We start from the raw sequence: 51,100 nt of genomic DNA on the forward strand, positions 1-51,100 counted from the left end.
GGTCGTGACGGACGCCTGCACCGGGAGACCCCGGAGTGGCTCGGCGATTCGGCTGCTTATGCCGAGCTGGCCGGCAAGACCACCTTCTCCGCCCGCGAGGCGATGGTGCAGTTGCTGCGCGACTCCGGTGACCTGGATGGTGAGCCGAAGGCGACCCAGCGCAAGGCGAACTTCTTCGAAAAGGGCGACAAGCCGCTGGAGATCGTGTCGACCAGGCAGTGGTATATCCGGAACGGTGGCCGCGACGACGCGCTCAAGCAGGATCTGCTCAAGCGCGGCGGGGAGATCGAGTGGGTGCCGGAGCACATGCGGCACCGCTATGACAACTGGGTCGGCGGCCTCAACGGCGACTGGCTGATTTCCCGGCAGCGGTTCTTCGGGGTGCCGTTCCCGGTGTGGTACGCAGTGTCCGCGGACGGCGAGCCCGACTATGACGCCCCGATCGTGCCCGGCGAGGACGCGCTGCCGGTGGATCCGTCCTCGGACGTGCCGGAGGGGTACGCGGAGTCCCAGCGCGATCAGCCCGGTGGCTTCACCGGCGATCCCGATGTCATGGACACGTGGGCCACGTCGTCGCTGACGCCGCAGATCGCGTGCGGCTGGGAGCGGGATCCGGAGCTGTTCGCGGCGACGTTTCCGATGGACATGGCCCCGCAGGCCCACGACATCATCCGGACCTGGCTGTTCTCGCGGGTCGTGCGGTCGCACTTCGAGTTCGACACCGTCCCGTGGCGGCGGGCGACGATCTCCGGCTTCGTGGTCGACCCGGACCGCAAGAAGATGTCGAAGTCCAAGGGCAACGTCGTCGTGCCGACCGACATCCTTGACCGCTTTGGGGCCGATGCGGTGCGCTGGCGCGCGGCGATGGCGCGGCCGGGCACCGACTCACCGTTCGACGAGACCCAGATGAAGGTCGGACGTCGGCTCGCGACCAAGGTGCTCAACGCCTCCAAGTTCGTGCTCGGCATGTCCGGAGACTCGCTCGGCGGCGCGGTGACCAATCCGGCGGACCGGGCGATGCTCGCCGGGCTCCGGGAGGTCGTCGTCGCCGCGACGCGGGCGTTCGAGTCATTCGACTATTCGGCGGCACTGGAGGCGACCGAGACGTTCTTCTGGTCGTTCTGCGACGACTATCTGGAGCTCGTCAAGGAGCGCGCCTATGGGGCGGGCGGCGACGAGGCGGCTGCCTCCGCGCGGGCGGCGCTCGCGCGAGCGCTGGAGATCCAGTTGCGGCTGTTCGCGCCGTTCCTGCCATTCGTCACCGAGGAAGTCTGGTCGTGGTGGCGGGAGGGCTCGGTGCACCACCAAGCCTGGCCGGCCGCGGCCGAGATCACCGATGTCGGTGAGGCCGCGCTGCTGAGCGACCTCGCGGACGCGTTGATCGCGATCCGGGGCGCCAAGTCCAACGCCAAGGTCTCGATGAAGACCGAGGCGAGCCGCGCCGTGTTCCGCGGTGACGGGATCTCGTTGCAACGCCTGCAAGCCATCGAGTCCGACCTGCGCGCCGTTGGCCGGCTTGTCGGCGATGTCGAGTGGTCCGAAGGTGACGGACCGCTGTCCGTCGAGGTGGAGCTCGTCGCGCCGAGCGTGTGAAAGGCCCGATGGGCCCGGCCGGATAACACGTCAAGCCAGGCTGGGCCCAACCGCTCCCTCGGCGGACGGGGACGGCGGCGTACCCCCACCGTCGCCTGCATCTTCACAGCCGGTTTCGGATAGTCCGTGTTCAGGAGGACACGGCGAATACACCTCGTGAAAGCGGGTGTCGGGGACGACCCATTGCCAATCCGCGCCGCGCCGCCGAATGACCCACTCGTTTGCGGAGATCGCCGTGATCCCTGACACCGTGCGAATCACCTCACCGGGGAGGCCGCGGCGGGCTTCGACGACCTCCTGGATCTCATAGCGCGCGGGCTCGTGTTCTGATCCCTTGGTCGGGACGCCGATCGGCTTGTATGCGTTGCGGAACGTCACGTCGGTGACCGCCCAATGAGTCTGTTCGGCATTGGTGACCCACCAGTCGCCTGGCTTGGCGCGCTTGGGTTCGCGCTTGGCGTTCCGCCACGACCTGGCGCGACGCAATCGGTGTGCGGTGACCCGCTCCGAGCGATGCCATTTCTCCCACGTCAGCCGGAACGGCTGATAGCCGAGCGCCGCGAGCACCCTCTGCACCACCTCGAGACCGGCCACCGTCCGAGCGCGTAGCTCCGGGAACATCTCGTGCTTCGGATCCCAGTTGAGCAACAGATCGTTGGTGCGGCACATGCGGCATTTTTTCGGTGAGTACGCAGTGTGCTGCCCCTCCGTGAACCGTTTCCAGGATTCGTGTTCGCGTTGGGCGATGGCCTCCAAGTCGCTGGCTGCCAGGGGGTGGGACTCTTCGGAACGCGGGATCCACGTGCGGTCCAGGCTGCGGGCGTGTTCGAAGAACACCGAGACGGCGCGATAGTTGCTCAGCCGCAGGCTCTCTCGCAGATGCTCCCACTGCACATCCCGATGGGCGACCCGATAGAACTCGTGCACCAAGCGGGCCGCCCGGGTCCAGGAGTCCTCCGGCACCCGCAGGCCCGCCTGCAGGGTGGTCACCGCCTTGTTCTCGACGGCCAGGCGACGCGCCACCGGTCGCATCAGCCTCGCGGCAACGCGGACAATGACGGCTTCAGCATGCTTGTGTAATTCGACCGGCCGCACGTCCGACACACCGACTGAGGGCACGGTGAGCGTCGGTCCATAGGGCCGCAGATTCCCCATGAGCGTGTCGCGCTCCACACCGATGACATCGGCGCTCTGCACGAAAACCAGCACGTTGTCGTCGGAAAAGCGATCGGCCATCTCCAGCGCCTCATGCCACACCCGATCCCCCGACTCGGTGAGCACGACCCGTGAGCCGGGGCGGTCCGTGCTGTCGACCACTGCCTCGAGTTCCAGTGGCGTGACCCCATAGCGCGCACAGAGCCTCTGATGCCGTTCAATCACCAAGTCGGTGTCAGCACCCACCACGAAAATTTGCGGCCACTCCGTCGGCGACAGCGCCGGCTTGCCGGCAGCCGCGCGGAGCAGATCTTCCGTGCGCCGGTGGACACCGAGTTCCCACAGGAATGCCTGCGCCAGATCCGTGTCGCCGCGGACATGGATCGTCGTTGCTCCCGGCAGCGCGGTCGCAACCAGATCGGTGGCCATGACCTGCGGGAGGCCAGTCGTGTCGATCAGGACGTTCGGCTCATCGGCAATCGACCGCCGGAGGTGGTCCATGGCCAGGCGCACGTGATCGATGCGGACGATCAGCCGCGGCGGCACAGCGGCAAGGTCCGGTGGGATCTCCTCCGCGATGAGGCGGGCGAGACTGTTTGCGTGGTCGATGTTGGCGATGTCGTCGGGGGCGAGGAGGTACGCCGCCTGCAAGGCCAACGGGCGGCCCGGTCCAGGACGCAGAACGATCCGCCGCAGCAATCGCCAATCCGGCCCTCTGTCGTCGTCGGTGATCGTCCCCCGGAGCACTCTCGCACCGGCTGCCTCGATCCGATGCTTCAACGCGTGATCGGGGTCCCTGTCCAGGACGACCACCCGCACCCCCGGTCGGCTCGTTGCCACCAGTGCTTCGATCACCGGCACCGTCACCGGACTGACTCCGGTCACGAGGATGACCTTGCGCAGCCATCGCACCGTCAGGCGGTCGAGATAATCGCGGCCGAGCGCGAACAACACAGCGAGCACCGCGCTGAAGGTGACCACCAGGGCAGCCAGACGCGCCAACTGCAATGCCAGCGGGGCGGGGCCGCTTCCCCACCGGTTCTCGACATTGCCGGCAAAGAGGTTGATCGCCCAGAACAGCGGCGCCCAGAACCAGACTTCCTGGCCTCTTGCCGGCCAATAGCTGATCGTCGCGAGAACGATCACCCAGAGAGCCCAGCCGATGATGATGCCGATGCTGGTCCGTCGATGACGATCTGGCCGGGACCAACGCCACGCCTGGTGTGTCGCGCACATGCCCAGGACAGCAACCGCGAGGAAGGCCCAGAACGGGTGGTCGTGCGGCCACCCCCAGCCCCCGGGTGCCCGCCAGGCGATCAGCCCGGACAAGGCGATGAGCAGACCGAAAAACACCCAGAACCGGACCCTGATAGGCCACCGAGCACGCGGAGTCGGCAGACGGCGATCCCGCCGGTCATACCACCGGCGATAAACCTTCCGATCAGTCCTGAATGCAGTCCACCAACCGGCCACCGTTGCCACTTCCGTCCACGCCCCGTCGCGGTCATGGCGAGCGTATCGAAGGACCTCCCGCCACACGCGGTGTACCACCCTGTTATTTTCAACGGAACATAGTGAATTAATCCCTCGGGTCCTAGGAGCTCCCATGATGTCCGCCGGCAAAGCCCTTGAGGCCGACCACCACGAGATCGACCGACTGTTCGCGACTTTCATCACCAGCACCGCCGGCGCGGGCAGCGTCGACCAAGAATCATTGACGGAGGCGATCCGCAAGCTGCGCCTGCACATCTGGATCGAAGAGGAGATCTTCTTCCCTCCGCTTAAGGCGGCCGGAGCGGTCGGCCCGGTCATGGTCATGCACCGTGAGCACGGGGAGATCTGGCGCGGGCTGGACAACCTCGAACGCATCGTCGCCGGCGAGGAGCCCGATCTTGAGGCTGTGCTCTTCGCTTGGGGACCGCTCAACCAGACCCTGACCGAGCACAATTACAAGGAGCAGAAGATCCTCTATGCCTCGGCGGACCGAATCCTGGAGCCGAGTGTGTCCCGCAAGGTCAACAACGCACTCATCGCCAGCCTGCCCGAAGGCTGGGTCTGCGAGATGGCAGATCGCTGAGACCAGCGGCCCTCCGCGCGGGTGCACCTAGCCTGGATGCATGCCCATCTCCCCGCGCCCGATCGTCGCCCATCTGGCAGGCGGGCTCACCGTGGCGATCTTTCTGAGTTCGTGTGCGTCGACGCCGGAGCCTCCGCCGGCCGCGGACCCTTCGGCGGCTTCTCAGTCCTCAACGGCGACAGCACAGCCGACGCCGGTGCCCTCAAGCCCGGGCACACCTGCCCAGCCGTCCCCATCGGAGTCCGCCCGGCCGTTCGAATCGACCGCGGCCCTGCGGACGATCGAGCAGTTGGCTGCCCTCGGGCCCAGGGAGGCGACCTCTGCGGCGTACCGCCAAGGCACCGACCTCACCGCCACCGCACTCGAGCGCCTCGGCTATTCAGTGACCCGACAGGAGTTCGACGTTCCCGCGGGAACGTCGTGGGGCATCCCGGTCCCCGCCGGCATCACGCACAACGTCATCGCCGACCCGCCCGGCTTCGAGCCGACGCAGCCGCACGTGCTCATCGGGGCGCACCTCGACACCGTTCCCCAGTCGCCGGGCGCGGAGGACAATGCGTCCGGCGTGGCGGTGCTGCTGGAGCTTGCGCGCATGTCCGCTGAGCAGCCACCCGCGGTCCCGGTCCGTTTCGTCGTGTTCGGCGCGGAGGAGCCGCGGGGCCAGGGTGATGCGCGGCACCACTACGGCTCGCAGCACTATGTGGCGCAGTTGCACGACCACGAGAAGCAGGCCATTCGAGCGATGGTCTCGCTGGACCGCGTCGGCGTACGCGCGCCTGCGGTGCCACTTGCTCACGGTGGTCGCGGCACCGATCGGATCGCCCGCGCACTGGCGGAAGCCGCCCCGGCCGACGTGCCCACTCGCCTGGACGCGAACACGACCAGCGATCACTGGTCGTTCGAGAAGGCCGGGATCCCGGCGGGACGGGTGGGGTCGGTGCCGTTCGAGGGGTACCACTCCCCCGGCGACGTGCCCGCCGTCATCGACCAAACCCAACTCGGGCGCGCCGGCACCGTGGTCTGGGCCTGGCTGCGGACAGTGCAGGGCTAACCCTCAGCGATAGGGCGTTGCGCTGGTGCTCCGCACATCGTCGAGGATTCTCGCGGCGTGCTCGGCCGAGGCGGGTTGGGGCACGTGGTCGCGGATGACGTACGGCACCGGCTCCACCGCCACCACCTCCCCGTCGACCAGCTCGATCTCGACGAACACACCCTCTTGGACCTGCCGGGAAAACTGCATGTCGAACACGAAGTTCCCCAGCGAATGCACCACGGTGGTCTCCCCCACGCGTTCCCAGCCCTGGACCCAATGCGGGTGCCCGCCGATCACCAAGTCCGCGCCCGCGCGGGCGAATCGCTCGGCCACCTCGCGCTGGATGGGCTCGGGTTGGTGGGTGTATTGAGTGCCCCAGTGCGGCACCACGATCACCGTGTTGGCCTCCTCCGCGGCCGCGGCGATGTCGTCGACGATGCGGTCGAGGGCAGCGGTGTCGAGCGGCCCCGTGCGGGGTGGCATGTTGAGCCGGTTCGTGCCGGGCGAGGTTTCCGTCGCGGCGGGGGTTTCGCCGATCGATTCGGTGCCGAGGAAGGCGATGCGGACCCCCTGGTGTTCGACGATCCAGGGTGCCCGCGCGCGGGCGAGGTCGGGCCCCGCGCCGAAATAGGCGATGCCGGCCCGGTCCAGCTCGCTGAAGGTCTCCAGTTGGGCCTGTCGACCGTAGTCCCCCAAGTGGTTGTTCGCGAGGCTCACGCCATCGATGCCGGCCAGTTGGAGCCCCTCGAGCATCCGCGGGTCGGCGAAGAACGAATCGCCGCCCTGAGTCGGCCGGCCGTTGTCGCTGAGGGTCGATTCCAGGTTGCCGATCGTGAGGTCGGCGGCGGCCAGCCGGTCGGCGAAGGGCCGGAAGGGCGCAGTGGGATCGTTGGCGTACGCCCTGCCGACGCGTCGGCCGAGCATGATGTCCCCGACGATCGTGATCCGGGTGACGACGGGCTCGGGGGTTGGGGTCGGAGTCGGCTCGGAGCGGGTCTCGGGCGCGCTCGCCGGTGGCGGCGCTGCCGGTGGCGGAGACGCCGGGGTGCACGCCGTCACCAGCGTCACGAACACAACCGCCAGATGCCTTCGCATCCTTCGATGCTAGACAACCGCGGGCACAGAGGACGCGGGCCGCCTGCAATGCTGGGCCCCATGCCTGTGTTTCCGAAGCCTCGAGTCGTCGACGATCTGCGCGGCACATTGCTGCGCTATCTCGACTTCTATCGCGGAGTGATCGCCGACAAGGTCGCGGGGTTGCCCGGGGACCAGCTGCAGGAATCCCGGGTTCCGTCCGGCTGGTCGCCTGCTGGGTTGGTGAACCATCTGGTCAACGTCGAACGGCGGTGGCTCGACTGGGGGTTCGCCGGGGAGGATCTCGGAGATCCCTGGCGTGATCAGGCCACCCGACGCTCCTGGGTCGCGCCCAGACTGACGGGCGCGGGCCTGCGCACCCTGCTCGAGGAGCGTGGCCGGGCGACCCGCGAACTCGTGGAGCGACATGACCTCACCGAGACCGCCCGGGTGGGCGGACGGTTCAGCGACCCGGCGGAGGCTCCCGACCTGCAGGGGATCCTGTTGCACCTCGTGCAGGAGTACGCACGACACGCGGGCCATCTCGACATCGTCCGGGAACTCATCGACGGGGAGCTCGGGGAGAACTGACCCCCCGAGCACCGGCAGGGGCAAGCGGTCAGGCGTTCAGGGACACCTTCAGTTGCGCCAAGCCCTCGGCAACACGGTTGCGCAGGTGGGAGTCGGTCAGCTTGCCGTCGGTGAACACCTCATAGGCACTCGGGATGCCGACGGTGTCCTTGAGGACGTCGGCGCCGGCAACGGTGAGCATGCGCACGGCGTTCTCACGGGCCCACTCGCCACCGCGGGGCGAACCGGTGGCGGAGAAGACCACGGCCGGCTTGTCGTGCAGAGCGCCCTCACCATAGGGGCGCGAGCCCCAGTCGACGGCGTTCTTGACCGCGGAGCTCACGGCGCCGTTGTATTCGGGGGTCACCACAATGACCGCGTCGGCACGGGCGACCGCACCACGGAATGCGGCAACGGGCGACGGCACCGCGTCACCTTCGAGCTCTTCGTTGTAGTGCGGGAGTTCCGCGAGACCGTCATAGATCGAGGCGGACATGCCCTCCGGCATCATCTCGACCAGCTCGCGAGCCAGCAGGGCGTTGTAGGAATCGGCGCGGAGGCTGCCAAGGAGGATCAGGACGTTCATGGGGTTCCCTTATCAGTGAGTCGCACTTCAATCATCAAGTGATGCACTGAATCTTTCCGAACGCGGGCGCCTCGGTCAATCGGTTGACTACTGTGCGGAACGGTCGGCTAGCCTGACGGGTGTGGAGTCAACGGAGCGTCCTCTGGTCAGCCTGCTCGGCCGGGTGAAAGACGAGTTCGAGGCGACCTTCGCACGACGGCTGAAGGACTCCGAGTTCGACAATCTTTCGCTGGCCCATGCGTCGAACGTGTTGCGTCACCTCCATGACGGGCCGCAGCAGGCATCGAGGATCGTGGGTGTGTGCGGTGTGAGCAAGCAGGCGGTCAGCCAGCAGATCACCCATCTCCAACGAAACGGCTATCTGACGGTGCGGCCGCATCCGACGGACCACCGGGCGCGCGTGCTCGAGACAACCGACAAAGGACAGCGCGCACGGGTGGTTGTTGAACGAATCTTCGCCGAGATCGAAGCGGACTGGGTTGCCTCGCTCGGCCCGCAGGACGGGCCCGAACTCCGGCGCCTGTTGACCAGGCTGGCGGGCACGTTCGGACGCTGAGCGTCAGTGCACGTCAGGCGCTCTTCTCGCGCCGTTCCCGCTTGGGCAGCTGGGACCGCGGAACCAGCGTCGGCAGAGCGGACTGATTGACGACGTCACCGGAGATGACGACGCGCGCGACGTCCTCCTGGCTGGGCACGTCATACATCACATTGAGCAGGACCTCTTCGAGGATCGCGCGCAGACCACGGGCGCCGGTGCCGCGTGCCAGAGCGAGGTCGGCGACCGCCTCGACGGCGCAGTCGGTGAACTCGAGATCGACACCGTCCAGCTCGAACAGCTTGCGGAACTGCTTGATCAGGGCGTTGCGGGGCTCGATGAGGATGCGAATCAGTGCGTCACGGTCCAGTGGAGCCACCGAGGTGATCATGGGCAGCCGGCCGATGAACTCGGGGATCAGGCCGAACTTCACGAGATCCTCGGGCCGAACGTCGGCGAACGGGTCGCTCGACTCGGGCTGGCGTGCCTCCGTGTCGTTGTTGAAGCCGATCGGGCGCTTGCCCACGCGGCTGTCGATGATGTGCTCGAGACCTGCGAACGCACCGCCCACGATGAACAGCACGTTGGTGGTGTCGATCTGGATGAAGTCCTGGTGCGGATGCTTGCGGCCGCCCTGCGGCGGCACGGACGCGGTTGTGCCCTCGAGGATCTTGAGCAGCGCCTGCTGGACACCCTCGCCGGACACGTCCCGGGTGATCGACGGGTTCTCGGACTTGCGGGCGACCTTGTCGATCTCATCGATATAGATGATCCCGGTCTCGGCCTTCTTCACGTCGAAGTCCGCGGCCTGGATCAGTTTGAGCAGGATGTTCTCGACGTCCTCACCCACATAGCCGGCCTCGGTGAGAGCCGTCGCATCGGCCATCGCGAACGGCACGTTGAGCATCTTGGCGAGCGTCTGCGCGAGATAGGTCTTGCCGCAGCCGGTGGGGCCGATGAGCAGGATGTTGGACTTGCCCAACTCGACCGCGTCGTCCTCGGCCGCCCGGCGGGGCGTGGAGGCTGCTTGGGCCTGCACGCGCTTGTAGTGGTTGTAGACGGCGACCGCCAGCGCCTTCTTGGCGTTGCTCTGGCCGATCACATAGGTGTCGAGGAACTCCCGGATCTGACGCGGCTTGGGCAACTCGTCGAGCAACCCGACGTCGGAGCTCTCGGAGAACTCCTCCTCGATGATCTCGTTGCAGAGGTCGATGCACTCGTCACAGATATAGACCCCAGGACCAGCAATGAGCTTCTTGACCTGCTTCTGGCTCTTTCCGCAGAAGTTGCACTTGAGCAAGTCACCGCTCTCACCGATGCGCGCCATTGCCGGCCTCCCGAATCTTCAAGGTTCCGACTCTCACCCCGGGTGGGTTCGAGCCCGGCCCTCGTGGCGTTCACGACCACGCGGACCACACCCTAACCCGCCGCGGGCCGACAGGTGACGCCATTCCGTCGGCGGGCAGGGTGTTGTTCAGTTGTCGATCAGTCGGCGTTCTTCAACGACACGAGGATGTCGTCGATCATGCCGTATTCCTTTGCCTGTGCGGCCGTCAAATATTTGTCGCGCTCGACGTCCTTGCTGATCGTCGCGACGTCCTGTCCGGTCGCATCGGCGATCATCTGTTCCATCAGCGCGCGGATCCGCAGGATCTCGTTGGCCTGGATCTCGAGGTCCGAGGACTGGCCATAGGAGGACTGCCCCATCGCCGGCTGGTGGATGAGGATCGTCGAGTTCGGCAGCGCCAGCCGCCGGCCCTTGGTCCCCGCTGCGAGCAGCACGGCCGCAGCCGATGCCGCCATGCCGAGGCAGATGGTCTCGATCTCGGGCTTGATGTAGCGCATCGTGTCATAGATGGCCGTCATCGCCGAGAACGAACCGCCCGGAGAGTTGATATAGATGCTGATCTTGCGATCGGAATCCATCGACTGCAGGCACAGGAGCTGAGCCATGACCGCGTTGGCGATCTCGTCGTTCACCGGGGTGCCGAGGAAGATGACCCGCTCCTCGAACAGCTTGGTATAGGGGTCGACCCGACGCACACCGTAGGACGTGCGCTCCTCCCACTGCGGGATGAAGTAGTTGCTCATCGGCCCTTCAGGGGCCAGTCCGGACGGCGGGAGCGCCTGCTCCCGCTGCTCCATGTTGAACCGAGCGAGGTTGTTCAAGTTCATGTCTGCTCCTCTCACTGGTTCGGGGCGTCGTCGGTGATCTGGGACGCCTTCTCGTAGACGTGATCGATGAAGCCGTATTCCAAGGCCTCCGCCGCGGTGAACCAGCGGTCGCGGTCGGAGTCGGCATTGATCTGCTCGACGGTCTGGCCGGTGTGCTGGGCGATCAGGTCGGCCATCACACGCTTGATGTGCAGTGACTGCTCCGCCTGGATCCGGATGTCGGAGGCGGTGCCACCCAGACCACCCGACGGCTGGTGCATCATGATGCGGCTGTGGGGCAGCGCATAGCGCTTGCCCTTGGTGCCCGCCGAGAGCAGGAACTGGCCCATGGACGCCGCGAGGCCCATGGCCACGGTCGCGACATCGTTGGAGATCCACTGCATGGTGTCGAAGATCGCCATGCCGGAGTCCACCGAACCGCCGGGCGAGTTGATGTAAAGGTAGATGTCCTTGTCAGGGTCTTCCGCGTTGAGCAGCAGCATCTGGGCACAGATGGCATTCGCATTGTCGTCACGGACCTCGGAGCCCAAGAAGATGATGCGGTTGGCCAGGAGTGCCTGATAGACGTTGTCGCTCATGCTGGCCCCACCGCCGGTGGAGGCCGCGCGGATCAGCGACGGGTTGAGTCCGATGTTGTTCACGCTCCTGAAACTACCTGTCCGCTCGGACAATCCGAACGGTTATCCTGCGCTGTTCGCTGACGGCGCACCGGTGCTGTCAGACTGGTCCGGCCCCTGCGGGTTCCCGCTCGGGCGCTGTGACCGCAGTCCCTGTCGAAGGAGCCTTCCGTGGCCACCCGCACCGCCGCCGACCGCACCTGGTTGATCGCCCTCGCCGCCTCGATGTGGGGGGTCTCGGGTTTGCTCCGTTCGCCGCTGTCGAAGGAGCACGCCTCTCCGACGATCGTCCTCGCTGAGCACCTCATCCTCGTCCTGCTGGTGTCCCCGGTGCTGATCGGTGCACTGCGCGCCTGGTGGCGCAGCACGCTCCGCACGCGCATCGCCATCCTGGTGATCGGGGGCGGCTCGTCAGCGCTGGCCACCACGCTGTTCACCCTCGCGTTCCGCACCGGCGATCCGATCACCCCGCAGGTGCTTCAGAAACTCCAGCCGCTGCTCGCTCTCACGTTCGCGGCCGTTCTGCTGGGAGAGCGGCTGCGGCCCCGATTCGCGTTCTTCGCGGTGCCTGCGCTGGTGGGCGCTTGGCTGCTCGCATTCCCCAACCCGCTCGGGGTGGGCGTGAATGCCCTCACTCCGGCGCTGCTCGGGCTCGGATCGGCCGCACTGTGGGCGCTGGGCACGGTGCTCGGCCGGCTCGTCAGCGGAGAACTCGCCTTCCATCACGTCACCGCCCTGCGGTTCTTCTTCGGCATGCTCGCGCTCCTGGTCATCGCCCCGGCCACCGGATCGCCGCTGCTCATGCCGATGGCCACTTGGCCTCGGCTGCTGGTGCTGGCACTCGTGCCGGGGCTGATCGCGCTCGTCCTCTACTACGTGGGGCTCAAGCACACCCCGGCCTCCCGTGCCACCCTCGCAGAGCTGGCGTTCCCGCTGACCGCCGCGGCAATCGGTGTCTTCATCCAGCACGCCACGCTTCAGCCGACCCAGTGGGCGGGGTTCGTTCTGGTCCTCGTGACGATCATCGCGCTGGCTCTGCACGAGCGCACGCAGGAGCGCACGGCGGTGCGTGCACCGACCGCCGCCGGCGTACCTCCCGCTCCCCTGCCCGAGGGCACCCCACGGTAGAACCGGATCTGAGCGCTGGTTTGCTGGTCCCATCGTCATCACGAGGGGAGCCCGCATGATCAGGATCGGTTACAAGGCCTCCGCCGAACAGTTCGCGCCGCTCGAGCTCGCCGACTTCGCCGTCTCGGCAGAGGCGCACGGGTTCGACTCCGCGACGATCTCCGACCACTTCCAGCCGTGGCGCCACAAGGGCGGCCACGCCCCGAACTCGATCGCGTGGCTCGCCCATGTCGGAGCCCGCACCGAGCGGATCATGCTCGGCACGTCGGTGCTGACGCCGACGTTCCGCTACAACCCCGCGGTCATCGCGCAGATGTGGGCGACGATGGGCTGTCTCTATCCGGGCCGGGTCATGCTGGGCGTCGGCACGGGCGAAGCGCTCAACGAGATCGCGGTCGGGCAACCCGAGTGGCCGCCGTTCAAGGAGCGTTTCGCACGTCTCCGCGAGTCCGTACGCCTCATCCGGCGGCTCTGGACCGAGGACAGGGTGACCTTCGCCGGTGACTATTACCGCACGGTGGACGCGATGATCTACGACCGCCCGGACACACCGATCCCGATCTATGTGGCGGCGGGCGGCCCAGTGGTCGCGAAGTACGCAGGCCGCCAGGGCGATGGCTTCATCTGCACCTCCGGCAAGGGGGCAGAGCTCTATCGCGATGAGCTGATCCCCGCGGTCAAAGAGGGTGCGGACCTGAACGCCAGAGAGTTCGACTCGATCGACAGGATGATCGAGATCAAGCTGTCCTTCGACCCCGATCCCGAGCTCGCTCTGGAGAACTGCAGGTTCTGGGCGCCGCTGTCCCTGCCGAAAGACCAGAAGCATTCGATCTCCGACCCCGAGGAGATGGAGGCGGCCGCTGATGCGCTGCCGATCGAGCAGATCGCCCAACGCTGGATCGTCGCCAGCACCCCCGAGGACGCGATCGACCGGATTCGCTTCTATACCGACCTCGGCTTCAACCACCTCGTTTTCCACGCTCCCGGTCACGACCAGGACCGGTTCCTGACCACGTTCGCCGACCAGGTCATGCCCGGACTCCGAGAGCTGTGACGGCCGCCCCCGGTGACGCCCCCGGCACCATCCCGGCGGCCGATCGTGCAGCAACCATCATCGAGCTGCTCGATGACGCCCAGCGCACCCGCTATTTCGGCCATCGGGCCCAGGTGCGGGCCAAGGCAGAGCTCGCGCAGGCGATCGGGCAGGTGGACGACGACGTCCGGAATCGGCGCGCGCTGAGCCCGGCGCTGGTGACGGAGCGCGCGGAGATGCTCGCGATCCATCGTCGCGCGGCCGGTGTCCACGTGTTCTTCGAGCGGCTGTGGTGGTGGGTCTTCTTTGTCCTCGGCTGGACATTCCTCGGGGCGGGCATTCTGGCCATCGTCGTCGGCGCCTTCACCGGTGGGCTCGAGAGCGTGGCCGGCGACTGGCGCTTCGGCGACGATCTGTCCTCGGGCGCGGGGTCGTTGGTCGCCCTCTCGGGCGTCGCTCTGGTGCTGAGCACACTGGCGGGATTTGCCAGGAACGCCGCGATCACCCTGGGGCGGCGACGCAGCCGGGGAGCCCTCCTTGCCTGGGCGAGCGATCGTCCCGGGCAACTCGCGCGCGGGGTCTATGCGGACGATCGGCCCAATCCCTATGGCGGTGGCTGCTTCCGCAAGGCCGTCGGCGGTTGTCTGCTCGGTGTCGGTGCGATGATCGCCGTCCCGCTCGCCCTGGCCTTGTTCCTGGACTTCGCCCTCGGTGGTCCCAACACCGACTGGATGGCCGGTGGGGCCGTTGCTCTCGCCGTGGCAATCGTTGTCGCGGGGCTGGGCTATCTGATCCTGTCACCACGGCTGCGACGGAAAGTGGCGAGTCCGACGCAGTCGCTCATGTGGGCGTACAACGTTCTGCCGACCCCGGCAGCCCAAGAGAACGGCCCGCCCCCTGCAGGGAACGGGCCGTTGGCAAAGGCTGATTGATCAGGCCTTGTCCGCTGTCTCCTCCGCCTCCGCGGGCTCCTCGACTTCGTCGGCGGAGTCCGGGCTGTCGGGGGAATCCGGGCTGTCGGGGGAATCCGGGCTGTCGGGGGAATCGGCCGACTCGACGTCGACCTCGCCCTCGGTGTCCATCCCGGCGAGCGAGCCGTCCTCCTGGAGGAACTTGAGGTTGATGTCGTTGCCGTCCGCGTCGGTCACGGTGGCTGCGTCGACGATCATGGCGAGCGCCTTGCCCCGGCGGATCTCGGTCATCCACTCGCCCATGTGGTTGTGCTCCAGCATGTGCTGCATCTCCTGCTCGGGAGACGTGCCGGACTGCTGGGCCTTGCGGAGAATGTGCTGGGTCAGGTCCTGCTGCTCAACGCCGATCTCTTCGTTGTCAGCGACCTGGTCCAGGAGGAGCTGCGCCTTGAGCGCCTCGGCGGAACGGGCATCGATATCGGCCCAGAACTCCTCGGCAGTCTGCTCGGTGTCGCCGTCTTCCAGATATTGGTCCAGGGTCAGGCCGGCCTGGGCGAGCTGGTTCTGGATCTGCTGGTGCCGGGCGTCGATCTCGGCCTGCAGGACCTTCTCGGGCAGTTCGATCTCGACGCGGGAGATGACCTCCTCGAGCACCTTGTCACGCGCATCGGCCGCCTGCTCGAGGCGGGCCATGTTCTGCACGGTGGCGCGCAGGTCCTCGCGCATCTCATCGACAGTGTCGAACTCGGACACCAACTGCGCGAACTCGTCGTCGACCTCGGGCAGTTCCTGCACCGACACCTTCTGCAGGGTGACGGTCACGTCGACGGTCTCACCGCGCAGCGGGCCGCCGACCAGCTCGGAGGAGAAGGTCGCGGACTCGCCTGCGGACAAGCCGGTCACGGCCTCGTCGAGGCCATCGAGCATGCCGCCGGAACCAATCTTGTATTGCACCCCGGCAGCCGTCGCCTCTTCGAGCTCCTCGCCGTTCTGGGCGCCGACCAGGTCGACGGTCACCACGTCGCCCTCCTCTGCGGCGCGCTCGACCTCGGCCAGCGTGCCGAACCGCTGCCGGAGAAGATCGATCTGCTCCTCGACGCGCTCCTCACCGACCTCGAGGTTGTCCACCTGCACCGACACGGCGTCGAACGCGGGGACCTCGAACTCGGGCCGCACATCCACCTCGGCGGTGAACTCGACGAGCTCGTTGTCCTCGAGCTTGGTGACCTCGACCTCGGGCTCGCCGAGCGGGGTGAGCTCGTTCTCCTGGATGGCCTTGCCATAGAGCTCCGGCAGGGACTGGTTGATGGCCTCGTTGAGCACCATGCCGCGGCCGAACCGCTGGTCGATCACCAGCGGCGGCACCTTGCCGGCCCGGAAACCGGGGATGTTCACCTGTGAGGCGATGTCCCGATAGGCCTTGTCCAAGGCTGGCTTCAACTCGGCGAACGGCACCTCGACGGTGATCTTGACCCGGGTCGGGCTCAGCTTCTCAACGGTGCTTGGCAAGGTCTTCTCCTGGGATGAACGTCATTTGAAACGTCGGGGCGACAGGACTCGAACCTGCGGTCTCCTGCTCCCAAAGCAGGCGCGCTAGCCACTACGCTACGCCCCGGTGCCCGGTTGGGCGATGGCGAGTCTAACCGCCATCACGCCCCCGGATCTACTCGGAACACGAATCAGACAGGCTGTCCCTCAGGAATCAGCTCGGCATAGAAAATGATGCGCGAGTCCCAGTCCCCGGTGGCGGGCACGAAGTCCCAGCAGATCATGATCGCCAGCTGGGGTGGGCCATCGGGGTTGTGGAACACACCGGAGGTCGGGTCATAGGTGTCGACCCAGACTTTGGTGCTGCCCGTGTAGCGATAGCACACCTGGTTCCCCTGCGCGTCGGACACCTTGATCAGGTCGCCCTCCCGGAGCCCGCCCGTGCCGTCCTTCAGGCCGTTCTTCCCATAGAGATCGTTGCCGAGCGCCTGGCCCTTGGAATAGGTATGGATCGTCAGGATGACGTTGCCCTGGGTGGTGCCGGGTTCGGGGCTGCCGTTGTACCACGCCGTCGTGTAGGCCTCGTTCGGCGGCGGGGCGCCCGGATTGCCGTCCTTGTCCTTGCCGACGACCATCATCGGCGAGTCGACCTGCATGCGTTCGATCACGAACTGGGTCGGCGATTCCATGGGCCCGGTGAAGTTCGTGCAGGTCTCCTGGCCCGCCGCGGCGGTGGGGGACGACCCGTCGGGTGTCCTGGCCTCGGCGGGTCCGGTCGTCGCCACCGGTCTGTCCGCCGGCGTGGTCGCCACCTGCGCCGGCCCTGTCGGCCGGAGGGCGAGGACCGCCCCCACCACGATGAGGGCGGCGACCAGCACTCCGAGCGCAACCTGGAACGCGCGGTTCTTCAAAAGCTTGGGCATGGGGGCACTTTCCTCGACCGGGGCGACCTCTGCACGATATCCGCAACGCGGTCGATCCTGCGCAGATCAGCTATGCTGTGCTGCGCACGCGGATGTAGCTCAATGGTAGAGCCCCAGTCTTCCAAACTGGCTACGCGGGTTCGATTCCCGTCATCCGCTCCAATTTCAGTCCGTCGAGGGCAGCTCAGTCCGTCGAGGGCAGCGTGAGCAGCCACGCGACCGCTTCGAGACCGTCCGGTTCCAGCGGTGAGCGAGCAATCAGCCTGCGTACGCGCCGGTACGCGACCGTCGGCTCGCCCTGCGGGTTCGGCAGGAGTGCGTCCACCGCGAGGGCCCGGGCCGCGTCGGCATCGCTCCGGAGCGGCCACAGCTCTCCGGGGTCTGTCGCGCACAACAGGTCGACCTCACGTCGCGCGCGGACCAGGCGTACGCCGACCTCCTCCGACCCGCCCGCCAGCAGAAGCTGAAGTTCTGTGAGCGTGACCGGGTCGGTGTCCGGGTCTGCGAGAAGCCCGACAAGACGTCCCGCCAAGCTCTCCGGCGTGAGCCCGTCGACCGCATCGGGCGCGGCGGTGAACAGATGGAGGCCGGCAAGCAGGACACCGGGGCCGGGCGGCAGTGCTGCCAGTTCTGCCGCCGCCCGAACCGCGAGATGCTCCCCGAGCAGGTCTCGCGCACGCAGCAGGAGCACGACCCGCAGCGGCCCGGGGGCGTCCCCGGGCCTGTCCAGATAGGCCTCGACGAGCCCCGCGGCTTCGTCCTGCCCCACTGTGTGGTCCGCGACGCCGCGCAACACGATCAGCGCTTCGGCGGCCGTGGTGAGTTCACCCCGATCGACGAGGTCGCGCGCGATGCGGCCGCAAGCGCGGTGGATATCGACATACGACACCTCCAGCCGAGCGACACCGCGCGGTTCGGCGATCTCGAGGACATCGAGGTCCGGCGCGCCGGTCACGGCCCGCACCGTGACCGCGACATCCGGGTGCTCGATCAACGGGTCGGCGCGATCTGCGAACGGGTGATCGAGTGAATCGGGAAACCAGATCGGGAGCCGCTGCCGCACTCGATCGGGGCCGGCGTACCACTCCCCCGACAGCACCACCTGATAACGGCCACCGGGCGCCAACTCGAGCTCTGGAGTGCCCAGCCCGTCCCGGCCCGCGAACAGGTCCCCGCGGGTGAGCCGCAGGCTGAGACAGCGGGGCGAGGTGAGGCGGTGATACGTGAGGTACGCGACCGCGCCCGCACCGAACACCTCCAGCAGGCCATCTGCACCGGCTGCGGCATCCAGCAGGAGCCGGCCGACCCGCACCGGGCGGTCCCCCGGGTTCGTGAGCCCGATGCGCATCTGCCACACGTGGTCGAAGCTGTGCCGCACCCGCACATCCAGCCCCGCACAGCGGCCGGCCGTCTCGATTTCGTCGGCATCGACCCGGATCTCATCAGGTCGATAGGGCTCGTCCGCGATCCCCCGCACGCCCAGTGCGCCGACCAACTGTTCGGAGTCGCCGAGCAGAAGACCAGTGAGCCGGCCGTCGGGCCCGACGGTGATCTGGGCGCCCTCGGACCCGGCCGTGTCCCCCCACCAGCTGAGCACCTCTTCGTGCGAGTTCATCGGCGCCTCTGGCAGCGTCCGCACCAGAACAGGTTCCGTCCCTCCAGCACGGCGGTCCGGACGCGCGAGCCGCACACCAGGCACGGCTGGTCGTGGCGCCGATAGACATAGACCTCCCCGCCGTGGTCATCCACGCGCGCAGGGCGGCCCATGGCCTCCGGGCTGTGTTCAGGTCGGACCGTGTCGATGCGGTTGTCCCGCACACCCAATGGCATGAGCTCACCCAGGTCGGCCCAGACAGCTCGCCACGACGCTTCGCGAAGCTCCTTCCCCGGCCGCATCGGGTCGAGACGGTTCCGGAACAGCACCTCGGCGCGATAGACGTTGCCGACCCCCGACAGCACCGACTGATCCATGAGCAGCGCAGCGATCGGTTTGCTCGACCGCTTGATCCGCTGCCACGCACGGTCGGGATCGGCGTCGGACCGCAGTGGGTCAGGGCCCAGCCGCGCCACTTGGGCGGACACCTCGGCGGGCGTGCGCAGGGCGCAGAGCTGGGGGCCCCGCAGATCGGCGGCGGTCTCGTCGTTGGCGAGCCGCAGCCGGACCTGTCCGACGGGGGGACGGAACGGGCCGATCTGGAACTTGCCGATCAGGCCGAGGTGGATGTGGACGATGCGATCGGCTTCGAAATCCAGGAAGAGGTGCTTGCCGTGGGCGGAGGTCGCCACCAGCTCGGTGCCGTCCAGCAACTCCGCGGCGGCGGCCATCCGGCCCTGCGGCGAGCTCACTGCGGGTCGGGTCCCGGCGAACGCCTCCCCGAGGTCCAGTGCGAGTCGATGCAGGGTGTGTCCCTCGGGCATCAGAAACTCTCCCTCCGCGACATCGGATCTCCGAGACTATCCTGACCGCATGAGAACCCCTGAGCCTTCACCCCATCGGGATTTCGGGCGCGACGGGGTCTCGGGGCTGGTGAGCCCGGGCCGTGCCCTGCGCGCCCGGGAGGTGTCTCGACCGACCGCGGAGGATCTGCTCGAAGCCGAGCGTGCCGCGGACGGCATGCTCGCCCGCTTGGATCAGCAGCGCCAGCGCCGACGACGGCGCTGAAGCCCCACCGCGATGGCCGACCTCACTTTGGGCCCCTGCATAGGCTCAACCAGTGCTCTCCCGTCGTCGCTTCCTGACCGGTCTCGCAGCAGCCGGGGCCTTGGGGGTGACCGGTTGCACCGTGCCGAGCTTTCCGGATCCGCCGACTCGCGAACGAGCCCGGTGCGTCCCGCGGGCCGAGCTGGCGCGGCACGGTGAGATCGGGGCGGCGCGGCTGCACTACGACATCGACGGGGAGCCGCGGCCGGTCCATTTCGACGCAGGTTTCCACCGCCAGCTCGAAAGCTGGTGGGCGGACTGGCGTGAGACGTCGGGGCTGGGCGATGCGAACCGGATCGACAACTTCGGCGCGTGGATCGATGGCCGCGGGGCGTGCGACTCGTGGCACCACGCGGGCCGCGCCTTCGATCTCGGCAGGATCCGCCGCGACGGCGACGTCCTGGTGTCCTGCCGGGAGGACGTCTGGGCAGGGACTTCGGACGAGCCGCAGCGGCGGCGCGGCTATTGGGCACTCGCGGCACATCTCCACATCCACTTTGCCCATGTCCTCACCTATCTGTTCGATGCCGCGCACCGCAATCACATTCATCTCGACAACGGATTGAGCGGCTCGGGCCTGTCGACGTTCCGGCCCGGTTCGCGGGTGCAGGTGCAGGTCGTGCAGGCGTCGGCGCGCTGGTTGTTCGACGAGCCGGTCGAGATCACCGGGCGGCTGGACGCGGAAACCCGCCGCGCGGCCGAGTCGGTGCTGGACTCCCTCGGTCTTCGCGGCGGGCTCACGTCCGCCGACAACTGGCACGCCTATCTGCGGGCCGCTGCCGGGCGGGGACAGGTCTGATCAGTCGAAGATCGGACCGACGGTTCGGGTGCGCTTGGCCTCGAAGAAGCCGTCGTATTCGGTCATCAGCGCAAAGCCGTCGAAAAGCCGACCGGCCTGTTCGCCCTTCGGCGCAGGCGAGATCACGGGGCCGAACAAGGCCATGCCGTTGACGTGGATCACCGGAGTGCCGACCTCGTCCCCCACCGGATCCATGCCGGCATGGTGGGACCGACGCAGCGCCTCGTCGTTGGCGTCGGTGTCCCCCGCGTCCGCGAGCTCGGCGGGCAACCCGACGTCCGCCAGCGCCGCCTCGATGGTCGCGCGCTCGGTGACGTCCTCGCCCCCCGGATGCACGCGCGTGCCGATCGCCGTGTAGAACTCGGCGAGCTTCTCCTTTCCGTGCTGCTCGTCGATCGCGAGCGCGACACGGACGGCTGCCCAGGCCCTGTCCATCCGCTCCCGATAGTCGGGATCGAGGCCGTCGCGGCCCTCGTTGAGCACGGACAGGCTCATCACATGGAACGTCAGGTCCACGTCGCGGACCTTCTCCACCTCGGTCATCCAGCGGGAGGTCATCCAAGCCCAGGGGCAGAGCGGATCGAACCAGAAATCAACCTTGATGGGCTGCGCGGTGTCAGTCATGACGACCAGCCTAACGAGAGCCCTCACCGCACCCGACAACCGGACGGGCATCGCCCGGGTGCCGGCCGCTACGCTCGGAAGGCATTGGTGCCGTCGAAGCAGGAAGCAGGACTGTCCGTGGATCCAGCCAACATCACCCGCGCGGACACTGCCGCCCGCGCCGGACTGATCGCCACCCGGACCTACGAGATTCTGGTCGATCTGAGCGGCCGCGATCCCGATGGGAAGCAGTTGTCGGCGCCTGCCGAGACCTATGTCACCAGCTCACGCATCCGTTTCACCGCGAGCGCCGGGGTCACGGGCGTCGACGTCATCGCCGACAGCATCCTCACCGCGACCCTCAATGGAAAGCCGCTCGACACGTCGGGTTTCGACGGTGCCCGCCTGCCGCTCGAGCTGACCGACGGCGAACACGACCTCGTCGTCACGGCCCTCCACCGATTCAGCCGCAGCGGGCAGGGCATGCACCGCTTCATGGACGTGGATGAGCGGGTCTACCTCTACACCCAGTTCGAGCCCGCCGACTCCCGCCGCGTCTTCGCCTGCTTCGAGCAGCCCGACCTCAAGGCGCGCTTCTCGATCAGTGTGATCGCGCCGCGCGATTGGCTGGTCGTCAGCAATTCCGCCGACGTACGCCCCAGCGCTCTCGACAGCGACTTCGCCCGGTGGGACTTCGCCCCGACCGAACCGCTGCCGACCTATCTCACCGCGATCGTGGCCGGCGACTATCACCGCGTCGGCACGGCGATCACGAGTGCGGCGGGCCGGATCCCGGCATCGGTGATCTGCCGCGCGTCGCTCGCGGAGCATCTCGACACCGCCCGCATCATGGCGATCACCCAAGCGGGATTCGAGGTGTTCGAGGAGCATTTCGGCGCGCCATTCCCGTTCGACTCCTATGACCAGGCGTTCGTCCCCGAATACAACGCCGGGGCGATGGAGAACGCCGGCCTGGTCACGTTCCGTGACGATCTCGTCTTCCGTTCCCGCGCGACGCAGGCCCAGTTCGAGAACCGCGACAACACGATCCTCCACGAGCTCGCCCACATGTGGTTCGGCAATCTCGTGACCATGCGCTGGTGGGACGACCTGTGGCTCAAGGAGTCGTTCGCCGAATGGGCCTCGCACTTCGCCCAGTCACAGATCGACGAGGACCCGCGCCACGCCTGGGCGGCGTTCAACAACGCCCGCAAGACGTGGGCCTATCGAGCGGACCAACTCCCGTCCACCCATCCGATCGCCGCGGACATGGTCGATCTCGAGGCGGTGCAACTGAACTTCGACGGCATCACCTATGCCAAGGGCGCCTCCGCCCTGCGCCAGCTCGTCGCGTTCGTGGGCCAGGAGTCGTTCCTCGCGGGCGCCCGTCGCTATTTCGCCGAGCATGCGTGGGGGAACACGGTGCTGGGGGACTTGCTGTCAGCCCTGGAGGCAGCCTCCGGGCGCGACCTGTCAGGCTGGGCGGCGCAGTGGCTGGAGACCGCCGGCGTCAACACGCTCACGCCGGAGTTCGAGGTCGACGACCACGGCCGCCTCCGCGGCTTCACGGTGCACCAGACCGCCCACCCCGACCATCCGACCCTGCGGGACCACCGCATCGCCGTCGGGCTCTTCCGGTCCGACGAGGCCGGTCTGGAGCGGGTCGTGCGGGTGGAGACGGACGTGACCGGCGCGCGTACGCCCATTCCCGAACTCGACAACCAGCCGCAGCCCGACCTGATCCTGGTCAACGACGGGGACCTCACGTTCGCCAAGATCCGCATGGACGAGCGGTCGCGGCGCACGATGGTGTCCGCGATCGACCGCGTGCCCGACGAGCTCACCCGGAGCCTGCTCTGGAGCGCGGCGTGGGACATGTGTCGGGACGCGCAACTGCCCGTGGCGGACTATCTCGACATGGCGTTGATCGGCATCGCCCACGAATCGGACCAGACGGCGGTGTCGCGGGTGCTGGGCCAGACGCAGATGGCGACCACGCTGTTCCTCGCGCCGTCGGACCGCGGGGGCACGCGGGAGCGGCTCACCGCCGGCCACGCACGTCTGCTCCGCGACGCGCAACCGGGGAGCGACCACCAGCTCGCCTTTGCCCGCGCCCTCGCGAGCGGCATCACCACCAACGCCGGAGCCGATCTTGTTCTCGGCTGGCTCGACGGACACGAAGTGCCGGACGGTCTCGATCTGGACGCAGATCTGCGGTGGCACCTGATCACCGAGTTGGCTCGCCTCGGTGCGGTCGGCGACGACCGGATCGAGCGGGAGCTCGCACGGGACCACACGCTCTCCGGCAGCGAGCACGCGGCCGGCGCCCGCGCGGCGCGACCCTCCCGGGAGGCGAAGGAAGCGGCATGGCAGCGGGCCACGGCGGAGGCGGGCATCCCGAACGAGACCCACCGCCAGATCTGCCTGCAGTTCGTCCAACCCGGTCAGGAGGACCTGCTGGCCGACTTCGCGCCGCGCTATCTGGAGCTGGCCGAACAGATCTCGGCCAGGACCGGGGTCTGGCGCGACCACGGCGTTCATCTCGCCCAGTCGGCGCTCCGGTTCCTTTTCCCGCTCCCCGACACCGAGTGGTTGCGCCACCTCGACACGTGGCTCTCCCGCGCCGAAATCCAGGCATCGGTGCGCCGGATCATCGACGAGTGCCGCGACGATGCCCTGCGGGCGCTCGCGGTCCGGGCCGCCAACGCACCCCAGGAGAACGCATCATGAGCACGACCGTCGCCGACGTCGTCCGGCTCGTCGAGGCCCACTATCCGCCGCGGACCGCCGAAGGCTGGGACAAGGTGGGACTCGTGTGCGGGGCGGCGGACTGGCCGGTGACCTCGGTGCTGTTCACCGTGGACATCACCCCCGAGGTCGTCGCCGAGGCCGTCGAGCACGGGGCGGACCTGATCGTCGCCCACCATCCGCTCCTGCTCCGCGGCGTGCACGGCGTCGACGGCGCCCACCCGAAGGGCCGGATGCTCCTCGACATGATCCAGCACAGAATTGCCTGCTATGCCGCTCACACCAATGCCGACATCGCGCCGGACGGCGTCTGCGTCGCGCTCGCCGAGGCACTCGGGTTGGCTGCGCTGAGCCAATTGGATCCCCGGCCGGTCGAGCGGCTGGACCAGCTCGTCGCCTTCGTGCCGCAGGGCCACACCGAGGCCGTGGTGTCGGCCTGTGCGGAGGCGGGTGCGGGTCGCGTGGGAGCGTACGACCATTGCCACTTCCGCGTCACCGGCACCGGCTCGTTCCGTCCGCTCGAGGGCGCGGATCCGTTCGTGGGCACCGTCGGTGAGGTCGAGCACGTGCCGGAGGACCGGGTTGAACTGGTGCTCCCCCGCGGTCGGCGGGCAGCGGTGGTGGCGGCGATGCGCGCCGCGCACCCCTATGAGGAACCGGCCTTCCACATCCTCGAGCTCGCCCCGACCGACACGGCCCACGGCATCGGGCGCGTGGGCGAACTCGGCGCACCGGTGAGCGCCGCGGAGTTCGCCCAGCGGGTGGCGGATGCGCTGCCGCGGACGGTGACGGGGGTACGCCTCGCAGGTCCGGGCGACCGGCCCATCCGGCGGGTCGCCGTGCTGGCGGGTGCCGGGGACTCGCATCTCGACGCTGCCCGCGCGGCCGGGGTGGATGCCTATGTCACTTCGGACCTGCGGCATCACCCGGCCACGGAAGCCGTGGCCTGGGCGGGTGCGCCGGTCCTGATCGACGTGGCGCACTGGGCCGCGGAGTGGCCGTGGCTGCCGGTCCTGTCGGACCTCGTCGGGGCAGCGGTCCCCGGACTCGAGCGACGGGTGTCGCGCCTCAACACCGATGCGTGGACACAGCGGTTCGACGGGACGGCCGGCTGACCGACGCGGGACGGGTCAGGCGTCTTCCTCGGTCACGTGCAGGGTCCGCGGATGGCGGGCTTCCCGACCGAGTTGCAGCAGCCCCGAGCTGAGGCCGCCGGCGAGATCGCCGCCGGCGAAGCTGGAGGTCATGCCGACCGCGGCCAGTTGGCAGTCGGCATCCGGCAACAGCCGACGCGCGAGGTGACCGGTCACGATCTCGAGCACCTTGCGATCGGGGTCGCACATGACGAGCACGGCCCGTTCGGCGTCTGCGAGGGACGAGTGCAGCCCCTCGGCGAACGCCCGCGGGTTGCCGTCGGCGGCCCCGACGTAGAGCGAGAACCCCAGCCCGGAGTCCTCCTCTGCCATGCGCACGGCGCGCTTGAGGTCCTCGGTCTGCGACGGGGAGAAGCCCCCGGCGCTGACTTGGTCGGCACGCGCGAAATCACCAGCGGACACTTGCGCCTCCAGTCGTGGTCTCGATGGGATGGCCGCCCCGAGTCAGTTCCCCGTGGGCAGACCCGGTCGCGAACTCCCTCGACCCGGCGATCTGTCCGAGCCACAGCGGCTCGGCCACCTGGACATTGCCACCGCGGCCGCGACGGGTCAGAGTGGCGGACAACGTCAGGATGCCGACCACAACCGCGATGGCCACGGGGATCCCGACCAGGAGGAGCAGGTTCTGGACGACCGACGGCGCTTCCGTGGTCGGCCAACCGGGGAAATGACCCCCCGCCAATGGCACTAACATGCTGGGCAGATCGCTCATGGGGCCTACCGTAGTCCAGATGACACCGGTCGGCCATGCCGGTGGGACCGCCCGGCTCAGCCCCACAGCCGAGGAGACGTGAATGACCGACGACATCCCGCCGCCGCGCCCCGACCTCGCCCCCGCCTCGTCCCCGGACGATCCGACCGCTCACGCCGTGCTGGACGCCGGCGAGATCTCCCGCGCGATCACGCGGATGGCGCACGAGATCATCGAGAACAACCACGACTCCGAGCGGCTGCTTCTGCTCGGCATCCCGACGCGCGGTGTCCCGCTCGCCCAACGCCTCGCGCGGGCCATCGACCGGGCCGCGGACCGACCGGAGGGCAGCACGCCCGTCGGTCGTCTCGACATCACGATGTATCGCGATGACCTCCGCAAACACCCCACCCGCGCCGTCGGGCACACCCACCTCCCGGAGCCGATCGACGGCGCGACCGTCGTCCTCGTCGACGATGTGCTCTTCTCCGGCCGGACCGTGTCGGCCGCGCTGGATGCGCTCAAAGACATCGGGCGCCCCGTGGCGGTGCGGTTGGTGGTGCTCGTCGACCGTGGCCACCGCGAGTTGCCGATCCGGGCGGACCACGTCGGCAAGAACCTGCCCACGTCGTCGTCCGAGCGGGTCAGCGTACGCCTCGAAGAACTCGACGGCACCACCGAAGTGACCATCAGCCGCCCCGCCGAAGGGAAAAGCACCCGATGAAGCATCTGCTGTCGGCCGCGGATCTGTCGCGCGCCGAGATCGATTCGATCCTGGATCTTGGCGAGGAGATGTCCGAGGTCCAGCGCCGTCCGATCAAGAAGCTGCCGACCCTGCGCGGCCGGACGGTGGTCAACCTGTTCTTCGAGGATTCGACCCGGACACGCTCGTCGTTCGAGATCGCGGGCAAGTGGCTGTCGGCCGATGTCATCAACGTGTCGGGCAAGGGTTCGTCTGTGTCCAAGGGCGAGTCGCTGCGGGACACCGTGCAGGTGATCGATGCCATGGGCGTGGACGGGATGGTCATCCGTCACTCCGCGTCGGGCGCGCCGGCCCAAGCCGCCGGCTGGATCCGCGGCTCGGTCGTGAACGCCGGCGACGGCACCCACGAGCACCCCACCCAGGCGCTGCTGGACGCCCTGTCGATGCGGCGGCACTTCCGGTCGCTGCCCGGCGGGTTCGACGACGACTGGTCGACGAAGACCGTGGCGATCACCGGGGATCTGACCCACTCGCGGGTGGTGCGCAGCAACGTGCTGCTCCTGCGGACGCTGGGCGCCAAGGTCGTCCTCGTGGCGCCGCCCACCCTGCTGCCGTCCGGGGTGGACACGTGGCCGGCGGAGGTCTCGACCGATCTGGACGACGTTCTGGGTGAGGTCGACGTGGCGATGATGTTGCGTGTGCAGCGCGAACGAATGCAGGGCGGCTTCTTCCCGACGCCGCGGGAATACACGATTGGCTACGGCCTCACCAACGACCGCCTGCGCACACTGCGGCCCGATGCCGCGATCCTGCATCCGGGTCCGGTCAACCGGGGGCTGGAGATGGCGGCCGACGTGGCCGATTCGGCCGGGTCGCGGATCCTCGACCAGGTGGCCGCCGGTGTGGCGGTGCGGATGAGCGTGCTCTATCACGTGTTGGGTGGGGCGGATGAGATGGGAGTGACCTCATGACGGACCTGTTGATCACCGGCGCCCGCGTGGTGGGTGGCGAGCCCGGGGACCTGCTGGTCCGCGACGGGCAATTCGTCGATCCGGCCTCGGCCGGATCGGACGTCGAACGGATCGACGCCGACGGTCTCATCGCCCTGCCCGGTCTGGTCGATTCCCACTGCCACCTGCGCGAGCCGGGCCGGGAGGACGCGGAGACGATCGAGTCGGGTACGCGGGCTGCGGCGCGAGGTGGGTACACCGCCGTCCTGGCGATGGCGAACGTCAACCCGGTCACCGACACCGCGGAAGCCGTGCGCAACATGGTGGAGATCGCCGCCGAGACCGCCTTGGCCGCCGTTCTCCCGGTCGGCGCGGTCACCAAGGGTCTCCAGGGCGAGGAACTCGCCGAGCTGGGGCTGATGGCCCGCGCCGGGGTCCGGATGTTCTCCGACGACGGCCGGTGCGTGCATGACTCTCTGTTGATGCGGCGCGCGCTGGAATATGTCCGGGCGTTCGACGGAGTCATTGCGCAACATGCGCAAGACCCGCGGCTCGCCGGTCCCGGCGCGTGCTGCCACGAGGGCGAGATCTCGGGCCGCCTCGGTCTGGGGGGCTGGCCCGCCGTGGCCGAATCGGTGATCGTCGCCCGGGACGTGCAGCTCGCGGAGCTGACCGGGTCGCGCTATCACGTGTGCCACGTGTCGACCGCCGAGTCGGTCGACGTCATCCGCTGGGCAAAGGCGCGCGGGATCCGGGTCACTGCCGAGGTCACCCCACACCATCTGCTGCTGACCACGGCGGCGGTCGAGGGCTATGACCCGACGTTCAAGGTCAATCCTCCACTGCGCCCCGACGAGCACGTCGAGGCGCTGCGCGAGGCCTTGGCCGACGGCACGATCGACTGCGTCGGCACCGACCACGCCCCGCACGCCTCCCACGACAAGGACCACGCGTTCGCCGACGCCGCGTTCGGCATGACCGGACTCGAGGCGTCCCTGGCGGTGGTCATGGACACGATGCTCAACGAGGGTCGCCTCGATTGGGGGCAGGTGGCCGAGCGGATGGCGTACGCGCCTGCCCGCATCGCCGGTCTCACCGATCAGGGGCAGGGACTCGAGGTCGGCCGGCCCGCGAACCTGGTGTTGGTCGATCCGGACCGCCGTGCCGTCGTGGACCGGGCGCGGACGGAGTCGAAGTCGCGGAACAACCCCTACCACGGGCGCGATCTCCCCGATCCCGTCCGGCTGACCATGTGGGCGGGGAGGACGACGTTCCGGGACCTCTGAGCGGCCCCCTTCTCCGGGCACTCCTCTAGCATGGGCCGCGGCAACGTGGCCGCAGAAGGGATGTCCATGGAGACCAAAGCCCGTCCGAACGGATCCAAACAGGGGTCCGGTCTCGGTGTGGCGATCGGACCCGCGATCATCGCGAAGCCCGATCTCCATCTCAACGCCTATGACCCCGGCGATCCGGCCAAGGAGCGTCGTCGCCTGGAAAAGACGCTGACCAAGGCAGAGAAACAACTGCGCAAGCTGGCCGCCAAACCGATCCGGGCCAACGCCGCGATCTTCGGCGCGCAACGGGACCTGCTGCTCGACACCCGGGTGACCGATGAGGCATTCCGACTGATCGACGCCGGCGAGCCAGCGACCGGAGCCTGGACGGCCGCCGTCGAACGACATCGCCCATGGCTGCAGGGCCTGCCGGACGCGCCGGGCCAGCTCGAGCTGGCCGACAGCGTGGAGCATCGGGTGCTGGCGCTGCTCACGGGCACGCCGACGGAGTTCGAGACCGAACGACCGGGGATCGTCGTGGTGCCGGTCCTCGACCCCGGCATGGCAGTCACGCTCGACCCGTCACAGGTGCTCGGCGTCGTCACGATCGGTGGCGGCGCCACCGGACACGGTGTGATCATCGCGCGCTCCCGCGGCATCCCCATCTTTCCCGCGGCGGGCGACGCCGCCTCCGGCGTGGAGAGCGGAGCCACGATCGCTTTCGTGGCCCGCGGAGACCGCCGCATCGCGGTGAATCCCGACGCGGACGAGTTGGCCGAATTCCAGCAGATCCTGCGTGATCTGGAGGAGCTGCAGGCCGAGGCGCAGGCGCATGCACTCGAGCCGGCATACACCTCCGACGGCACCCACATCGAGGTCTATGCCAACGTGCTCGCCGAGGCCGACGCCGAGGAGATGGTGGCCGGGGGCGCGGACGGGTGGGTGATCCGGACCGAGATCCTGTTCGGCGGTTCCCCGCACCCGCCGACGGTGGAGGAACAGGAGCAGGCGTTCCTGCGGCTGGGGCGCACGCTCGGCGGCAAGCGGATGATCGTGCGGACCTGGGACATCGGCGGCGACAAGACCGTGCCGTTCCTGCCGTTGGATGCCGAGGAGAACCCGTTCCTCGGCGTCCGTGGTCTGCGCGTTTTCCGCAACCGCCCCGAGCTGCTCATCGATCAGATCGAGGCTGTGTGCCGGGCAGGTCGGCAGACACCGTTGAGCCTGATGTTCCCGATGGTGACGACGGTCGAGGAGATCGACTGGGCGCTCGGCCTGCTGGACGACGTGGCGGCTCGGATCGGGCGGCCGGACGACCTGCAGGTCGGGATGATGGTCGAGATCCCCGCGGCTGCCCTGCGGGCCCGCTTGATGACCCAGCGCCTGGATTTCGTGAGCATCGGCACGAACGACCTGACGCAATACACGACCGCGGCCGAGCGCGGGAACGCCGCGCTGCACCTGCTGGCCGACCCCTTGGACCCGGCGGTGCTGCGGTTGATCCGGACGGTCGCCGACGAGTCTCGGCCCGAGGCACTGGTCGCGGTCTGCGGGGACGCGAACACCGACCCCGACGTCGCGGCCCTGCTCGTCGGGTTGGGCGCCCGGGAGCTCACCCCCGCCGCACCGGCGGTGCCGATGGTGAAGGCGCGCCTGCGCACTTCGTCGATCGTCGAGCTGACCGACCTGGCCCAGCGCGCGCTGGCGTGTTCGAGCGCCACCGAGGTCCGCGAGTTGATCCGCAGCCGGTTCCGTTAACTGGTCGATCAGCGGACCCTGCGTCCTCCTTTTTCGCCCCGGCTAGCATGCGGAAGGTGACTGCCGAACAAGATCCCGAGAACTTCTATGACGCCGTGGGCGGCGCGCCGACCTTCGAGAAGCTCACCGCCCGGTTCTATGAGCAGGTGGCGGCCGATGCGGAGTTCCGGGCGCTCTATCCCGAGGCGGATCTCGGGCCGGCGGAGGAACGGCTGCAGCTGTTCCTGAAGCAATATTGGGGTGGTCCGACGACCTATTCGGAACAGCGCGGCCACCCGCGGCTGCGGATGCGCCATGCTCCGTTCGTCATCACACACAAGGAGCGCGACACCTGGTTGCGCTACATGAAGGTCGCGCTCGACGAACTAGGGCTGCCGGCCGAATATCACGACGAGATGTGGGAATACTTCGAACGTGCCGCCGATGTCATGGTGAACACGATCGAGACCCCGGAACCTCGAAAGGGCCTCACGCTGTGACTTTCCCCGCGAAGCACCCGGACTGGTGGCGCAGCGCCGTCGTCTATCAGATCTATCCCCGGTCCTTCGCAGACCGCGACGGAGACGGCACCGGCGACGTCCGGGGCATGCTCGACAGGCTCCCGCACCTCGTCGACCTGGGCGTCGACGCGGTCTGGGTTTCGCCGTGGTATCCGTCGCCGCTCGCCGACGGCGGCTATGACGTCAGCGACTATCGCGACATCCACCCCGACTTCGGCACGCTCGCCGATGCGGACGCGTTCATCGCCCGCGCGCACGAGCTCGGCCTGCGCGTGCTCATCGATCTCGTGCCCAACCACTGCTCCGACGAACACCCGTGGTTCCAGGCGGCGCTGGCGGCCGGCCCCGGATCGCCCGAGCGCGAGCTGTTCTGGTTCCGCGACGGTCGCGGTGCGGACGGGGAACTGCCGCCCAACGACTGGCAGGCGATGTTCGGTGGACCGGCGTGGGAGCGCGTGATCGGCGCGGACGGTGTCCCGGAGCAGTGGTATCTGCATCTCTTCGACGTCCGCCAGCCCGACTGGAACTGGGCTAACCCACGGGTCGCCGACGAGTTCGACGACATTCTGCGGTTCTGGTTCGACCGTGGGATCGACGGTTTCCGCATCGATGTCGCCGACTCGATGGCCAAGCATCCCGATCTGCCCAACGTGGCGGACGGTGTCTCCAACCTGGCGAAATACATCGGCAATCCGCTGTGGGACCGGCCTGATCTCGACACGATCCACCGGCGGTGGCGTGGGGTTGCGGATGAGTACGCCGAGTCTGCGCGTGGTGCGCGGGTCTTCGTGTCCGAGGCCTATCTGCCGTCCGACCGCGTCACGAACTATGTGACGCAGGGCCGGTTGCACACCACCTTCAACTTCGATGCGCTCCTGTGCGAATGGACCGCGGAATCACAGCGCAATGTGATCGACCTCAGCCTGCGCACCCATCAGGCGGTCGGCGCGCCCTGCACCTGGGTGCTGGCCAACCACGACAACGTGCGGGTCGCGACCCGTTATGGCAAGGCCATCACCGGTGTCCCCTACGGGCCGGAAGGCGTTGAGCCGGACGCGCAGAAGGACGACGAATACCTGCGCGCGCTGCCGACCGATCTCGAGCTCGGCCGGCGCCGGGCGCGTGCGGCAGTGCTGCTGGAGCTGGCGCTGCCAGGTGGGGCGTACGTCTATCAGGGCGACGAACTCGGCCTCGACGAGGTGGACGACCTGCCCGAGGATTCACTGCAGGATCCGACTTGGGAACGGTCCGGTCACACCGTGCACGGCCGGGACGGGTGCCGGGTCCCGATCCCGTGGTCGGGCACCGAGTCGCCGTTCGGGTTCGGCCCCGGGGGCGAGCCCTGGCTGCCGATGCCCGACCGCTGGGCGACCCGCACGGTCGAGGCCCAGCAGCACGACCCGACCAGTTTCCTCGCGCTCTATCGCGCGACGCTCACCGAACGTCGACGCAACCGAGCGCTTGGGGACGGCACTCTGACCTGGATCGAGTCCGGTGCCGAGGTGCTGGATTTCGCCCGCGAACCGGGGTTCCGGTGCATCGTCAACTTCGGCTCCGCGGCTGTCGCGATCCCCGAGGACGCCATGGTTCTCGTCCACTCCGGCGACCCGAACTCGGGCCGCGTGGAACAGGACGAGGCGGTGTGGCTCTCCATCTGACCACGCTCACCGGAACCGGGCGGGGCCGGCGGCGCTAGCCCGTGGGGGTCGGAACGCCGAGCTCCCACGGGGCCACTGCCTCCCGCAACCAGTCCGGGAGTGCGGTCGGCCCCTCGATCGTCATGTGCACGAGCACCGTCCGAGACGATGCGTGGAGCGTTCCTGTGGCCGGGTCGATGATCTCCGCCGCCAGGGTCAGGGAGGTCCTCCCGATGCGTTGGACAGCCGTTCGCACGAGGTAGGGTTCCGGCCGGAAGTCGATCTGGACCGCGTACTCCATGTCCTGGCGGACCACCATCCAGTTCCCCGCGCGGTCCGCGCCGGCCGGGCGGCGATCCGCGAGGTCGCGGAGCAACGCGACGCGCGCTTCCTGGACGTACGTGAAATATTTCACGTTGTTCGCGTGGCGATAGGAGTCGAGGTCGCCCCACCGAACGTGCAGCGGGAATTCGAAGGCCGGGTGATCCCCCACCCGCATCTTCGGCACGGTGGGCAGCGGCTCGACCGGCTCCGCGTACCCCTGGAACCACGCCTTCTCCAGCGGAGTCAGCCGGCGGATCTGGTTGGTCTCCAGATCGAACGGGCAGAGGACGGTCCGGGCGCGCGCGATCAGGTGCCCGTCGCTGACCAGGTCGTACGCCAGCGTGAACCGCGCCGCACCCAGACGGTCCACCACCAGCGTGACCTGCACCGGGCTGCCGTGTTCCGCCGCTCGCAGGTATTCCACCTGGTGCCCGGTCACGAGGATCGCGTTCGGGTTGGGGCCTTCGGCGCCGGGGACCGGTTCGTCACCCAGCATGTAGGCGAAGTCGCCCGAATGCAGGAAGTTGACGCGCGCTTCCTGCAGGAACTCCACGTAGCTGCCGTTGTTCAGATGGTGATAGGCATCCATGTCACCCCACCGGGTGGGGCATTCGAGCGTGTACGCCACAGGGCGTCAGTCCTCTTCTTCCTTCTCATACATCGAGTCGATGAGGTCCGCGTACGAATCCTCGACCCGGGCACGCCGGATCTTCAGGCTCGGGGTCACTGCGCCGTCGTCGACGCTCAGCTCATGGTCGAGCACCTTGAAGCGCTTGACGGTCTCCCACCGCTCCAGGCGACCGTTCGCGTTGTCCACATAACGCTGCAGCATCGTCTCGACCTCGGGGTGCTGGGTGAGCTCCTTGTAGTCCAAGCCCTTCAGCTTGCCACCGTCATGATTCTCGCCCCAGCCCTTGAGGGCATCGGGGTCGAGAACCAGCAGCGCAGAGATGTGCTTGCGGGAGTCGCCCGTCGCGATCGCCTGTGCGATATAGGGGCAGGACGCCACGAGCGTGCCCTCGACCTTCTGCGGCGCCACATATTTGCCGCCCGAGGTCTTCATGAGGTCCTTCTTGCGGTCGGTGATCCGCAGGTAGCCGTCATCGTCGAGCTCACCGATATCACCGGTGTGCAGCCACCCGTCGATGATCGTCTCCGCCGTCAGATCGGGCAGCTTGTGATATCCGCGGGTCACGCCGGGGCCGCGGACGAGCAACTCGCCGTCTTCGGCGATCTTGAACTTGCTGCCGGCGAGGGGCGGACCGACGGTGCCGAGGCGCGGGAGGTCGGGATGGTTGACGCAGATGACCGCAGAGGTCTCGGTCATGCCGTAACCCTCGACCACGAGAATCCCGGCGGCATAGAACCACTCCTGGACCTGACGGGACAGCTTCGCCGACCCGGACACCATGAAGCGCAGGTTCCCGCCGAGACGCGCCTTGAGCTTGCTGAACACGAGCTTGTCGGCGATGCGGTATTGCAGGCCGAGCGCGCCCGGCAGCGGACGCCCCTCGATCCGATAGGGAATCGAGCGCTTGCCGACGCTGAATGCCCAGCGGGCGATCTTGCTCTTCAGCCCGACGGAATTGCCGACCATCACACGGGCACGCACCTTCTCGAAGATGCGGGGAGCGCCTGCCATGAACGTCGGCTTGATCGCGCCCAGACCGTCGACGATCTTGTCGATGCGGCCGTCGACCGCGGTGGTGAAGCCGATCTGCAGCTGGATGGAGAGGAGGCACTTGCCGAACACGTGCGAGAGAGGCAGCCACAGGTATTGGACATCGTCCGCAGTGGCGAGCTGCATCATCTCGACGGCGCGGCCCTGATAGGTCCACGCCTCGTGGTCGAGCCGGACCCCCTTCGGCCGGCCGGTGGTCCCGGACGTGTAGATGAGCGTCGAGAGCCGCTCCGGGCCGATGTCGGCGATGACATTGTCGACCAGATCGGGATGGGTCTCGCGGTGTGCCTTGCCCAACTGGCGGAAGTCGGCCCAGCTGTGGACACGCTCCCCGGGGTCGTCACCGTCCATCAACACGATCGCGAGCAGGTTCTCGACGATCTCGGGGTGCTCCTGCAGTTTGGCCAGTTGTTCGGCGTCCTCGACGATCGCAATCCGGGAATCCGAGTCGGCGAGGATGTAGTTCACGTCCTCGGACTGGGTGGTCGGATAGATCGTGGTGGTCGCGCCGCCGGCGCACATGATCGCGAGGTCCGCGAGGATCCACTCGATGCGCGTGGTGGCTGCGATCGCGACGCGATCCTCCGGCTGCAGTCCCACTGCGAGCATGGCTGCCGCAAGATCAAAGGCGAATTCCTTCGTCCCGAGCCAAGTGAGTTCCTGCCAGTCCTCCCGTGCATCGGGATAGCGGAACGCGATGCGGTGGGGGTCAGCGACCGCCCGCTTGACCAGCATCTCACCCATGTTGCGCGACTTCTCCGCCAGCAACTCCCGGGTCCGCTCATCGATCGCGCCCGTGTAATCCCCCATTGGTGCCCCTCAAATCCCTACCCAGTCACGGCAGACCGCTCTGTCGCCGTGGATTGTGATCCTACCCACACTGACAACCCTCGGCGGTGGGAGCCGGTCCCGTCCGCGGCAGGAATATTGCCAATCCCAAAGTTGAACCGTCAACCTTTGATAGTGTGGACGCATGTCGGAGAGGGTTCAGGCGCGCTGGCTCGATCGGGAACAGCAACGCATTTGGCGGACCTATCTGCTCGGGGTCGCACGCGTCAACGAGCGGCTCGACGACGCGCTCCGGCAGTTCGGGATCGATCTCGGGGAATACGAGATCCTCGTGAGCCTCGAGGAGGCCGACCAACGCCGGCTCCGGATGTCGGACCTGGCGGAAAAGGTCCACCAGTCCCGTTCCCGGCTGACCCACACGGTGGCCCGCATGGAAAAGGCCGGCTTCGTCGAACGCGAGGCCTGCCCCACTGACCGTCGCGGCGTCTGGGCCCACCTGACCGACGAAGGATTCGAGCTGCTCAAGGAGGCGGCGCCGAGTCACGTCGAGTCCGTGCGCAACGCGTTCATCGAGCCGGTCGACCCCGAGGATTTCCGCGCGCTCGGTCGGGCCTTCGAGGCGGTCCTGTCCGCGGAATGACGCCCGGAACCGGCGGCCGGAAGGGCTGCTGGAACCCCGCCTGACCCCGCGTACCTCGGTGGCAGACTGGCCCGCATGACTGCCCAGCTCGACGCCTCCACCCTCACCCGCGCGCTCTATTCGACCGACGCGAGCCTCTATCGAGTGGTCCCCGAGGCCGTCGCGTTCCCGGCGTCGGTCGAGGAACTGGAAGAGGTGCTCCGGGCGGGATTCGAGAGGGGTACGCCGATCACCAGCCGCGGCGCCGGCACCTCCTGCGCCGGCAATGCCGTCGGCCCGGGGCTCGTCGTGGACATGCGTCGACACCTCCATCACGTGCTCGAGATCGACCCCGACGCACGGACCGCCCGCGTGCAGCCCGGCGTCGTGCAGTCGGAACTGCAGAAGGCCGCGGCACCGCACGAACTGCGCTACGGGCCGGACCCCTCCACCTCCAACCGCTGCACGATCGGCGGAATGATCGGCAACAACGCCTGCGGCCCGCGCGCACTGGGCTATGGGCGTTCCGCGGACAACGTGGTCGCGCTCGATGTCCTGCTGGGCACGGGCGAACGGCTGACGGTGACCTCCGGTGAGCCCGCCCCGCCCTCCCCGACGCTGGACGCCCTGCGCGATCTCGTGCAGGCGAACCTCGCGCTCATCCGCACCGAGTTCGGCCGGTTCGGCCGCCAGGTGTCGGGCTATTCGCTGGAGCATCTGCTCCCGGAGAACGGGTTCGATGTCGCGAAGTTCCTCGCCGGGACCGAAGGCACGCTCGCGGTCATCCTCGAGGCGACGGTCCGGCTGGTGGCCGATGCGCCGTTCAAGACGATGATCGCGCTCGGCTATCCGACCATGGCCGACGCCGCCGACGACTCCCCCGCGATCCTGCGACACAACCCCACCGCGGCCGAGGGGCTGGACAAGCGGATCGTCGATGTCGTGGCGCGCCAGCACGGACCGGCCGCGGTGCCCCGCCTGCCGGCGGGTGAGGGCTGGGTGTTCGTCGAGCTCGTCGACTATGACGAAGCCGTCCTCGCCCAGCGCGCGGGAGCCCTCATGGCGGAGACCTCCCACCTCGACGGCTGGGTCGTGACCGATCCGACCGAGGTCGCGGCGCTGTGGAAGATCCGCGCGGACGGCGCGGGCCTGGCCGGGGTGAGTCTGGACCGGCCGGCGTACGCGGGCTGGGAGGACGCCGCCGTGCCGCCGGAGAAGCTGGGCGCCTATCTGCGCGACTTCGACGCGCTGATGAGCCGACACGGTGTGCAGGGATTGCCGTACGGCCACTTCGGCGACGGCTGCGTCCACTGCCGCATCGACTTCCCGCTCGACAGCCCCGACGGGCCGGGCGCCTATCGGCAGTTCGTCGAGGAGGCCGCCGACCTCGTGGCCGGCTATGGCGGCTCGATGTCCGGTGAGCACGGCGACGGTCGCGCCCGCTCCGCGCTGCTCCCGCGCATGTATTCCACCGAGGCCATCGCCTTGATGGCCCAGGTGAAGGCGCTCTTCGATCCGGCGAACCACCTCAATCCCGGTGTCCTCGTCGATCCGCGGCCCGTCGAGGCCGACCTGCGCGTGCCGGCGATCCGGACCGCACCGCTGCGGCGTACCCATCCCGAATTCGTCGAGGCCGTCCATCAGTGCTCCGGCGTGGGCAAGTGCCTCGCGGATGCCAGCGGTGCCGGTCAGGTCATGTGCCCGAGCTATCGCGCCACGGGCGAGGAGAAGGACTCGACCCGCGGCCGCTCCCGGGTGCTGCAGGAGCTCGTGAACGGTGAGCTGATCACCGGGTGGGACTCCCCCGAACTCGCCGAGGCGCTGGACCTGTGCCTGTCGTGCAAGGGGTGCGCCCGGGACTGTCCGACGGGAATCGACATGGCGGCGTACAAGTCGATCGCGACGGATCAGAAGTACGCGGGGCGCCTGCGCCCGATGAACCACTATGCGCTCGGCTGGCTTCCTCGCTGGGGCCGGCTGATCTCGGCGCTGCGCGTGGGACCGCTGGTGAACGCGGTGTTCAACGTGCCGGGGCTCGGGTCGCTGCTGAAGCGCGCCGCGGGCGTCGACGTGCGGCGCGGACTGCCGCGGTTCGCCTCCGGATCGAACAAGAAGCGCGCCGCGACGATCCCGGTGCAGGGCAAGCCGGTCGCGATCTGGCTCGACTCGTTCTCGGATTGCTTCGAGTTCGACGGGATCAAGCCGTTGATGGAGCTGCTGGTGGATGCGGGGTACGCGCCACGGTTCATCAACGAGAAGGCCTGCTGTGGGCTGACCTGGATCTCCACCGGACAGCGCGATGGTGCCCGGCGCCAGTTGACGGCGGCGCTGGACGTGCTGCACCCGATCGTGGCGGCCGGCGTGCCGATCGTCGGGGTCGAGCCGTCGTGCACGGCCGTGTGGCGCAGCGATGCGTTCGAACTGCTGCCGAACGATCCGCGCGTGCAGGACGTGGCGACGGGGATCCGGACGGTCGCCGAGTTGCTGGCCGAGACCCCCGAATGGGAGGCGCCGGACCTGTCCGGCCTCACGGTGGTCGCCCAGCCGCACTGCCATCACGCGTCGGTGCTCGGTTGGGCCGCCGACGCGGCGCTGCTCAAGCGGACCGGCGCGACAGTGCAGACGCTGGGCGGTTGCTGCGGGCTCGCGGGCAACTTCGGGGTGGAGCAGGGACACTATGAGGTGTCGGTCGCGGTTGCGGAGAACGACCTGTTGCCGGCCCTCCGGGCCGCCGGGCCCGATGCTGTGGTGCTGGCCGACGGGTTCTCCTGCCGCCTGCAGGTCGAGCAGCTGGAGGGCCGCAAGGCCGTCACATTGGCGCAACTCCTGACCGGACCGCGCCTTCGATGAGAGGAGAACAACAGTGAACCGCAACGTGATCAACCCGCAGGATTTGTTCGTCGGCAAGGCCTTCAGCCAGACCGTCGCCGTCGAAGGCGCGGCGCGATGGATCTTCGTCTCCGGGCAGATCGATTGCGACGCCCAGGGCAAGGTCCGCAACCCGGGCGACCTCGCCGCACAGGTGCGGGGCACCTTGGACAACCTCGTCATCGCCCTCGCGGCACAGGGCGCGACGATGGCAGATCTGGTCAAGGTGAACGTCTATATCGTCGATCTCGACCCCAGCCAGACCGCCGCGATTCGGGACATCCGCGCGGAATACTTCGATGCGGAGCAGCCCCCCGCGGTGACTCTGGTCGGCATCGATCGACTGTCGATGGACGGGCTTCTGGTCGAGATCGAGGCGGTCGCCGCCCGCTGACGCGCGCTCGACCTCAGGCTGACACGTTGGCGAGGCGGCGGTTGATCTCCTGGGCGTATTGATCCGCCGTCAACCCCGCGACCAGGTGCCACACGCCGGGCGAGACTTCGACCGCCCCCGCCAACCCCGCGCGCTGCAGGGCGGCGGTGTCGACTTGGGCAGAATCCTTCACCTGCACCCGCAGCCGCGTCTCCGCGACCAGGTCCACCTTCTCGACGTTGTCCCGCTCGCCGAGTGCGGTGAGCCACTGCTTGGCCTGGGTGGCCTCCTGGTCGCCGACGACGATGACGATCGGGGCAGCCTCCGGCGGCGCGAGATCAGCGGTCTTCGCCGCGCGCTGCTCGGCGGTGCGGTAGTCGGTGAAGATCACCAGCAACATCGAGGTGAAGAACGCGGCGGCGATTGCGATGAGATACAGCACAACGTTGTCGAACGCGGGGATCGTCAGCAGCGACGTGAACACGAATGCCTGGGTCCGAAGACCGCCGCCGAAACCGATGATCAGACCACCGACGAGACAGCCGATGAGCATCCGCGGATAGATCCGTTTGAACCGCAGGTGGATGCCATAGAGCGAGGGCTCGGAGATGCCACCGAGCAGGCCAGCCGCCAACGCACCCGTCGCGGTCTGGCGCATCTGGATGTCCTTGTCACGCATCGCGAGCACCAAGACGCCGGCTGTCGCGCCGAACGCCGCGAAGTTCCACGCACCCATCGGTCCCTGGATGAAGTCATAACCCAAGGTCTGGATGTTCAGCAGCATCACCGCGTTGATCGGCCAGTGGAGGCCCAAGGGCACCATGAACGGATACGCCAACGGAATCACGATCGCAAAGATGAACGGCGAGAAGTCGTTGACCATCCGCAGGACATTCGCAACGCCGGCGCCGGCGTACACCCCCAACGGGCCGATCAGAAATGCCGTCAACGGGAGCATGATGAGCATCGCGATGAACGGCACGAAGATCAGCTGGACGTTCTCGGGAATGACCTTCTTGAGGAGCTTGTAGAGCGGGCCGAGCACGCCCGCCATGATGAGCGGTGGGAACACCTGCGAGCTGTAGTTGAAGATCGTCAGAGGTAGCCCGAAGATCTCGACGGTCTGGACCTCACTGCCGAACACGGTCTGCGGGGTGGCGATCTCCTGCAGGGCGGCGAACCCGGGGAGCATCACGATCGCCATCACGGCGAAGCCCACCCAAGGGTCGGCACCGACCTTCTTCGAGGCGTTGTACGCGACCATCAGCGGCAGGAACACGAAGACTGTCTGCCACATGAGGTTGACGAACTGCCACGACGGTGGCAGGTCCGTGCGCGGATCCGCCCAGTTGCCGATGATGCCGAGGGTGCTCATCAACGACATGAAGGTGATGAACAGCGACGCACCCAGCAGCGCCGGCAGGATGGGGCGGAAGGCATCGGACAGATATTCGAAGAAGTTGTCGAGCCACGCGACCTTGCCGCGCGGTCCGCCGGCCCGGGCGGCGGCCTTGACGTCGGCGTCGGACTTGGCGCTGAGGTTCTGCATCTCGGGCAGGGCGAGAATGTCGTTGTAGAAATTCTGGACGCCGCCGCCGACGATGATCTGATAACGGTTGCCAGCCTGGGGCACGCCACCCATCACGCCTTTGATGCTCTCCACGGTCGGGGTGTCCACGACCGAGGAGTCGATGAGCTGGAAGCGCAGGCGTGTCGCGCAGTGGGTGAGGCTGCTGATGTTGTCGGCCCCGCCGACGCTGGCGACGATTTCAGTTGCTGTGTTCGACATGGTGTTCCTTGCCGACTCAGGCCTCGTCCATCGGGACGAGAGCACGGACTTGGGCGGGAGTGGCGCAGGCTAAGGCCTGGGCGGCGAGGTCTTGGCAGGTGGAGTACGCGTACGCCCGCACCATCGCCTTGACCGCGGGAATCGCCGGAATCGAGCAGCTCAGCTCATCGACGCCGAGACCGACGAGGATCGGGACGGCCTGCGGGTCCGAGGCGACGCCGCCGCAGACACCGAGCCACTTGCCCTGATCGTGCAGCGCCTCAGCCGCGTGGGCGATGAGGCTGAGGACGGCCGGATTGCACGGATCGACCTGAGCGGCCAGCTTGGGATGGCCGCGATCCATCGCGAGCGTGTAGGAGGTCAGGTCGTTGGTGCCGACACTGAAGAAGTCGCACCCTTCCTCGGCGGCGAACTGGCGGGCCATCACCCCGACCGACGGCACCTCCATCATGATGCCCACAGAGACCGGGGAGGTGATGCCGCTGCGGTCGCGCTCGTCGTCCCAGATGGCCTTCGTCTGCCGCCAGTCATCGATCGTGGCGATCATCGGGAACATGACGTGCAAGTGGGCACCGGCGTTCGCAGCCTGCAGGATCGCTTGGCACTGGGCGCGCAGAACGTCGGGCTTTTCCAGCCCGACGCGGACGCCGCGGACCCCGAGGAACGGGTTCTCCTCGGCGGGCAGCGGCAGATAGGGCAATGGCTTGTCACCACCGACGTCCAGAGTGCGGATGACCAGCGGTTGCCCGGGCGCGAGGGCGCGGGCGCAATCGGCGTAGATCTGCGCCTGTTCCTCGACGGTCGGCGCCGTGCTGCGGTCGAGGAACACGAACTCGCTGCGGAGCAACCCGACTCCCTCGCCGCCTCGGGTCTGGGACTCCTGGGCGTCCTCGACGTTGCCTATGTTCGCGACCACCGCGATGCGGCGGCCGTCGGTGGTGATCGCGGGCTCGTCCTTGTGCTCCTCCTCCACTGCCTTGCGTTCGGCCTGCCGGCGCTGACGGTCGCGAATGTCGGCGATGTCGGCGTCGCTCACGTTGAGCCGCAGTGTGCCCTTGGATCCGTCGAGGACCACGGACTCGCCGTCGACGATGTCGAGCGCACGGCTCTCGATGCCTGCCACAGCAGGGATGTCCATCGACCGGGCGATGATCGCCACGTGGGAGGAAGCGCCGCCGGCCGCGGTGGCGAAGCCGACCACCTTCGTGCGGTCGAGCTGCGCGGTGTCGGACGGGGTGAGGTCCTCGGCGATAAGGATGGTGCCCTCGGCGAGTTCGGGCCGCTCGGCCCGCTGGCCGGTGAGCTCCTCCAGGACTCGTTGACCGACGTCCCGGACGTCGTTGGCACGGCCCGCGAGAACCTCGTTCGGGAGGGCTGCGAGGCGGTCGGCATAGTCGTTGTATGCCGCACGCCACCCGAACGGAGCGCTGCGGCCCTTGTCGATCGCGCTGACCGCCAGATCAAGGAGCTCAGGGTCGGCCAGGATTTCGGCATGGGCACCGAAGATAGCGGCCTTGCCCGGGTCGGAGTCCTCCTCGAGGCGGCGCTGGAGCGCGGAGAGGTCCAGCAGCGCCCGGTCGATGGCCGAGTTGAGCTTGCGTCGCTCGAGGTGGTGATTCTCCGCGGTCTCCTCGACCGTGATGTCGATCGGTCGCCATTGGACGACCTTGCCGATGCCGAGACCGGGCGACGCGGACACCCCCAGGAGCAGATTGGGGTCACCGGAACGAGGACGAGCGGGCTCGGTGGGCTCGGCGGGTTCGGGCGCAGCATGGGTGTTGTCGGCCACCGCGTCGGCCGGACCGATCGGGGGACAGTCTTCGCCGAGCCCGTCCCGGATGGCCCTCGCGATCTCCGTGACCGCGCGGTCCGCGTCCGGGCCGTGCGCCGTGACCGTGAGCTTGTCGCCGCGGGCCAGTGCCAGGCCCATAAGAGCCATGATGCTCTTCGCGTTGGCCGAGTCCTCCCCGTGCCGCAGCCTGACGTCCGAGGTGAACGTCTTGGCGAGGGCGACGAGGGTGGCCGCCGGTCGGGCGTGCAGCCCGGTGGGGTTCGGCAACAGCAGAGCCTCCGACGTGGCCTTTCGTCCCTCGCCGGCACCTGCCTGAGCACTCGCAGGATCGGCCAGGACGACCTCGGCTGCGATGTCGGTCCCGGCGGTGACCACACCGGTGCGCGGTGCGATGCTGCCGACGAGTTCCGAGTTGGTGATGACGACCTGTGTCAACAAGCTCTTGGCCTCGAGCGCCACCTTGTCGAGGTCGAACTCGAGCAACAGGTCGCCGGGCGCCACGCGGTCACCCGCGCGTACCTTCGGCAAGAAGCCCTCCCCCGCCATCTTGACCGTGTCCAGCCCGACGTGGATGAGGACCTCCAGTCCCTCCGCGGAACGGATCGTGATCGCGTGGCCGGACGGCTGGAGGTCGATGACCTCCCCGGAAACGGGCGCGAGCACAGCGCTGCTCAAAGGATCGATAGAGAAGCCCTCGCCGACCATCTTCCTGGCGAAGACCGGGTCCGGCACCTGATCGATCGGGACCAGAATCCCGGTAAGTGGGGCGATGACCTCGACCCGGGATCCGTTGCTTGGGGCGCTCACAGCCGACCTCCTGAACAAGGACCGTCCGCTCGCCGGGACCCCGCTGTCCCGGCGGCCAAGTCCGCTCGGGTCAGCGTAACCCCGCGGCCGGGCGGCCACGAGCCGCCGGCGCGAAGTTTCCCTTTCGAGACGGTGTTCTGAAGGTGATCGAGTAAGAACCGCCTTCGTCGCGCTTCGTCAGTCGCGAGTTAGTCGCGAGTCAGCCGTCGGTGGGTGCTGGCATGCGGCCGGGCGGCCTCGGGGCCGAGCCGGTCGATCTTGTTCTTCTCGTAATCGGCGAAGTTGCCCTCGAACCAGAACCACTTGGCCTCGTTCTCGTCATCGCCTTCCCAGGCCAGGATGTGCGTGGCCACCCGGTCGAGGAACCAGCGATCGTGGGAGATCACGACGGCGCAACCGGGGAACTCGAGCAGCGCATCCTCGAGCGACTGCAGGGTCTCGACGTCCAAGTCGTTGGTGGGCTCATCGAGGAGCAGCAGGTTGCCGCCCATTTTCAGGGTCAGCGCCAGGTTGAGGCGGTTGCGCTCTCCACCGGAGAGAACGCCGGTCGGCTTCTGCTGGTCCGGGCCCTTGAAACCGAACGAGGCGACGTAGGCGCGGGACGCCATCTCGAAGTTGGCCACCTTGATGAAGTCGAGGCCGTCCGACACGACCTCCCACACGTTGCGGTTCGGGTCGAGGCCGCCACGTCCCTGGTCGACATAGGAAATGGACACCGTCTTGCCGAGGTTGAGCTCGCCGCTCGTGGGCTGTTCCTCGCCGACGATCATCTTGAACAGTGTCGACTTGCCGACGCCGTTCGGTCCGATGATGCCGACGATGCCCGAGCGCGGCAGCGTGAAGGACAGGTTTTCGATCAGCACGCGGTCGCCGAACGCCTTGGTGAGGTTCTTGACGGCGAGCACATCGGTGCCCAGTCGGGGGCCCGGCGGGATGTTGATCTCGGAGGCGTCGATCTTGCGATTTCGCTCGGCCTCGGCCGCCATCTCTTCATAGCGGGCAAGTCGGGCCTTGTTCTTGGCCTGTCGCGCCTTGGGGCTGGAGCGAACCCATTCGAGCTCCTTCTCCAGGATCTTGGCGCGCTTGGCGTCCTTCTGGCCCTCGATCTGGAGGCGGGCGCGCTTGGTCTCGAGGTACGTCGAATAGTTGCCTTCGTAGGGGTGCAGGCGACCGCGGTCGACCTCGCAGATCCATTCGGCCACGTTGTCGAGAAAGTATCGATCGTGGGTCACGGCGAGGACAGCGCCCGGATAAGACTTGAGGTGGCCCTCCAGCCAGTTCACGCTCTCGGCGTCGAGGTGGTTGGTGGGCTCGTCGAGGAGCAGCAGGTCGGGCTGCTGGAGCAGGAGCTTGCACAGGGCCACGCGGCGGCGCTCACCACCGGACAGCACGTCGACGATCGTGTCAGGCGGCGGGCAGCGCAGCGCGTCCATCGCCTGCTCGAGCTGGGAGTCGATGTCCCAGGCGTTGGCGTGGTCGAGGTCGGTCTGGAGGTCGCCCATCTCTTCCATCAGGGCATCGAAGTCCGCATCGGGGTCCGCCATGAGCTCACCGATCTCGTTGAACCGGTCGAGCTTCTTCTTGACCTGACCGACCGCCTCCTCGATGTTCTCGAGCACGGTCTTGCCCTCGGTGAGCGGCGGTTCCTGCAGCAGGATGCCGACGGTCTTGCCCTTGGCGAGCATGGCGTCACCGTTGCCCGGCTTCTCCAGCCCCGCCATCACCTTGAGAAGGGTCGACTTGCCGGCGCCGTTGGGGCCGACGACACCGATCTTGGCGCCTTCATAGAAGGACAGGGTGACGTTGTCGAGGATGAGCTTCTCCCCGGCCGTTTTTCTGACGTTGTGCATCGTGTACACGAACTCGGGCATGCAGGCACTACCTCACGGGTGTCTCGGGATTGGTGGCGGGCTCATTATGCCTGAGGCCGACTGCGGTCTCACACCAACCTCAAGCCTATGACCACGAGCAAGAGCAGACCGCTGACTGCCACCTGGACCTTGTCGGCCGTGGGCCGGGAACCATAGAGCGGAAGCCGCTCGGCGCCGCGGACGCTCAGGAGCAGTCCGCCCATCCCGAGACCCAACGCAACGCCGTGCAGCCAGCCGGGCACGGTGAACCATGCACCGATCATCGCGGTGAGCAGTGCGATCGTGATCAGGTCGAGCGCGGCGGAGATCAGCTCCGCACGCCGGGTCGCCGCCCGGGCACGCCTCGTGACCCACCAAGCACCGAGCGCCATCACTGCCAGTGCCACGATCTCGAGGACGCCCGGCAGCGGCTGGGGCGGTTTGTCGTCGGCGATCAACCCGGCACCGAGGCGATCGACAGAGGTCGAGGTGTTGTTGAGGACGAGCACGGCCTTGTCGGCATCACGGTCCAGCAACAGGATGCTGGACGCGCCGAACGTGCCGCCGTTGTGCCAGGTCAACTGCTGGTTCTCAGGTCCAGGGCTGATCTGCCAGAACAGACCGATGCGGCCTTCGTCGCCGACGTCGGCGATCGGGTCCAAAGCGGTCATCCCGGGAGCGGTGCCGGCGAGGAGGGCTTCCGCGTACCGCCGAAAGTCCGCCACCGTGATCCACGTGCTGACCCCGCCGGGCAAGCCACCTTCGGCAGCCCACGCTTGCGGACGGCGGCCATTGGTCTGGTGTCCCTGCACCCGGTTGGCGGGGAGTTCGTCGGGCGTGGCGGCGAAGACCGTGTCCCGCATCCCGAGGGGCTCCAGGAGCCGGGTGTGGACCGTGCTCGTCCAGTCCGCATGTCCGGTCGCACGGGCCAGCGCGTGGCCGAGGAGGTCGGCGCCGAGGTTGGAGTACGCGTACTCCCCCGGTCGCTCGAGCGCAACCGCCCGGGCCTCCTGCAGCAGTTCCGGCGTGGTCGCCCGATAGGGGTCGCGAAGCGTGAGGGCCGCCAACGGGGCGCGGCGGGATTCGCTGGGGAGCAGGCGGGGTACGCCAGCCCGGTGCGTAGCGAGCTCACCGAGGGTGACTGCCCCGACCTCGGACCCAGCCAGCTCGGGAAGGTGCTGTGCCAGCGTGTCCTCCAGCCGCACCTCGTCCCGGTCGACGGCATCGGCCAGCACCTGTGCGGTGAAGGTCTTGGTGATGGAGCCCAGCTCCCAGTGCGATCCCTCGTCCGGTCCCAGCCGGGCCTGGCGCGCTCCCCCCGGGTCGAGTGTCACGACCGCGATCGTCTCGAAGCCTGCGTTGGAGCGGAGATGGTCGAGCACGTCCTCCGCGAGAGCTGGGTCCCCGGTCTGGCCGCGGCCGAGTGTGATGCCGGGCCCCCACACACCGGAGAGGAGGAATCCGACGAGAGCAGCGATGACGAGCGTGAGGATGATCCGGCGACGTCGACCGATGGGGTCCTCGAAGTCACGGTCCGGATCCGTCCAGAAGGACAGCTGCACGATTCCCACTCCTCGGTCGTTCGTGGCACTGGCTCTAGGGTGTCATTGGAAACCCCCTGACGCCGCACCGAGGACAGCCGTGGACGTGCTGCACCGCCTGTTGGACCAGCTTGGCCAGACGTGGTCCCTGTGGTTGGCCGCGCTGCGCCTGGATCCCGATGTCGCCACGGTCCTGGCCCCCGCCACCTCCTGGTTCCCGGTCATCGTCATCGCCGTGGTGGCGGGCATCGCCCTCGTCGCCGGGCAGAGCGTCGTGCTGCTCGCGAACCAGGTCCGGCGCTGGGCCTTGGTCTTCAGCCTGGTGTTCGCGATCGCCGGGATTCTCGCCTCCCACTTCCTGGAGGGCCTGCTGCTCTGGGCACTCGGCAATCTGATCTTCACCGAACCCTGGACGGCTCTCGAGATCGTGAAGGTCGTGATCCTGTCGTCGGCCCCCATGGCGTTCGGATTTCTCACCGCCATCCCGCTTCTGGGGCCGGCGCTCAACCGCCTCCTGTCGGTGTGGAGCCTGGTGGTGCTGTGGGCGGTCGTCGCCGCCACTTTCCGGGCGGGTCCGTGGCCGGCGGCAGCGCTGGTGTTGGCCGCCTGGCTGGGCATGCTGCTCCTGGGCAACCTATTGGGGCCGGAGCTCGCGCGGCTGCGCGACAGGGTCTGGCGTCGGGTCACCGGGCGACCGCTCCACCTGGACACGAACTTCCTGCTCGAGCTCATCGAGGAGCCCGAGGCATGATCGCCCCGCTGCTGGTCATGATCGGGGCCGCGGTCGTGCTCGCCCTTCTGCTTGCCCCTGTCGAAGCACTGCGCTGGTGGGCGACCCAAGGCGTGAACGAGGCTCAAGCGACGGCCGCCGCTCTGCGGGATCTCCGCCGACGTGTCGAGTTGAGCCGAGGCGCAGCACCGGCGACGGATCCGTCCTGCAGGAGCTATCTCGTCTATCTCTCCGGAGTCGGGGCCGTCACCGAGCAGGCGAGCCCCGTCGGGGAGCAGCCGCTGCTGGATGACCTTGAGCAGGCACTGCCCGACGTGCGCCTGATCAGCGACGTCTATCCCTATTCCCCCGCCAATCGCACCCTCCTCTCCGGACGCTGGTCGTCCTGGTGGTGGCGGATCGTCGAACGGCTCGGTCGTCTGCCCTTCACCCAAGTGCTGCAACTTCTCGTGTACGGCCGCAACGTCCTCCAGTTCGCCGTGTCCGCGGACGATCGCTATGGCCCGATGTACGCCCTCGGCGTCGCCCGGGTGATCTGGGACCGACTGCTCGCCGCCGGCTATCGCCCCAGCTCCGGCACCCCGGTCGTGTTGTTGGGCTGGAGTGGTGGCGCGCAGATCGCGCTGGCGGCGACGTCGTACCTCGCGGGCGCCGGCATGCCCGTCTATCTCATCTCCTTGGGCGGCGTCCTCACCTCGGATCCGGGGCTGGACCGGGTCCACCACCTGTGGCATCTGAAGGGATCCAGAGATTGGATCCAGGCGATCGGCAACCTTTTTCCGGGACGCTGGCCGGGTCGGACCTCCTCGTTCTGGGCCCGTGGTGTCGCCGACGGCCGCATGACCGTCCGCACGATCGGACCAGTGCGGCACCTGGGTCGCCGGTCCTATCTCTCCCGTTCGAGGCTCGCCGACGGCCGGACCTGCCGCCAGACGGTCAGCGAGGAGATCCAGGCGCTTCTGCGGGAGGCCGGTCTGTCCGCGCCCCGCTGAAGCTCGCTCTGAGCCTCGTGCTCTCCCGGCCACAACTTCCGTATCGATTGTTTGAAGGATACCCCAGTGGGGTATAACATGAAGATTGTCGCTTCAGTTGGGAGGGCTCCCAACTGATGTCTGCACCCCAAGCGTCCGGGGCCGAGGCGCCCAACCCGACAGCTCCCAGGGGCCGTGGTCACCCGGCCGCCGATCAGGCATGCATGGCGCAGAGGCGACCCGACGAGACCGATCGGCCGTCGAGAGCGAGACGCAAACCCACCTCTTGATCGAGAGGAACGCGACGCACCGCCCTTGATCGAGTGGAACCTCTCCAGAGGAATGGACTCAAACATGAAGGACCACCACCCCCATCACGGCATGGACACCGACGAGGACCGACACACCGGCCACGACGCCGAGGGCACCCACGCCGAGCACGAGCACGGCACTGACCACGCCGGGCATGGCGGCCACGGTGGTCATGGCGATCATGTCGGGCAGTTCCGGCGGCTGTTCTGGATCATGCTCGTCCTCGCGATCCCCGTGGTGGGATTCAACGAGATGTTCGCCCACCTCACCGGCTTGCCTCTGCCGGACGCCGGGTGGGTGCGCTGGGTGTCCCCGACCCTGGGCACGGTGATGTTCTTCTGGGGCGGATGGCCGTTCCTGACCGGCGGGCTGAGTGAGATCCGCTCCCGCAAGCCCGGCATGATGCTCCTGATCGCTTTGGCACTCACGGTCGCGTTCGTCGCCTCCTGGGGGGCGAGTCTGCAGGTGCTCAGCCACGAGCTGAACTTCTGGTGGGAGCTCGCGCTGCTGGTGGTCATCATGCTGCTGGGCCACTGGATCGAGATGCGCTCCCTGGCGCAGACCACCTCAGCCCTCGACTCCCTGGCGGCCCTGTTGCCCGATGAGGCGGAGAAGGTCGCGGGGGACGACGTCGTGAGGGTCGCACCGGCCGACCTGGTCGTGGGGGACGTCGTGATCGTCCGACCCGGTGCCTCGGTGCCGGCCGACGGAAAGATCCTCGACGGGTCGGCATCGATGGACGAATCGATGGTGACCGGCGAATCCAGGACCGTGCGCCGGGCGCGGGGCGACCACGTGGTGGCTGGCACCATCGCCACCGACTCCGGGCTGCGCGTCGAGGTATCCGCGACCGGTGACGACACCGCGCTGGCCGGCATTCAGAAGCTCGTGTCCGACGCGCAGGCGTCCTCGTCCCGGGCGCAGCGGATCGCGGACACCGCCGCGGCCTGGCTGTTCTGGTTCGCCCTCGGCGCAGCGATCATCACGGCCATCGTCTGGGCGCTGCTCGGCCTGCCCGGCGATGCGGTCGTGCGCACCATCACCGTGCTCGTCATCGCCTGCCCTCACGCCTTGGGCTTGGCGATCCCGCTGGTCGTCTCGATCGCCACCGAACGTGCCGCCCGTGGCGGCGTGCTCATCAAGGACCGGCTCGCGCTGGAGTCCATGCGCACCGTTGACACCGTGCTTTTCGACAAGACGGGCACCCTGACCAGGGGCGAGCCCACCGTGACCGCGACCGACCCCGTCGGCGACCGACGCGGCGACGAGGTGCTCGCGCTGGCCGCCGCCGCGGAGGCGGACAGCGAACATCCGCTGGCCCATGCGATCACCGGCGCCGCACGAGCTCGCAGCCTGGACGTGCCGCGCGCGACGGACTTCTCCTCCTCACCAGCCGTTGGGGTGAAGGCCATCATCGAGAACACGGTGATTGAGGTCGGCGGCCCCTACCTCCTCGACCAGCACAACGCGCAGGAGTTGCCGATCGCCGAGCAGTGGCGGAGCGAAGGCGCGATCATCCTCCACGTCCTCGCCGACGGGGAAGTCATCGGTGCCCTGCGCCTGGCGGATGAGATCCGCCCCGAGTCCCACGACGCCGTCGACGCCCTCCACGCCACAGGAGTTCAGGTCGTCATGATCACCGGCGACGCCCAAGCGGTCGCCGACACGGTCGCTGATGAACTCGGCATCGACCGCGTCTTTGCCGGGGTTCGCCCCGAGGACAAGGCCCTCAAGGTCGAGGAACTCCAGCGCGAGGGCAAGAGGGTCGCGATGGTCGGCGACGGCGTCAATGACGCCCCAGCCCTCGCCCAGGCAGACGTCGGCATCGCTATCGGCGCGGGCACCGATGTTGCGATTGGCTCGGCGGGAGTCATCCTGGCCTCCTCCGATCCACGTTCAGTGCTCTCGGTCATCGACCTGTCGCGGGCGGCCTTCCGCAAGATGAAGCAGAACCTGTGGTGGGCCGCCGGCTACAACCTGCTGGCCGTGCCGCTGGCCGCAGGCGTCCTCGCACCGATCGGTTTCGTCCTGCCGATGAGCATCGGCGCGATCCTGATGTCGGCCTCGACCGTGCTCGTCGCTCTCAACGCCCAGCTGTTGCGGCGACTCGACCTGGCCCCGCAGCGCACCACCGACCGGATGCTCGGCCGCTCCGCCTAGCTGTATCCGGCCAAGACGTTGGTAGCAGCGTGGGGTTGTTGACGTGAGGGGAACCTCCGGGTGGGGTGTGGCTTGTCG

The 51,100-nt window shown here is 68.0% G+C and carries 43 protein-coding genes and 2 tRNA genes (1 of these 45 running past the window's edge); 25 read left to right on the top strand and 20 right to left on the bottom strand.

Annotation, left to right across the window (positions count from 1 at the left end):
* Positions 1–1,593 carry the 3' portion of a valine--tRNA ligase gene (valS, locus tag ACQ260_RS05070; RefSeq protein WP_432558293.1) on the top strand. Its footprint begins 1,032 nt before the window's first position, so the window shows 1,593 of its 2,625 coding nt (coding positions 1,033–2,625); the start codon falls outside the window, past its left edge; it ends in the stop codon at positions 1,591–1,593.
* A gap of 30 nt (positions 1,594–1,623) precedes the next feature.
* Here the strand turns inward: valS and ACQ260_RS05075 are convergent, their stop codons facing one another.
* Positions 1,624–4,101 (bottom strand): hypothetical protein, encoded by a 2,478-nt coding sequence (locus ACQ260_RS05075; RefSeq protein ID WP_432558294.1) that lies wholly within the window; start codon positions 4,099–4,101, stop codon positions 1,624–1,626.
* A gap of 253 nt (positions 4,102–4,354) precedes the next feature.
* Between ACQ260_RS05075 and ACQ260_RS05080 the strand changes: the two genes are divergently transcribed.
* Both ACQ260_RS05080 and ACQ260_RS05085 read left to right on the top strand, forming a co-directional pair.
* Positions 4,355–4,825 carry a hemerythrin domain-containing protein gene (locus ACQ260_RS05080; RefSeq protein WP_432558295.1) on the top strand — a complete coding sequence of 157 codons (471 nt, stop codon included), beginning with the start codon at positions 4,355–4,357 and terminating at the stop codon, positions 4,823–4,825.
* Between the two features lie 40 nt (positions 4,826–4,865).
* A complete protein-coding gene (locus ACQ260_RS05085) occupies positions 4,866–5,876 on the top strand; it encodes a M28 family metallopeptidase (protein ID WP_432558296.1) in 1,011 nt (336 codons plus the stop codon).
* Between the two features lie 3 nt (positions 5,877–5,879).
* On the opposite strand, the gene ACQ260_RS05090 is transcribed toward ACQ260_RS05085, so the two are convergent.
* Positions 5,880–6,953, bottom strand: a complete 1,074-nt coding sequence (locus ACQ260_RS05090) for a CapA family protein (protein WP_432558297.1) — start codon at positions 6,951–6,953, stop codon at positions 5,880–5,882.
* Between the two features lie 60 nt (positions 6,954–7,013).
* Here ACQ260_RS05090 and ACQ260_RS05095 point away from each other — a divergent pair, with 60 nt between their 5' ends.
* Positions 7,014–7,523: a DinB family protein gene (locus ACQ260_RS05095; protein WP_432558298.1), complete on the top strand. Its 510-nt coding sequence runs from the start codon at positions 7,014–7,016 to the stop codon at positions 7,521–7,523.
* Positions 7,524–7,551: 28 nt separating this feature from the next.
* Here the strand turns inward: ACQ260_RS05095 and ACQ260_RS05100 are convergent, their stop codons facing one another.
* A complete protein-coding gene (locus tag ACQ260_RS05100) occupies positions 7,552–8,088 on the bottom strand; it encodes an NADPH-dependent FMN reductase (protein ID WP_432558299.1) in 537 nt (178 codons plus the stop codon).
* A gap of 121 nt (positions 8,089–8,209) precedes the next feature.
* Between ACQ260_RS05100 and ACQ260_RS05105 the strand changes: the two genes are divergently transcribed.
* A complete protein-coding gene (locus ACQ260_RS05105) occupies positions 8,210–8,644 on the top strand; it encodes a MarR family winged helix-turn-helix transcriptional regulator (protein ID WP_432558300.1) in 435 nt (144 codons plus the stop codon).
* A gap of 13 nt (positions 8,645–8,657) precedes the next feature.
* Here ACQ260_RS05105 and clpX read toward each other — a convergent pair whose 3' ends face one another.
* The 3 genes from clpX to ACQ260_RS05120 form a co-directional block, all read right to left on the bottom strand.
* Positions 8,658–9,950 carry an ATP-dependent Clp protease ATP-binding subunit ClpX gene (gene clpX, locus ACQ260_RS05110; protein ID WP_432558301.1) on the bottom strand — a complete coding sequence of 431 codons (1,293 nt, stop codon included), beginning with the start codon at positions 9,948–9,950 and terminating at the stop codon, positions 8,658–8,660.
* Positions 9,951–10,108: 158 nt separating this feature from the next.
* A complete protein-coding gene (locus ACQ260_RS05115; RefSeq protein ID WP_432558302.1) occupies positions 10,109–10,798 on the bottom strand; it encodes an ATP-dependent Clp protease proteolytic subunit in 690 nt (229 codons plus the stop codon).
* An 11-nt stretch (positions 10,799–10,809) separates the two neighbouring features.
* Positions 10,810–11,376, bottom strand: coding sequence for an ATP-dependent Clp protease proteolytic subunit (locus tag ACQ260_RS05120; protein ID WP_432558376.1), 567 nt, complete (start codon positions 11,374–11,376; stop codon positions 10,810–10,812).
* 210 nt (positions 11,377–11,586) lie between these two features.
* On the opposite strand from ACQ260_RS05120, the gene ACQ260_RS05125 reads away from it, so the two are divergent.
* The 3 genes from ACQ260_RS05125 to ACQ260_RS05135 are packed head-to-tail and all read left to right on the top strand — an operon-like array spanning position 11,587 to position 14,508.
* The gene (locus tag ACQ260_RS05125) at positions 11,587–12,543 is read left to right on the top strand and encodes a DMT family transporter (RefSeq protein WP_432558303.1); all 957 of its coding nucleotides are present in this window, start codon (positions 11,587–11,589) and stop codon (positions 12,541–12,543) included.
* A gap of 55 nt (positions 12,544–12,598) precedes the next feature.
* Positions 12,599–13,597, top strand: a complete 999-nt coding sequence (gene fgd / locus ACQ260_RS05130; protein WP_432558304.1) for a glucose-6-phosphate dehydrogenase (coenzyme-F420) — start codon at positions 12,599–12,601, stop codon at positions 13,595–13,597.
* Complete coding sequence (locus ACQ260_RS05135; RefSeq protein ID WP_432558305.1) at positions 13,594–14,508, top strand: hypothetical protein; 915 nt, start codon at positions 13,594–13,596, stop codon at positions 14,506–14,508. Before fgd ends, ACQ260_RS05135 begins: the two co-directional genes overlap by 4 nt.
* Here the strand turns inward: ACQ260_RS05135 and tig are convergent, their stop codons facing one another.
* The 3 genes from tig to ACQ260_RS05150 form a co-directional block, all read right to left on the bottom strand.
* Positions 14,509–15,996, bottom strand: a complete 1,488-nt coding sequence (gene tig, locus ACQ260_RS05140) for a trigger factor (protein WP_432558306.1) — start codon at positions 15,994–15,996, stop codon at positions 14,509–14,511.
* Between the two features lie 33 nt (positions 15,997–16,029).
* Positions 16,030–16,102: transfer RNA gene (locus tag ACQ260_RS05145), tRNA-Pro, on the bottom strand.
* A 64-nt stretch (positions 16,103–16,166) separates the two neighbouring features.
* Entirely contained in the window at positions 16,167–16,898 is a 732-nt protein-coding gene (locus ACQ260_RS05150) for a class F sortase (protein WP_432558307.1), read from the bottom strand.
* A gap of 88 nt (positions 16,899–16,986) precedes the next feature.
* On the opposite strand from ACQ260_RS05150, the gene ACQ260_RS05155 reads away from it, so the two are divergent.
* Positions 16,987–17,060 (top strand) — tRNA-Gly (locus ACQ260_RS05155).
* 22 nt (positions 17,061–17,082) lie between these two features.
* Here ACQ260_RS05155 and ACQ260_RS05160 read toward each other — a convergent pair.
* Together ACQ260_RS05160 and ACQ260_RS05165 are read right to left on the bottom strand one after the other, a co-directional pair.
* The gene (locus tag ACQ260_RS05160; protein ID WP_432558308.1) at positions 17,083–18,537 is read right to left on the bottom strand and encodes a hypothetical protein; all 1,455 of its coding nucleotides are present in this window, start codon (positions 18,535–18,537) and stop codon (positions 17,083–17,085) included.
* Positions 18,510–19,316, bottom strand: coding sequence for an Fpg/Nei family DNA glycosylase (locus ACQ260_RS05165; protein ID WP_432558309.1), 807 nt, complete (start codon positions 19,314–19,316; stop codon positions 18,510–18,512). The genes ACQ260_RS05160 and ACQ260_RS05165 overlap by 28 nt, the downstream gene beginning before the upstream one ends.
* Positions 19,317–19,365: 49 nt before the next feature.
* On the opposite strand from ACQ260_RS05165, the gene ACQ260_RS05170 reads away from it, so the two are divergent.
* Both ACQ260_RS05170 and ACQ260_RS05175 read left to right on the top strand, forming a co-directional pair.
* On the top strand, positions 19,366–19,560 hold the full coding sequence (locus ACQ260_RS05170) for a hypothetical protein (RefSeq protein ID WP_432558310.1): 195 nt from the start codon (positions 19,366–19,368) through the stop codon (positions 19,558–19,560).
* A 52-nt stretch (positions 19,561–19,612) separates the two neighbouring features.
* Positions 19,613–20,398, top strand: coding sequence for a twin-arginine translocation signal domain-containing protein (locus ACQ260_RS05175; RefSeq protein WP_432558311.1), 786 nt, complete (start codon positions 19,613–19,615; stop codon positions 20,396–20,398).
* Here ACQ260_RS05175 and ACQ260_RS05180 read toward each other — a convergent pair whose 3' ends face one another.
* Positions 20,399–21,022 carry a mycothiol-dependent nitroreductase Rv2466c family protein gene (locus ACQ260_RS05180; RefSeq protein ID WP_432558312.1) on the bottom strand — a complete coding sequence of 208 codons (624 nt, stop codon included), beginning with the start codon at positions 21,020–21,022 and terminating at the stop codon, positions 20,399–20,401.
* A gap of 117 nt (positions 21,023–21,139) precedes the next feature.
* Here ACQ260_RS05180 and pepN point away from each other — a divergent pair, with 117 nt between their 5' ends.
* Both pepN and ACQ260_RS05190 read left to right on the top strand, forming a co-directional pair.
* The gene (gene pepN / locus ACQ260_RS05185) at positions 21,140–23,731 is read left to right on the top strand and encodes an aminopeptidase N (RefSeq protein WP_432558313.1); all 2,592 of its coding nucleotides are present in this window, start codon (positions 21,140–21,142) and stop codon (positions 23,729–23,731) included.
* The gene (locus tag ACQ260_RS05190; protein WP_432558314.1) at positions 23,728–24,864 is read left to right on the top strand and encodes a Nif3-like dinuclear metal center hexameric protein; all 1,137 of its coding nucleotides are present in this window, start codon (positions 23,728–23,730) and stop codon (positions 24,862–24,864) included. The genes pepN and ACQ260_RS05190 overlap by 4 nt, the downstream gene beginning before the upstream one ends.
* A gap of 15 nt (positions 24,865–24,879) precedes the next feature.
* Here the strand turns inward: ACQ260_RS05190 and ACQ260_RS05195 are convergent, their stop codons facing one another.
* Together ACQ260_RS05195 and ACQ260_RS05200 are read right to left on the bottom strand one after the other, a co-directional pair.
* Positions 24,880–25,305, bottom strand: coding sequence for a DUF5130 family protein (locus tag ACQ260_RS05195; RefSeq protein WP_432558315.1), 426 nt, complete (start codon positions 25,303–25,305; stop codon positions 24,880–24,882).
* Positions 25,292–25,615, bottom strand: coding sequence for a hypothetical protein (locus ACQ260_RS05200; protein ID WP_432558316.1), 324 nt, complete (start codon positions 25,613–25,615; stop codon positions 25,292–25,294). Before ACQ260_RS05200 ends, ACQ260_RS05195 begins: the two co-directional genes overlap by 14 nt.
* A gap of 82 nt (positions 25,616–25,697) precedes the next feature.
* Here ACQ260_RS05200 and pyrR point away from each other — a divergent pair, with 82 nt between their 5' ends.
* The 6 genes from pyrR (at position 25,698) to ACQ260_RS05230 (ending at position 32,437) form a co-directional block, all read left to right on the top strand.
* Complete coding sequence (gene pyrR, locus ACQ260_RS05205) at positions 25,698–26,318, top strand: bifunctional pyr operon transcriptional regulator/uracil phosphoribosyltransferase PyrR (RefSeq protein WP_432558317.1); 621 nt, start codon at positions 25,698–25,700, stop codon at positions 26,316–26,318.
* On the top strand, positions 26,315–27,268 hold the full coding sequence (locus ACQ260_RS05210) for an aspartate carbamoyltransferase catalytic subunit (RefSeq protein ID WP_432558318.1): 954 nt from the start codon (positions 26,315–26,317) through the stop codon (positions 27,266–27,268). Before pyrR ends, ACQ260_RS05210 begins: the two co-directional genes overlap by 4 nt.
* Positions 27,265–28,533 carry a dihydroorotase gene (locus ACQ260_RS05215; protein ID WP_432558319.1) on the top strand — a complete coding sequence of 423 codons (1,269 nt, stop codon included), beginning with the start codon at positions 27,265–27,267 and terminating at the stop codon, positions 28,531–28,533. The genes ACQ260_RS05210 and ACQ260_RS05215 overlap by 4 nt, the downstream gene beginning before the upstream one ends.
* Before the next feature lie 66 nt (positions 28,534–28,599).
* On the top strand, positions 28,600–30,279 hold the full coding sequence (locus tag ACQ260_RS05220; protein WP_432558320.1) for a phosphoenolpyruvate--protein phosphotransferase: 1,680 nt from the start codon (positions 28,600–28,602) through the stop codon (positions 30,277–30,279).
* 56 nt (positions 30,280–30,335) lie between these two features.
* On the top strand, positions 30,336–30,758 hold the full coding sequence (locus tag ACQ260_RS05225) for a globin (RefSeq protein WP_432558321.1): 423 nt from the start codon (positions 30,336–30,338) through the stop codon (positions 30,756–30,758).
* Positions 30,755–32,437, top strand: a complete 1,683-nt coding sequence (locus ACQ260_RS05230) for a glycoside hydrolase family 13 protein (protein WP_432558322.1) — start codon at positions 30,755–30,757, stop codon at positions 32,435–32,437. The genes ACQ260_RS05225 and ACQ260_RS05230 overlap by 4 nt, the downstream gene beginning before the upstream one ends.
* A 34-nt stretch (positions 32,438–32,471) precedes the next feature.
* On the opposite strand, the gene ACQ260_RS05235 is transcribed toward ACQ260_RS05230, so the two are convergent.
* A complete protein-coding gene (locus ACQ260_RS05235) occupies positions 32,472–33,329 on the bottom strand; it encodes an acyl-CoA thioesterase (RefSeq protein WP_432558323.1) in 858 nt (285 codons plus the stop codon).
* Between the two features lie 45 nt (positions 33,330–33,374).
* Positions 33,375–35,231, bottom strand: a complete 1,857-nt coding sequence (locus tag ACQ260_RS05240) for an AMP-dependent synthetase/ligase (RefSeq protein ID WP_432558324.1) — start codon at positions 35,229–35,231, stop codon at positions 33,375–33,377.
* Positions 35,232–35,394: 163 nt separating this feature from the next.
* On the opposite strand from ACQ260_RS05240, the gene ACQ260_RS05245 reads away from it, so the two are divergent.
* The 3 genes from ACQ260_RS05245 to ACQ260_RS05255 all read left to right on the top strand — a co-directional run bounded on the left by ACQ260_RS05245 (position 35,395) and on the right by ACQ260_RS05255 (position 39,091).
* Positions 35,395–35,850, top strand: coding sequence for a MarR family winged helix-turn-helix transcriptional regulator (locus ACQ260_RS05245; RefSeq protein ID WP_432558325.1), 456 nt, complete (start codon positions 35,395–35,397; stop codon positions 35,848–35,850).
* Positions 35,851–35,925: 75 nt separating this feature from the next.
* Positions 35,926–38,679: an FAD-binding and (Fe-S)-binding domain-containing protein gene (locus ACQ260_RS05250; RefSeq protein ID WP_432558326.1), complete on the top strand. Its 2,754-nt coding sequence runs from the start codon at positions 35,926–35,928 to the stop codon at positions 38,677–38,679.
* A 13-nt stretch (positions 38,680–38,692) separates the two neighbouring features.
* On the top strand, positions 38,693–39,091 hold the full coding sequence (locus ACQ260_RS05255; protein WP_432558327.1) for a RidA family protein: 399 nt from the start codon (positions 38,693–38,695) through the stop codon (positions 39,089–39,091).
* A 13-nt stretch (positions 39,092–39,104) separates the two neighbouring features.
* On the opposite strand, the gene ACQ260_RS05260 is transcribed toward ACQ260_RS05255, so the two are convergent.
* From ACQ260_RS05260 to ACQ260_RS05275, 4 genes are all read right to left on the bottom strand, one after another.
* Positions 39,105–40,859 carry a PTS transporter subunit EIIC gene (locus tag ACQ260_RS05260; protein WP_432558328.1) on the bottom strand — a complete coding sequence of 585 codons (1,755 nt, stop codon included), beginning with the start codon at positions 40,857–40,859 and terminating at the stop codon, positions 39,105–39,107.
* A 16-nt stretch (positions 40,860–40,875) separates the two neighbouring features.
* Positions 40,876–43,458, bottom strand: a complete 2,583-nt coding sequence (ptsP, locus tag ACQ260_RS05265; protein ID WP_432558329.1) for a phosphoenolpyruvate--protein phosphotransferase — start codon at positions 43,456–43,458, stop codon at positions 40,876–40,878.
* A gap of 188 nt (positions 43,459–43,646) precedes the next feature.
* Positions 43,647–45,329: an energy-dependent translational throttle protein EttA gene (gene ettA / locus ACQ260_RS05270; RefSeq protein WP_432558330.1), complete on the bottom strand. Its 1,683-nt coding sequence runs from the start codon at positions 45,327–45,329 to the stop codon at positions 43,647–43,649.
* 68 nt (positions 45,330–45,397) lie between these two features.
* Positions 45,398–46,870: a serine hydrolase domain-containing protein gene (locus tag ACQ260_RS05275; RefSeq protein WP_432558331.1), complete on the bottom strand. Its 1,473-nt coding sequence runs from the start codon at positions 46,868–46,870 to the stop codon at positions 45,398–45,400.
* Positions 46,871–46,949: 79 nt separating this feature from the next.
* Between ACQ260_RS05275 and ACQ260_RS05280 the strand changes: the two genes are divergently transcribed.
* From ACQ260_RS05280 to ACQ260_RS05290, 3 genes are all read left to right on the top strand, one after another.
* A complete protein-coding gene (locus tag ACQ260_RS05280; RefSeq protein WP_432558332.1) occupies positions 46,950–47,600 on the top strand; it encodes a hypothetical protein in 651 nt (216 codons plus the stop codon).
* The gene (locus ACQ260_RS05285) at positions 47,597–48,571 is read left to right on the top strand and encodes a hypothetical protein (protein WP_432558333.1); all 975 of its coding nucleotides are present in this window, start codon (positions 47,597–47,599) and stop codon (positions 48,569–48,571) included. Before ACQ260_RS05280 ends, ACQ260_RS05285 begins: the two co-directional genes overlap by 4 nt.
* Before the next feature lie 333 nt (positions 48,572–48,904).
* Complete coding sequence (locus tag ACQ260_RS05290; RefSeq protein ID WP_432558334.1) at positions 48,905–51,022, top strand: heavy metal translocating P-type ATPase; 2,118 nt, start codon at positions 48,905–48,907, stop codon at positions 51,020–51,022.
* The last annotated feature ends 78 nt before the right edge of the window (positions 51,023–51,100 follow it).

Source organism: Ammonicoccus luteus, from assembly GCF_050880385.1.
GTDB lineage: Bacteria > Actinomycetota > Actinomycetes > Propionibacteriales > Propionibacteriaceae > Enemella.

What these genes read in the sequence shown, in the direction of transcription:
- ACQ260_RS05080 (WP_432558295.1), top strand. Translation starts at nt 4,355, where the DNA reads ATGATGTCCGCCGGCAAAGCCCTTGAGGCCGACCACCACGAGATCGAC.
- ACQ260_RS05290 (WP_432558334.1), top strand. Translation starts at nt 48,905, where the DNA reads ATGAAGGACCACCACCCCCATCACGGCATGGACACCGACGAGGACCGA.
- ACQ260_RS05200 (WP_432558316.1), bottom strand. Translation starts at nt 25,615, where the DNA reads ATGAGCGATCTGCCCAGCATGTTAGTGCCATTGGCGGGGGGTCATTTC.
- ACQ260_RS05285 (WP_432558333.1), top strand. Translation starts at nt 47,597, where the DNA reads ATGATCGCCCCGCTGCTGGTCATGATCGGGGCCGCGGTCGTGCTCGCC.
- ACQ260_RS05170 (WP_432558310.1), top strand. Translation starts at nt 19,366, where the DNA reads ATGAGAACCCCTGAGCCTTCACCCCATCGGGATTTCGGGCGCGACGGG.
- ACQ260_RS05090 (WP_432558297.1), bottom strand. Translation starts at nt 6,953, where the DNA reads ATGCGAAGGCATCTGGCGGTTGTGTTCGTGACGCTGGTGACGGCGTGC.
- ACQ260_RS05245 (WP_432558325.1), top strand. Translation starts at nt 35,395, where the DNA reads ATGTCGGAGAGGGTTCAGGCGCGCTGGCTCGATCGGGAACAGCAACGC.
- ACQ260_RS05210 (WP_432558318.1), top strand. Translation starts at nt 26,315, where the DNA reads ATGAAGCATCTGCTGTCGGCCGCGGATCTGTCGCGCGCCGAGATCGAT.
- ACQ260_RS05180 (WP_432558312.1), bottom strand. Translation starts at nt 21,022, where the DNA reads ATGACTGACACCGCGCAGCCCATCAAGGTTGATTTCTGGTTCGATCCG.
- ACQ260_RS05235 (WP_432558323.1), bottom strand. Translation starts at nt 33,329, where the DNA reads ATGGATGCCTATCACCATCTGAACAACGGCAGCTACGTGGAGTTCCTG.
- ACQ260_RS05165 (WP_432558309.1), bottom strand. Translation starts at nt 19,316, where the DNA reads ATGCCCGAGGGACACACCCTGCATCGACTCGCACTGGACCTCGGGGAG.
- ACQ260_RS05190 (WP_432558314.1), top strand. Translation starts at nt 23,728, where the DNA reads ATGAGCACGACCGTCGCCGACGTCGTCCGGCTCGTCGAGGCCCACTAT.
- ACQ260_RS05150 (WP_432558307.1), bottom strand. Translation starts at nt 16,898, where the DNA reads ATGCCCAAGCTTTTGAAGAACCGCGCGTTCCAGGTTGCGCTCGGAGTG.
- ACQ260_RS05085 (WP_432558296.1), top strand. Translation starts at nt 4,866, where the DNA reads ATGCCCATCTCCCCGCGCCCGATCGTCGCCCATCTGGCAGGCGGGCTC.
- ACQ260_RS05250 (WP_432558326.1), top strand. Translation starts at nt 35,926, where the DNA reads ATGACTGCCCAGCTCGACGCCTCCACCCTCACCCGCGCGCTCTATTCG.
- ACQ260_RS05100 (WP_432558299.1), bottom strand. Translation starts at nt 8,088, where the DNA reads ATGAACGTCCTGATCCTCCTTGGCAGCCTCCGCGCCGATTCCTACAAC.
- ACQ260_RS05115 (WP_432558302.1), bottom strand. Translation starts at nt 10,798, where the DNA reads ATGAACTTGAACAACCTCGCTCGGTTCAACATGGAGCAGCGGGAGCAG.
- ettA (WP_432558330.1), bottom strand. Translation starts at nt 45,329, where the DNA reads ATGCCCGAGTTCGTGTACACGATGCACAACGTCAGAAAAACGGCCGGG.
- fgd (WP_432558304.1), top strand. Translation starts at nt 12,599, where the DNA reads ATGATCAGGATCGGTTACAAGGCCTCCGCCGAACAGTTCGCGCCGCTC.
- ACQ260_RS05120 (WP_432558376.1), bottom strand. Translation starts at nt 11,376, where the DNA reads ATGAGCGACAACGTCTATCAGGCACTCCTGGCCAACCGCATCATCTTC.
- ACQ260_RS05095 (WP_432558298.1), top strand. Translation starts at nt 7,014, where the DNA reads ATGCCTGTGTTTCCGAAGCCTCGAGTCGTCGACGATCTGCGCGGCACA.
- clpX (WP_432558301.1), bottom strand. Translation starts at nt 9,950, where the DNA reads ATGGCGCGCATCGGTGAGAGCGGTGACTTGCTCAAGTGCAACTTCTGC.
- ACQ260_RS05240 (WP_432558324.1), bottom strand. Translation starts at nt 35,231, where the DNA reads ATGGGGGATTACACGGGCGCGATCGATGAGCGGACCCGGGAGTTGCTG.
- pyrR (WP_432558317.1), top strand. Translation starts at nt 25,698, where the DNA reads ATGACCGACGACATCCCGCCGCCGCGCCCCGACCTCGCCCCCGCCTCG.
- ACQ260_RS05220 (WP_432558320.1), top strand. Translation starts at nt 28,600, where the DNA reads ATGGAGACCAAAGCCCGTCCGAACGGATCCAAACAGGGGTCCGGTCTC.
- ACQ260_RS05215 (WP_432558319.1), top strand. Translation starts at nt 27,265, where the DNA reads ATGACGGACCTGTTGATCACCGGCGCCCGCGTGGTGGGTGGCGAGCCC.
- ACQ260_RS05260 (WP_432558328.1), bottom strand. Translation starts at nt 40,859, where the DNA reads ATGTCGAACACAGCAACTGAAATCGTCGCCAGCGTCGGCGGGGCCGAC.